General features: G+C 45.0%; 52 protein-coding genes (1 of these 52 running past the window's edge). 20 read left to right on the forward strand and 32 right to left on the reverse strand.

The genetic code is table 11. The features are described from left to right. The 8 genes from ACTXGE_RS07685 to epmB form a co-directional block, all read right to left on the reverse strand. On the reverse strand, positions 1-3,479 hold a 3,479-nt coding region (locus ACTXGE_RS07685), incomplete at its 3' end, for an ESPR-type extended signal peptide-containing protein (protein ID WP_443542821.1). Between the two features lie 738 nt (positions 3,480-4,217). Beyond that, on the reverse strand, positions 4,218-6,431 hold the full coding sequence (locus tag ACTXGE_RS07690; protein ID WP_443542823.1) for a transglutaminase family protein: 2,214 nt from the start codon (positions 6,429-6,431) through the stop codon (positions 4,218-4,220). Then, positions 6,428-7,450, reverse strand: a complete 1,023-nt coding sequence (locus ACTXGE_RS07695) for a hypothetical protein (protein ID WP_443542825.1) — start codon at positions 7,448-7,450, stop codon at positions 6,428-6,430. Before ACTXGE_RS07695 ends, ACTXGE_RS07690 begins: the two co-directional genes overlap by 4 nt. Before the next feature lie 27 nt (positions 7,451-7,477). Further along, entirely contained in the window at positions 7,478-8,509 is a 1,032-nt protein-coding gene (locus ACTXGE_RS07700) for an AAA family ATPase (protein ID WP_443542827.1), read from the reverse strand. A gap of 127 nt (positions 8,510-8,636) precedes the next feature. After that, on the reverse strand, positions 8,637-9,182 hold the full coding sequence (locus ACTXGE_RS07705; RefSeq protein ID WP_443542829.1) for a c-type cytochrome: 546 nt from the start codon (positions 9,180-9,182) through the stop codon (positions 8,637-8,639). A 171-nt stretch (positions 9,183-9,353) separates the two neighbouring features. After that, the gene (locus ACTXGE_RS07710) at positions 9,354-11,450 is read right to left on the reverse strand and encodes an EAL domain-containing protein (protein ID WP_443542830.1); all 2,097 of its coding nucleotides are present in this window, start codon (positions 11,448-11,450) and stop codon (positions 9,354-9,356) included. 161 nt (positions 11,451-11,611) lie between these two features. Further along, positions 11,612-13,435, reverse strand: a complete 1,824-nt coding sequence (locus ACTXGE_RS07715; RefSeq protein ID WP_443542832.1) for a hypothetical protein — start codon at positions 13,433-13,435, stop codon at positions 11,612-11,614. Between the two features lie 244 nt (positions 13,436-13,679). Then, complete coding sequence (gene epmB / locus ACTXGE_RS07720; RefSeq protein ID WP_443542833.1) at positions 13,680-14,687, reverse strand: EF-P beta-lysylation protein EpmB; 1,008 nt, start codon at positions 14,685-14,687, stop codon at positions 13,680-13,682. A gap of 178 nt (positions 14,688-14,865) precedes the next feature. Between epmB and efp the strand changes: the two genes are divergently transcribed. After that, positions 14,866-15,438, forward strand: coding sequence for an elongation factor P (gene efp / locus ACTXGE_RS07725; protein ID WP_435949468.1), 573 nt, complete (start codon positions 14,866-14,868; stop codon positions 15,436-15,438). An 82-nt stretch (positions 15,439-15,520) separates the two neighbouring features. On the opposite strand, the gene ACTXGE_RS07730 is transcribed toward efp, so the two are convergent. The 12 genes from ACTXGE_RS07730 to ACTXGE_RS07785 form a co-directional block, all read right to left on the reverse strand. Beyond that, on the reverse strand, positions 15,521-17,254 hold the full coding sequence (locus ACTXGE_RS07730) for a GAF domain-containing hybrid sensor histidine kinase/response regulator (protein ID WP_443542835.1): 1,734 nt from the start codon (positions 17,252-17,254) through the stop codon (positions 15,521-15,523). A 159-nt stretch (positions 17,255-17,413) separates the two neighbouring features. After that, positions 17,414-18,214, reverse strand: coding sequence for a tRNA threonylcarbamoyladenosine dehydratase (locus ACTXGE_RS07735; protein WP_443542836.1), 801 nt, complete (start codon positions 18,212-18,214; stop codon positions 17,414-17,416). A 5-nt stretch (positions 18,215-18,219) separates the two neighbouring features. Next, positions 18,220-19,206, reverse strand: coding sequence for a TatD family hydrolase (locus ACTXGE_RS07740; protein ID WP_317198770.1), 987 nt, complete (start codon positions 19,204-19,206; stop codon positions 18,220-18,222). 30 nt (positions 19,207-19,236) lie between these two features. Further along, positions 19,237-20,175, reverse strand: a complete 939-nt coding sequence (locus ACTXGE_RS07745; protein WP_443542838.1) for a hypothetical protein — start codon at positions 20,173-20,175, stop codon at positions 19,237-19,239. 170 nt (positions 20,176-20,345) lie between these two features. Further along, positions 20,346-20,519: a hypothetical protein gene (locus ACTXGE_RS07750; protein ID WP_435949473.1), complete on the reverse strand. Its 174-nt coding sequence runs from the start codon at positions 20,517-20,519 to the stop codon at positions 20,346-20,348. A 55-nt stretch (positions 20,520-20,574) separates the two neighbouring features. Next, positions 20,575-22,824 (reverse strand): type II secretion system secretin GspD, encoded by a 2,250-nt coding sequence (gene gspD, locus ACTXGE_RS07755; RefSeq protein ID WP_443542840.1) that lies wholly within the window; start codon positions 22,822-22,824, stop codon positions 20,575-20,577. 104 nt (positions 22,825-22,928) lie between these two features. Next, positions 22,929-23,834, reverse strand: a complete 906-nt coding sequence (locus tag ACTXGE_RS07760; RefSeq protein WP_443542842.1) for a type II secretion system protein N — start codon at positions 23,832-23,834, stop codon at positions 22,929-22,931. Further along, positions 23,834-24,655, reverse strand: a complete 822-nt coding sequence (gene gspN, locus ACTXGE_RS07765) for a type II secretion system protein N (protein ID WP_443542843.1) — start codon at positions 24,653-24,655, stop codon at positions 23,834-23,836. Before gspN ends, ACTXGE_RS07760 begins: the two co-directional genes overlap by 1 nt. A gap of 191 nt (positions 24,656-24,846) precedes the next feature. After that, the gene (locus tag ACTXGE_RS07770) at positions 24,847-25,170 is read right to left on the reverse strand and encodes an H-NS histone family protein (RefSeq protein WP_317198776.1); all 324 of its coding nucleotides are present in this window, start codon (positions 25,168-25,170) and stop codon (positions 24,847-24,849) included. Positions 25,171-25,560: 390 nt separating this feature from the next. Beyond that, positions 25,561-26,136, reverse strand: coding sequence for a single-stranded DNA-binding protein (ssb, locus tag ACTXGE_RS07775; RefSeq protein WP_443542845.1), 576 nt, complete (start codon positions 26,134-26,136; stop codon positions 25,561-25,563). Between the two features lie 178 nt (positions 26,137-26,314). After that, the gene (locus ACTXGE_RS07780) at positions 26,315-26,884 is read right to left on the reverse strand and encodes a DUF3833 domain-containing protein (RefSeq protein ID WP_443542847.1); all 570 of its coding nucleotides are present in this window, start codon (positions 26,882-26,884) and stop codon (positions 26,315-26,317) included. A 198-nt stretch (positions 26,885-27,082) separates the two neighbouring features. After that, the gene (locus ACTXGE_RS07785; RefSeq protein WP_435949482.1) at positions 27,083-28,447 is read right to left on the reverse strand and encodes an MFS transporter; all 1,365 of its coding nucleotides are present in this window, start codon (positions 28,445-28,447) and stop codon (positions 27,083-27,085) included. A 522-nt stretch (positions 28,448-28,969) separates the two neighbouring features. Here ACTXGE_RS07785 and uvrA point away from each other — a divergent pair. The 6 genes from uvrA to ACTXGE_RS07815 all read left to right on the forward strand — a co-directional run bounded on the left by uvrA (position 28,970) and on the right by ACTXGE_RS07815 (position 36,812). After that, positions 28,970-31,876 carry an excinuclease ABC subunit UvrA gene (uvrA, locus tag ACTXGE_RS07790; RefSeq protein ID WP_443542850.1) on the forward strand — a complete coding sequence of 969 codons (2,907 nt, stop codon included), beginning with the start codon at positions 28,970-28,972 and terminating at the stop codon, positions 31,874-31,876. Between the two features lie 124 nt (positions 31,877-32,000). Continuing rightward, a complete protein-coding gene (locus ACTXGE_RS07795) occupies positions 32,001-33,743 on the forward strand; it encodes a hypothetical protein (protein ID WP_443542852.1) in 1,743 nt (580 codons plus the stop codon). Between the two features lie 451 nt (positions 33,744-34,194). Further along, entirely contained in the window at positions 34,195-35,040 is an 846-nt protein-coding gene (locus ACTXGE_RS07800; protein ID WP_443542853.1) for an SDR family NAD(P)-dependent oxidoreductase, read from the forward strand. Positions 35,041-35,062: 22 nt separating this feature from the next. After that, positions 35,063-35,368, forward strand: coding sequence for a putative quinol monooxygenase (locus tag ACTXGE_RS07805; protein ID WP_443542855.1), 306 nt, complete (start codon positions 35,063-35,065; stop codon positions 35,366-35,368). Positions 35,369-35,433: 65 nt separating this feature from the next. After that, positions 35,434-36,486, forward strand: a complete 1,053-nt coding sequence (locus ACTXGE_RS07810) for an alpha/beta hydrolase (RefSeq protein WP_443542856.1) — start codon at positions 35,434-35,436, stop codon at positions 36,484-36,486. A 59-nt stretch (positions 36,487-36,545) separates the two neighbouring features. Continuing rightward, on the forward strand, positions 36,546-36,812 hold the full coding sequence (locus ACTXGE_RS07815; RefSeq protein WP_443542857.1) for a helix-turn-helix domain-containing protein: 267 nt from the start codon (positions 36,546-36,548) through the stop codon (positions 36,810-36,812). A 45-nt stretch (positions 36,813-36,857) separates the two neighbouring features. Here ACTXGE_RS07815 and ACTXGE_RS07820 read toward each other — a convergent pair whose 3' ends face one another. Then, positions 36,858-37,139, reverse strand: a complete 282-nt coding sequence (locus ACTXGE_RS07820; RefSeq protein ID WP_443542859.1) for a DUF503 domain-containing protein — start codon at positions 37,137-37,139, stop codon at positions 36,858-36,860. Between the two features lie 142 nt (positions 37,140-37,281). On the opposite strand from ACTXGE_RS07820, the gene gorA reads away from it, so the two are divergent. Together gorA and ACTXGE_RS07830 are read left to right on the forward strand one after the other, a co-directional pair. Continuing rightward, on the forward strand, positions 37,282-38,637 hold the full coding sequence (gene gorA, locus ACTXGE_RS07825) for a glutathione-disulfide reductase (protein ID WP_443542861.1): 1,356 nt from the start codon (positions 37,282-37,284) through the stop codon (positions 38,635-38,637). A 328-nt stretch (positions 38,638-38,965) separates the two neighbouring features. Continuing rightward, positions 38,966-40,243 carry a lysine N(6)-hydroxylase/L-ornithine N(5)-oxygenase family protein gene (locus tag ACTXGE_RS07830; RefSeq protein WP_443542863.1) on the forward strand — a complete coding sequence of 426 codons (1,278 nt, stop codon included), beginning with the start codon at positions 38,966-38,968 and terminating at the stop codon, positions 40,241-40,243. Positions 40,244-40,270: 27 nt separating this feature from the next. Here ACTXGE_RS07830 and ACTXGE_RS07835 read toward each other — a convergent pair whose 3' ends face one another. Further along, positions 40,271-40,612, reverse strand: coding sequence for a hypothetical protein (locus ACTXGE_RS07835; protein ID WP_443542865.1), 342 nt, complete (start codon positions 40,610-40,612; stop codon positions 40,271-40,273). Between the two features lie 267 nt (positions 40,613-40,879). Between ACTXGE_RS07835 and ACTXGE_RS07840 the strand changes: the two genes are divergently transcribed. From ACTXGE_RS07840 to ACTXGE_RS07855, 4 genes are all read left to right on the forward strand, one after another. Next, the gene (locus ACTXGE_RS07840; RefSeq protein ID WP_443542867.1) at positions 40,880-41,071 is read left to right on the forward strand and encodes a (2Fe-2S)-binding protein; all 192 of its coding nucleotides are present in this window, start codon (positions 40,880-40,882) and stop codon (positions 41,069-41,071) included. Between the two features lie 252 nt (positions 41,072-41,323). Continuing rightward, positions 41,324-41,818 carry a bacterioferritin gene (gene bfr, locus ACTXGE_RS07845; RefSeq protein WP_443542869.1) on the forward strand — a complete coding sequence of 165 codons (495 nt, stop codon included), beginning with the start codon at positions 41,324-41,326 and terminating at the stop codon, positions 41,816-41,818. Positions 41,819-41,829: 11 nt separating this feature from the next. Next, positions 41,830-42,309: a bacterioferritin gene (gene bfr, locus ACTXGE_RS07850; protein WP_443542871.1), complete on the forward strand. Its 480-nt coding sequence runs from the start codon at positions 41,830-41,832 to the stop codon at positions 42,307-42,309. A gap of 137 nt (positions 42,310-42,446) precedes the next feature. Beyond that, a complete protein-coding gene (locus tag ACTXGE_RS07855; protein ID WP_443542873.1) occupies positions 42,447-42,662 on the forward strand; it encodes a hypothetical protein in 216 nt (71 codons plus the stop codon). Positions 42,663-42,670: 8 nt separating this feature from the next. On the opposite strand, the gene ACTXGE_RS07860 is transcribed toward ACTXGE_RS07855, so the two are convergent. Then, a complete protein-coding gene (locus ACTXGE_RS07860) occupies positions 42,671-43,282 on the reverse strand; it encodes a GNAT family N-acetyltransferase (protein WP_443542875.1) in 612 nt (203 codons plus the stop codon). 114 nt (positions 43,283-43,396) lie between these two features. Further along, entirely contained in the window at positions 43,397-45,001 is a 1,605-nt protein-coding gene (locus tag ACTXGE_RS07865; protein ID WP_443542877.1) for an FAD-dependent oxidoreductase, read from the reverse strand. Positions 45,002-45,323: 322 nt separating this feature from the next. Here ACTXGE_RS07865 and truD point away from each other — a divergent pair, with 322 nt between their 5' ends. Further along, positions 45,324-46,502, forward strand: coding sequence for a tRNA pseudouridine(13) synthase TruD (truD, locus tag ACTXGE_RS07870; RefSeq protein WP_443542879.1), 1,179 nt, complete (start codon positions 45,324-45,326; stop codon positions 46,500-46,502). A gap of 24 nt (positions 46,503-46,526) precedes the next feature. On the opposite strand, the gene ACTXGE_RS07875 is transcribed toward truD, so the two are convergent. Both ACTXGE_RS07875 and ACTXGE_RS07880 read right to left on the reverse strand, forming a co-directional pair. Next, entirely contained in the window at positions 46,527-47,963 is a 1,437-nt protein-coding gene (locus ACTXGE_RS07875; RefSeq protein ID WP_443542880.1) for a GGDEF domain-containing protein, read from the reverse strand. A gap of 194 nt (positions 47,964-48,157) precedes the next feature. Next, positions 48,158-49,030: a PHP domain-containing protein gene (locus ACTXGE_RS07880; protein ID WP_443542881.1), complete on the reverse strand. Its 873-nt coding sequence runs from the start codon at positions 49,028-49,030 to the stop codon at positions 48,158-48,160. 91 nt (positions 49,031-49,121) lie between these two features. Between ACTXGE_RS07880 and ispZ the strand changes: the two genes are divergently transcribed. The 6 genes from ispZ to ACTXGE_RS07910 all read left to right on the forward strand — a co-directional run bounded on the left by ispZ (position 49,122) and on the right by ACTXGE_RS07910 (position 53,679). Further along, positions 49,122-49,673, forward strand: coding sequence for a septation protein IspZ (ispZ, locus tag ACTXGE_RS07885; RefSeq protein WP_317199064.1), 552 nt, complete (start codon positions 49,122-49,124; stop codon positions 49,671-49,673). Positions 49,674-49,736: 63 nt separating this feature from the next. After that, positions 49,737-50,048: a YciI family protein gene (locus ACTXGE_RS07890; protein WP_435949504.1), complete on the forward strand. Its 312-nt coding sequence runs from the start codon at positions 49,737-49,739 to the stop codon at positions 50,046-50,048. Further along, positions 50,045-50,467, forward strand: a complete 423-nt coding sequence (locus ACTXGE_RS07895) for a hypothetical protein (protein WP_317199066.1) — start codon at positions 50,045-50,047, stop codon at positions 50,465-50,467. The genes ACTXGE_RS07890 and ACTXGE_RS07895 overlap by 4 nt, the downstream gene beginning before the upstream one ends. 34 nt (positions 50,468-50,501) lie before the next feature. Beyond that, on the forward strand, positions 50,502-52,580 hold the full coding sequence (gene mnmC / locus ACTXGE_RS07900; protein ID WP_443542884.1) for an FAD-dependent 5-carboxymethylaminomethyl-2-thiouridine(34) oxidoreductase MnmC: 2,079 nt from the start codon (positions 50,502-50,504) through the stop codon (positions 52,578-52,580). 9 nt (positions 52,581-52,589) lie between these two features. Then, positions 52,590-53,015: a secondary thiamine-phosphate synthase enzyme YjbQ gene (locus ACTXGE_RS07905; protein ID WP_443542886.1), complete on the forward strand. Its 426-nt coding sequence runs from the start codon at positions 52,590-52,592 to the stop codon at positions 53,013-53,015. A gap of 85 nt (positions 53,016-53,100) precedes the next feature. Next, on the forward strand, positions 53,101-53,679 hold the full coding sequence (locus ACTXGE_RS07910; protein ID WP_443542888.1) for a hypothetical protein: 579 nt from the start codon (positions 53,101-53,103) through the stop codon (positions 53,677-53,679). A 7-nt stretch (positions 53,680-53,686) separates the two neighbouring features. Here the strand turns inward: ACTXGE_RS07910 and ACTXGE_RS07915 are convergent, their stop codons facing one another. From ACTXGE_RS07915 to tsaB, 6 genes are all read right to left on the reverse strand, one after another. Beyond that, on the reverse strand, positions 53,687-54,340 hold the full coding sequence (locus tag ACTXGE_RS07915) for a DUF4112 domain-containing protein (RefSeq protein ID WP_317199070.1): 654 nt from the start codon (positions 54,338-54,340) through the stop codon (positions 53,687-53,689). Next, entirely contained in the window at positions 54,333-55,271 is a 939-nt protein-coding gene (gene ubiA / locus ACTXGE_RS07920) for a 4-hydroxybenzoate octaprenyltransferase (protein ID WP_443542890.1), read from the reverse strand. The genes ACTXGE_RS07915 and ubiA overlap by 8 nt, the downstream gene beginning before the upstream one ends. Before the next feature lie 102 nt (positions 55,272-55,373). After that, entirely contained in the window at positions 55,374-55,619 is a 246-nt protein-coding gene (locus tag ACTXGE_RS07925) for a hypothetical protein (protein ID WP_317199072.1), read from the reverse strand. Between the two features lie 36 nt (positions 55,620-55,655). Then, positions 55,656-56,522, reverse strand: a complete 867-nt coding sequence (locus tag ACTXGE_RS07930) for a class I SAM-dependent methyltransferase (RefSeq protein WP_443542892.1) — start codon at positions 56,520-56,522, stop codon at positions 55,656-55,658. Between the two features lie 44 nt (positions 56,523-56,566). Beyond that, positions 56,567-57,409 (reverse strand): undecaprenyl-diphosphate phosphatase, encoded by an 843-nt coding sequence (locus ACTXGE_RS07935; RefSeq protein WP_443542894.1) that lies wholly within the window; start codon positions 57,407-57,409, stop codon positions 56,567-56,569. A 95-nt stretch (positions 57,410-57,504) separates the two neighbouring features. Beyond that, on the reverse strand, positions 57,505-57,671 hold the 3' end of the coding sequence (tsaB, locus tag ACTXGE_RS07940; protein ID WP_443542896.1) for a tRNA (adenosine(37)-N6)-threonylcarbamoyltransferase complex dimerization subunit type 1 TsaB. 505 nt of this gene lie beyond the right edge of the window; 167 of the gene's 672 nt are visible here — the last part of the coding sequence; its start codon lies beyond the right edge, outside the window — the gene reads right to left on this strand; it ends in the stop codon at positions 57,505-57,507.

Here is a 57,671-nt window from a genome sequence, read left to right on the forward strand (position 1 = left end):
GCCTGCTCTTGAATGTTAGCGATGTCACCGGTGTTGGTGGTGGTGCGGGTGTCAAGATTGCCAAGCGCGTCACCGACATTACGGACTGTAGTCGTCTGTCCTTGGTTAGTACCGTCATCCAGAACATATCTTGGTGCACTTATAGTACCGTTAGGTCTAACAGATGAGCCACCGCCAAAGTTATTAGCAGTAGAGTCTGCAATCTTGAATAGTTGACTACCGTTTACAGCTTGATTGCTATTGAGACCTAAATTGCCATCAGCTACACGTCTAATAACACTACCACCAGCATCAATACCATTGACCGTTGCACTTGGACCGCCTGCTATGTTGAATCCATTTGCACCATAGTTAGTCGTGTTATTACCATCAAAGACAGTGGTACCGTTTGTACTCAGTGTAGTGGTATTAGCACCGTTCGTGATCGTCACGCCATTTGTATTGACAACAGTATTTCCTGTCGTCACGCTAGTAAAGGTTGGGGTGTCACTTAGACTGATGGCAACGCCACTCGCTGAACTGACAGTGCTTAGGTTGCCATTACCTGTTATTGCTAGAGTCTCACCCAGTTTGCGATCGGTGCTGCCTGTATTACCGGTAAAGGTAAGTGGGGTTTGGATAGCGCCACTAAGCTGTTCTACCGCACCTTTAACGGTGTTAAATGATGTGGTCGTCGCGCTTGATGGGTTAGCTACAACGTTATACTCAGGCGCTGTGTAGTCTCCTGTTGTCGCATCATAGCTACCACCTAAAGCGGTGGTGTTGTTCGCCACTCTTGTATTCGTCGTATTAAGCTGACTACCATTCACAGCATCAGTGCTACCTGTACCTATGGTGCCTGGGGCAACGTTGCTCAATCTGGTCGCTGTGGTGGTGCTGCCATCTGCACTACGAATGCTTGTGATGATGTTCGCAGGCGCAACTGCTGTACCTGTACCATCTACTGCGGTGTTGAAGTCACCATTGGCTTGTCTATACACTTGGGTGCCGTCCGCTTGGGTATAGACTACGGGTGCGGTGTTGGTTGTAGTATTGGCGGCGGCGTTTAGTTGACCTAGGTTCACAGCGTCAGTGTTGGTTGTACCATCTGCTACGTTGGTGATGGTGTTGTTGCCGTTATCAAGACCGGTGTTGGTAAGTGCAACAGTGCCGTTAGTACCGCCTGTAATGGTTAGACCAGTATTATTAAGAACACTGTTACCTGTAGTCACGCTAGTAAAGGTTGGCGTTGCGCTGACAGCAATTTGTACTTCTTTGCCTGCCTGAGTGATTGCAATATTATTTCCTGCGGTGAATGTTGCCGTCTCTCCAGTGGCCACTTGAGCCACTGAGGTGCCAGTAACCGTACCAGTGCCCGTTTGAGCCGTTGTAACATTGATACCTCTATTAGCAGTAGTGCTCACTGTATTTAGCTGAGTGACGTTTACCGCATCTTTGGCATTGACGCCCGCTTTGAGATTGGTCAGTGTGGTACCATCTGCACCACCGCCTAAAGTCACGCTAGTTTTACCAGCATTGTCATACTGAACTGAATTATCTGCTCTAACTAAGCTTGCTTTACTATCTGCGCTTAGATCGACTGCAGATTGAGTAACATTGTTAGCAATTGCGGTCTCAGTGATAGTAACTGCACCAGAGCCTGCTGTGACTTTAGACCCATTAGCATTAACAGTATAAGTATCTTGTCCTGTTGCCACGCTTGTTGTCTTCACTACACTAGCGACGTTGTTCCCTGCTGCTACAATGGTTCTAGCTGCAGTGACTTGAGCAACGTTAGCAGCATCTGTATTCGCTGTACCTGCAGTAACATTAGTAATCTTGTTGCCTGCTGCATTGATACCCGCAGCTGTGACACTTGGACCACCAGTAATCGTTAAACCTGCATTGTTCAGTAAGCTGTTACCTGTAGTCACGCTAGTAAAGGTTGGGGTTGCTGAAGTACCGATAGTGACGTTATTGCCTGTGCGCGTAATATTGACATTATTGCCATCAAGGAAAGTGACCGTATCGCTTGCGGCTACCGCAGTTGACGTATCAGCATTTGCACGTAGTCTAAACGTCTGATTTTGTAAATTAGTGATATTACCTGTGTTCGTTGTCGTGCGACCATCTAAATTTCCAAGTGCAGTACCAACACTGTTAAAGCTTGCACCGCCTATACTGTAGGTTGGTAAGCTAACCGCGCCAGTATTTGCAGTATAAGTAGATCCACCACCAAGCGCAGCTGCAGTATCGACACCTTGTTTATTAGTTCTCGTGTTTTGTTCTGTTAGTTGAGCCACGTTTACCGCATCAGTCGCAGCCGAGCCGCCTGCGACATTCTGAATACGTCTGGTCGCTGTAGCAGTGCCAACAGACACCACACCATTTGCAGGTACTGCGGCGACATTAGTCAAGAATGAAGCGCCCGCTGGTGCAGTTGTTGTTGAGCCTGCGCCCAAAGCAACAGAGTTAGCAATGCTTGCATTGGCAGTGGCACCGATACTAATACTAGAATTTTGATCGGCTACAGCTCCTTGACCAATGGCAATAGCACGAATGTTAGTAGCTTTTGCACCGTCAGCGTTGCTGCCGCCACTACCAATGGCGATAGCTCCCTGACCACTAGTTTGAGCAGCGCCGCCACCAGCTGTGCCACCGCCTATAGCAACAGAGGATTGGCCTGTTGAGCTTGCAGCACGACCGATGCTGACCCCATATTGTGTATTACTACTAGTGTCCGCACCAAGTGCAACGGTGTTTTGAGCTGCTGCATTAGCGCTTTCACCAAGGGCATAAGCATTGGCGGCAGAAGCCTTAGAACCTGCACCAATAGCAACAGAGTTTACACCTGATGCCTCTGCACCAGACATGAGAGCTAAGGCATGGTTTCCTGAAGCGATAGCACCGTTTAAGCCATTGGTAGTGGCATTTCCACTTGAACCGATAGCAACAGAACCAATTCCATTGGCAATTGGGCTATCTAAATTTGAAGATAAGCCACTACCAATAGCAACCCCACCTGCACCAGTAGATATACCAGGATTAGTAAAGAAATTTGAACCAATGATAACCGCTTGTGCAGCAGTATCACTCGCAACAACATCATTACCGATAACAGTCGATTGCAAACCTGCTGCTTCAACATTTGCGCCTACTGCAATTGACTCTGTAGCTGAGGCACAAGCATTATTACCCTCATTTCCAATAGCTATCGCACGCGCTTCAGCACCAGCACCATTAGCACCTCTTGTACAGTTTAAAAAAGTCGACCCACCACCCGCTTCATAGCCTGCTACTGCTTGCATATTAAATCCAGCAGCAGCCAGTCCTATATACAAGGCGCTTAGGCGTAATAGCGGTGCACCTCCAGTTGCTGAAACACTTGCGCCCGATGTCACTATTGTACTTGAGGACTTGCCACGACTTTTAGCATATTCAGCGACAGCGGTAAAACAGCCTAATGAGCGGTTCCAAACAACTTTAAAATTGCGATTCATAGCGCTTCTTCCTTGAAATCCATAGAGACGATATAGGTCTATAGCCATTAATCTCGAAACAAAAAATAATGCTTTTGCTAAAAAAACATTTTGTTTAGAAACATAAGGCTGCGAATAATTAATAAGATATTAATGATTTTATTAGATATTAACAAATTAGCAACACTTATATTCAATTATTTATTAGTTGTAAGCTTTTATTATCTTTTTAATTACGCTAAGTAAACCAAAAACAACTATATTTTAGTACATCTAAACAGACGTTGAAATAATCAATATAAATCCATTTTGTTTAATATATAAATTCGTTTTAATAAATATAAACTTCTATGAAAATTAATGTATTCAAATTTACACATATAATTAAAAATATATTTTTAGGGTTTAGGGATTCAAGACAGCCATAGTAAAGAGTCCAAAACACTGAGAGTACAAGTGCTTGCCGACTTATATGACTTGATGATGTGATGATATTTTTAAAAATGTGATAAACCTGATACCTGTTATTATTGTTCGGAAATAATAAAAACAACCTACTATATTGTTTAAGACAAACTATATATTCATAATTATGAATATAATTAGCTCAGGGAATCTATATAAAGAGGTATTAGGTTTATGATTTGATAGATGACAGATGATGTTGAGAATTGGATGGGGTTTAATAAGGTACGGAGGTAGCTAATAACATTATTAAATCTACCTTTGGCAAATAAATATATGTGCAATATAAATTTATTAAAAAAGCGTTTTTACCTGCTTTTTAAACGCCCTTAACGCCTGTTTATACCTATCGTCTTTAATTGCCAGCGTACTTATACGTCCATAGCGCAGTTGTCGATAATTTTGCATGATCTGGGTTAAATCTACAGGGAGCTTTTTATTATTACCAGAGTTGTCTTTATGGTTTGCAAGGCGCTCAAGCCACGCCAGTTGCCCTTCATTGTCATCGCGAGCAAACGCTTTATCGCTTTTAGATAAACGCTGAGATAACTTAATGAGCGGCTGATCGGCAGGATGCCAGTGTTTACGCCTACGCTGCCAAATCATAAATATGATAATACTCATAATTGAGATAGCAATTGCTGCCATCCACATCACTTGTTGCATGACAGAAGTAATGTTGAACCATTTGAGCAGTGAGCTGGCTTGACTATCCTGATCGTAGCCGACGATGTCCTTTTGCCAGTAGTAGCTTGCTTGATCGGATAAGCGCCGTAGGGATTGAAGCATTTGATACTGCTGATAGCTCAGCTGAGCGCCCGCGCCGTCTCCGAACATCGCCGCGCCTCGGGACTGTGTCAGCGCATCCATACCTTGTTCGACGCGCTCAGGAGCAACAAAAGCCGTCGGATCGACGCGCACCCAACCTTGTCCTGCCAGCCACACCTCCGTCCAAGCGTGAGCATCCATTTGCCGCACCTCCCAGACATTGCCGCTGCGACTCGGCGCACCGCCCTGATAGCCTGCCACTACTCTAGCGGGGATACCCGCGGCGCGCAGCATAAAGGTAAAGCTTGAAGAATAGTGCTCACAAAATCCAGCTTTGGTATCAAATAAGAATCCATCAATACGGTTTTGATTCAGGCGCGGCGGCGCAAGCGTATAGCGAAACTCAGTTTGATTGATCCAGCGCTCAATAGCACTCATATAGCGCACTGGGTCTGAGCCAGCTTGGGCAAATAGCTGCTGGGCAAGCGCACGTGATTTGGGATTGCCATCGCTTGGTAGTGCAAGGTTGATACGTCTATCGTTATCATTCAACACAGGATCGATACGCATCGGCGCATAACGCAGCACATCATAACGTAGCTGCTGAGTCACAGGCTCGTCTTTGAGTAACGTAAAATCAGAGGTGACCGATGTGTTTTGCTGCTGAGTAAAAGGATAATCGAGACCAAATAACCAGCGCTGCTGGGTGGGCTCTAGGATGATCTCATAAGTAACAGGGGCTAATTTGGTCGCATCAGCAGCAGTAGCGAAGGCATTGATGAGCCATGGCGGCATCTGCCGAGCAGACTCCCATTGCCACTGTTGACGGCTTTGATTGGGTCGCCAAGTAATCCCATCAAAATCACTAAACACAAGGCCGCGCCAGTACAGATCTTCTTGCGGCGGACGTCTTTCTTTAAATTCGACGCGAAATGCCAGCGCCGTTGATTGACTTAGATTGGCAAAGTCGCCCGGCGACATACTGTCAGAGACACCCGTCGTCGCTTGTTGTCCTGAGAGCTGTACCGACCACAGCGGCGGCAGACGGGGGAAGAATAAAAACAGCACCACCAGCAGCGGCAGCGCGCCAATGCCTAACACGCCAAGGGTACGCATACGACCATCACCGCGCTGATTACCGTCGTCGTTTAGCGCAATAAACGCTAATAAGACAGCAAGAGTGCCTAAGATGACTTGTAGGGTTGTCAGCAGCCCTTGATCCATCAAAAACAGCGCCGCCAACACAAATAGCGATAAATTGAGCACTACATAAGCATCACGGCGCTTGTACAGCTCCCACAGTTTACTGACCAAACACAGCACCAAAAATGCCACGCCCATATCGAGACCAAAGGCGGTATTATAAGTTAGCCACAATCCTACCAGCCCTAATAAGAAGCCGAGCATTTGCACCCCTTGATAGAGGCGCTTAAAATAACGAGTGCTACTAAATTTGGCTTTGACGCGCGGTAATTGAGCGATGATACTTACGGCAGCAAAACCGACAAGCCACAGCGGTAGATGTGCGGCATGCGGCAAAATGACAAATATTTGGGTAATAAGCACCCAATAGTAGGACGGTTGCGCGAGGATTTTATGATGCCATTTATTGTTTATATTTGGCTTGTCACTTTTAACAGCTTGATTATGCCTTTGACCCAATGCCAATTGCTCAAAGCTCGCGCTTTTACTTGAGCCATTTTGCTGAGCCAATGACTTATTGATAATGATATTAGTCATGGCGCTTTTGCCAACCGAAGCAAGCACGCTTGTGCAAAAGCGTTGCCTGCTCCAGTGCCCGTTTGCTGATTAGTATCATTAGACCTCTCATTAGGCAGTTGCATCTCAAACGGTACGCCAAGCTGGCCTAAAGTCAGCGCACCATAGGCCAGTTGCGCCAGTTTTTGCTCATGGTTGGCCGCTGGCATATCGGCGTAATCTAGCGTTTGCTCAGCGCCGATAGGATCAGCAAAATGCTTGGTAAACATGCCCTGCCCACGCGCCACATGACCCCAAGAGACCCGTGCTAGCGACTCACCTGCGATATAAGTATCTAGGCGATCAAAGTCATCTTGTCCTTGCACGTATTGCCCGCCTGCTTGCACATCCTCTTGGCTAACTGCTAGATACTTTGCTTGCCAGTCAAAGGCTTGCGGCTTGGGGTACACCCAAGCACGACGCGCAAAATAGACGTAGGACCATGCGCGCATAATACCCAATGGATAAGTGGTCTTGATCACAAGCCTTGGCAGCTCAAGCTGACCACGAGTATCGGTATAAATAGGTAGGCGTATGGTTTGCTCACCGTCTACTCTAGCGATAAGCAATGGCTCTGCTGGTTGCGACGCTTTTGTTGCGGCGCGCTTTTGCTCAAACTCAAAGGCCAGTTGGCGTCTAGGCTGGCGGCTCTCGCTACGCAGTTGCAAAGTGACCCATATAGGCGCGCCTACCTCGGCCGTCGTGACGTCAAGCAAGCGTATCTGCAATCCTGATATATGAGCAAAGGTCACATGAAAGCTGATGAGCCAGACGCTAATCAAGTAAAAACACAACCCCAGCACCAAATTGTTGCCGTAGTTGATACCGGCGATAAAGGTGATGAGCAGTAGCACCGCAAACAGCATCCCTTCACGACTAAAAAAGATGTAGACATTACGCAGATTAAGAGTGGCGTTATCACTTCTTGGCGCGCGCTTAGCAAACCAGCGGGTGGATGCGGTTTTGATTGGTGAAGTTAAGGCGCGCGGCAAAAGACTCATAACCACCTTTATCTAAAAGTAAACATGTTAAACGATGACTGGCACTGCCGCCATAATACGCTCAGCCATAGTTTGCGGCGCTTGTCCGCTGATGATATGCGCTGGGATAAAGCGCTGGCCGAGCCTATGATCGGTGACTGCGGCAAATACCGCTTGAATATCCTCAGGCGTGGTCTCGCTATGACCAGACACATAAGCATACGCTTGGGCGGCGCGTTTAAGGGACAACACGCCGCGCGGCGACAGACCATGATAGTCTTGACTGCTACGGGTTTTGGCGACCAGTCGCTGCAAATAATCGAGTACCACATCTGCGACAAACACTTGCTCTACGCCCTCGATGGCCAGTAGCACCGCTTCGGTATCCAATACGGCGGCTAAGCTATTAAGCAGCGCGCGGCGATCTTGACCTTGCAGTAATGCACGCTCTGCTGCAGGTGAAGGATAGCCCAAAGATAAGCACATCAAAAAGCGATCCAGCTGTGACTCTGGTAGCGGATAGACGCCCGCTTGTTGTAATGGGTTTTGCGTAGCAATCACAAAAAACGGCTTGGGCAAAGTATAAGTTTGACCATCCTGGGTGACTTGGCGCTCCTCCATCGCCTCAAGTAGCGCGCTTTGCGTCTTGGGACTAGAGCGGTTGATCTCATCAGCGAGTAGCAACTGGGTAAAGATAGGACCCGCGCGAAACTCAAAGCTGAGTTTACTTTGATCATAAATACTCATACCCAAAATATCGGCAGGCAGCATATCATTGGTAAACTGCACGCGGCTAAAGCTCAAACCGAGCAGTTGCGCAAGTCCCTGAGCGAGGGTCGTCTTGCCCATACCGGGCAGATCTTGCAGCAGCAAATGACCACCTGCCAGCACGCAGCTAAGCGCAAGCTTAACCACTTGCGGCTTGTCCAGTACTACTTGATTAAGCTGCGCGAGCAGGCGTGCGATACGCTGCTGATTACCAGCATAGTCAGGCGTAATTTTATTGATGCTATCAGTAGCTGTATCAAAAGTAGTCAAGTGAGCAGGAGCAGACAGGTGACGAGCATGGCTTTGAGACATAAGAGGTAATCAGCTTTGTTATAAGGATATTTTTATAGCACTTTAGCTATCATAATAAAACAAGTGTCCTATATTTTTATCATACACTTATTTAATTCTGTAGCAATAACTGGACCATGTATACAAGCTATCCAAAATCTGCGGCAGGTTTATGCTGCGCGCCCTCTAGCACGTCGACCCCGTCATCATCTGACTGCTCAACATTATCAGTATCTACCGCTTCAGTTGCATCGGCATCAGTCGCACTGGCACGCAGCGTCGACACATAAGCGATCACATCCGCGCGCTCTTTACTGTCTGGCATTGGATCGGCTAGCATTTTGGAGCCAGGCATTGCTTTTTCAGCATCAGCGATATAAGGATCTAAAGTGTCCGCATCCCATACCCAATCTGATTTTCTCAAAGCTTCGCTATAGTCATAATCAGCTAGCATTGCCGCTTTTGCGCCATAAACATTCATAAGCTGCGGGCCTTTTTTGTTAAGACCTGGCGTGAGCTGATGACACTGGGCACAAGCCTCTTTATATATCAGTGCGCCTGCAACCGCGTCCCCTTGAGTATACAGTGGCAAAGTCACAGGCGCGCGCGAATCTGCAGGCGGCGCAGGCTGACAACCGATGAGGAATAATAGGGCAAGCGTAGCCGCGCTCATTGCGCGTATAACAAAAGGCATTTTTATCGTCTTTGATTGGCAAACAAAATAAAGGGGATTGACCCAGCAGATTTACGGGTCTGATATATTATACCTAAAACTACGAGTTATACTTAAAACAATAAGCGTCCACCGATGCAAATGGTAAACGCTTTTAGAATATGGTCACAAAAGAGCGAGCAAAGCATATTATTATGACGGACTCGTCATCTCGATAGTTTCTTTGGGTTCTTGTAGATAATAGCCTTGTAGATAGCGCGCGCCCACACTCCAAGCCACTGACATTGTCGCTGCGTCCTCGATATAAGGCATCAAGACTTCGACATTGAGCTGATTGGTACTATCTACCAAAACTTTGAGAGTCTCAAAGTTTTCCGTCTTATCGATATCTTGTACATAGTTATGTGCCAGACGTATCATGTCAGGCTCAACCATTTTGACCACTTCTAAAGACTTAGCAGAAGAGCCAAAGTTGTGCATACCGACATCACAGCTGGCCTGACTCAGCGCTGCAAATTGTGACTTGGCAATAATAAGGTGGTCAACAACGTCTTTTTCATTAAATTGCAGAGTTAATACGCCAGCTTTGCCACCGACTGCATTGATCAATTGACTTGCGACATTAGGCAGCTTTTTGTCAATCAGTGAGGCGCTAGTGAGCTGCACAAGCAGACGTGCTTGGGGATGCGTTTTGCGCACGGTGCTGATTTTTTTACAGGCATTGATCAGTACCCAGCGATCTATTTTTTCACGTAGTCCATGAGTTTTGGCAACACTCATAAACTGATCGGGGCTCAATATCGTATTGTCAGCATCGAGTAACGGCAAGCGCAGATACACCTCAAAAAAGTCACTGCGATCATAATTGATATCATAGATTGGCTGAAACAGGAGCTCAAAGCGGTTGTTAGCGATAGCGTCAACGAGTGCTTCAGCTAGCGCACTATCATCGCTGTTGGCATGCTCACTTGGATCGTACAGATGATAGGTATTACCTTGATTGGTGGTTTTTATCATAATGTGCGTGATCGCATCTATCGCGCGCTCTAGCAGTACTTGCGGCTGGGCAGCCCCTTGCTCAATCTTGACAGCCCCTATGCTCACGGTAGTATGCGTCGTATGGTTGTCCACCTCGATTAGCATCTCACTAATATGTGCCCCAATACGCTCAGCAAGGGCACTTAGCTTTTGAGTGGAGGTATCAGTTGTTAATAGGGCAAATGAGGTGTCACTAAAGCGGCTAATATAGTCTTGCGGCGCAAGTTTACTCAAAGCACCTGCCACCTGCTGGACGGTTACATCGACGCCTTGTAGCCCCAAACTGCTTCTGATTTTACCTATATTATCAAGTTGAATATACAGCAGTCCTGCTGTTGACTTGTTCTGTATGGCCAGCTTACGTACCGAGTCGAGCTGCTCTTCAAAACCGCGGCGATTATTCAGCCCCGTCAAGCTATCTTTACGTTCTGCCATAGCCAAACGTTTGGCTATCTCAGCGCTATTGTGACTGTTTTGTTGAATGATAATTTGAGTGACAGGTTCGGCATCTAGCGTTGCAGTTGCCAGTTGCAATTTTGCTTTAAAGGTTGTGCCATCGACACGTAAGCTGTCAAAGTTAAACTCAACTTGCGAGCGATTACCTTTATCAAACTGTTTTAAAAACTGCTTAAAGCCTTTGACGTTATCAGTGCCTGCAATAAGATCGATGACCGGAACACCAATGATATCGTCCATAGCATTAAAGCCAAACAACTTTAGATAAGGCTCATTGGCAAAAATATGTATGCCTTGATCTAAATAAGCGACAGCGCTTTTGGAATTTTTGATCAAGATATTGGCGCGCTGCTCGGCCTCTGATAGGACATGGCGCAGGGTTTTGAGTTGACGGCGACTGCGCAAACTATCGTGCTGCAAACATATTGCCATTACGATGCAGCTATCATTATCCGTGTACAAGGATTTTACCATCGTACTATTAATAACTGTCGGTAGCTCTTGGCTATCTTTGGTAGGAGCAGTAGAGTCACTTTTACCGAGTAATGCTATTGTGGGTAGATCGATACTACGCTCTTGAATAATACCGACAACATCAGTGAAGCTCATGTCATAAGCTTTGCCAAATACCAAGACATCCCACTGCTGACGCAAGGACTTTAGCAGCTCTTCTTTATCGTCCAAAAACCCTAAATTGATCTCATCGTAATAGGCGCTCAAACGCTGCACTACATGCTCAGCATATAGTTGATCATCATCGATAAATAATAGGTTCAAAACAGATGGGGTACGCATAAATAGCCTTTTATGATGTCTTAAAACATAAAACTAGAGTACAAGCATCTGTAGATTTAAGCAATAATTTAGTCAGCGACCACTTGGCTTGACATCATAATAAAATTTGACTGACACCTCTAACACTCTACTAAGACTAACTATTAAGGGGGCCATACCATTTAGATATAAACGGCCTCAAACTGACTAAACTCTTCAGTGGTTAATAGTTTGCGTTGCAGACGCAAAGATTGCTGCTTGTCATTAATACAGATCATAACTCTATCATTGACCCTCCAATTGTGCGTTGGCATAAGCAAGCTAAATTTAGTCTGAAGCTTGGCGTCACTACCGATGATTATCGCTGGGATAAGGTGCTGGTTACGCGCGCCCCTATCGATTAAGCGTAACGCACAAGCACTAAACTTGTGGCCGAGTATCTGCCACTCTATCTCTTCGTTCGTGCCAGATAGACTACCACCTTGTTGGTTTTGCTGCTCGATGTTCACCCAGCGTACCACGCCTATAGCGCGATCGGTATGATCGCCTTTTTTGTCGGATGAGCAGACCAAAAAGAGATTCATAAGCTTGAGAGATGGCGGCGCTGTACTATTAACGCCGCCATAAATCGCATTAGAAAAACTCGTAGCCTCAGGTTTGATGGCGTCTTCTATGTTGAGCCAAGACTCATCTGAGGGCTGACTGGAAAAATCAGCTAGATCTGGTAGTAAGTGCAAGGTTCTAAAGGGTGAGGCCGAATCGGTAGTAGAAAAAACGTCAGCAGCTATGCTGCGCTTATAGCTCGCTTCTACCGGCTGCGTATCATAACGAGGTCGCCACTCAAGTGGAATCTTTTGTAGCGCAATCAAGCTCATCAAGCTTTTTTCGCCAGCCGCTTGGTAATGAATGTTATTAAAACCTGTAGTAATAGTAGCGCGCTGCTTGGTATTGGGTTTACTAATAGAGCTCTGCTGCTGCTGAATATAGCGATACGAGCGATATGAGAGCATCGACCATATTTTGCCCATCAAAAACTGAATAGCCATCTCACTTCCGTCAGCGGCTAAAGCAGGACGGCGCGCCTGTAGATAACTTGCCAGCGGCGCAAGCTCAATAAACACGCAATCGTACTCTTTTTTATAAGGATTAATCCTAGAGTGCCCCGTAAAATAAGTTGGTGGATAATCGCTGTGCAAATCGACAAATACTCGAGTGTTGGTCTCAGGATTAGTCGTCGCATCGATGTGACTGGCCCACTCAGGTAATAAGCGTTGTAGCAATAAAATATCAGCGCGCGCCAAAGAGCGTACATTTAATAAGCTGTGCAAACATATCTGTACATATAGTTTATGAATGGTATCAGCATGACGGATAACAACCTCGCTGCTTAGATCAACATGAGCTAGATTGTACTGATCAGCAATATAATACAGCTGATTGATACCCAGCCAAATGTTAGAAGGCAGGTACTGATAGCAAATCGCCTTTTGTGCCAATAGTTTTTGATAAAGGCTCAGTGATTCATAGATCGCTATAGATAGAGGCGAGATTGTAGGGGCTTTAGTATGTGTGAAATAGCGTATCCAGCCATTCTTAGGTCTGATAATCGCTTGACTATCACGCTCTAGGTAGCGCTGTATGATACCGTCATATACTAGTATGGCTGCATAATACAGCGACTCAACTTGAGAGACATATCTCATTTGGTGCGCTTTGAGAGCCCCTGTTTCATAGATATAATATTTGCGCAGATCAACAATTAGCTTATTAGTAGCGCTCATTACGATAGCGACCAATTTAAGACGCTCATCGTCTTCTAAATCAGAAGCCGCTAGATCAGCGAGTACCTCTTCTAATTGATGCGCTTGCTCATTTTGAGATTGTGAAGATAAATGGAAGGTCCATTCACGCAGTTGCTGTTCTTGACCATGCACATACTGACGTGATGATTGGGGTAGTAAGTTCTTAGTCGATAAGTATTTCTGAAAAGCTGACAAAGTGGCCACAAAAACTCCTTAGTAGAAATACTAGAATAACGTTATACGTGGTCAATATGTAAAATTGTATAATTAATTAATAGAATATAATGGAACTATACACGAATACGAATTGATATATCGAAAGTATTTCTCTATTGATAAATTGTATAAGGCGTTCTTGATCACTAAAAATGTAGCCTTCATAACGAAGTAATCCCTGCGCAGAGCGGCGAGTACTGTTTTACAATTTAAACATACTATGGTGCCAACTTTAGTTAATCTTGTAAATGTCAACGGGCACCTTAAAAGGTCTGTTCGGCAACTCGCGAACCAGCTTGGGCATTAAGTATCCAGGTAGTTTTGCTAGCATTAACCAGTAAAGCTCAATATTCGACCGTTCGTCGGCATCAAAGTGGGCAGCTCCTTTCACTTTATCTAGCATATGTAAGTAATAAGGCAGTACCCCTGCGGCAAATAATCGTAAACTTAAATCTACCTGAGTATCCACATCATCATTAATTCCAGCCAGTAGAACTGTTTGATTTAACAGCATAATATTAGCTGCGCGTGCGCGCTTTAAGTACGTTGAGGTATGCTCATCAATCTCATTAGCATGATTGCAATGAATGACCATAACGATATGGCAGCGGCTTTGCGCGAGTCTCTCTAGTAGCTCATTGTCGAGTCGTTCAGGAATGACGAGCGGTAAACGAGTATGCAGACGAATAGTCGTCAATTGTTCGATAGACTCTAGGGTATCAAGCCACGCAAATAGACGGCGATTACTAATACTTAAGGGGTCGCCGCCACTTAGTATCACTTCACTGATATCAGGATGCTCGTTGATATAAGTGATGATTTCTTCTTGCACGGCACTCGTTGGCATATTGGCATTATAATCAAAATGCTGACGGAAACAGTAGCGGCAATGAATAGCGCAGGCCCCTGTAATGGTCAAAAGCACCCTAGATTCATACTTGTGCAGCATACCTTTGATAGGATTTTGCTCATTTTCAGCGAGCGGATCAGCGACGTACCCTGTCACAGCTATTTGTTCTTGATTATCTGGCAGTACTTGTTTAAGTAGTGGGTCATCAGCGTCTCCTACTCTCATTTTTGTGACAAAGGCACGCGGTACTCGCATTTTGAAATGCTCTGGGGTATAGACTTGTTCACGCAGTGATTCAAGACCTAGCAGCACTAGTAACTCATCGATTGAGGTGATGGCTTCGGATAATTGTGTTTGCCAGTTTTTTTGTGTGATTAAATGGTTTATCATGACAGCACCTAGCACCTAACATCTATATTTAAAAGCCGATATTATACGCGGTTAATAGGCACCCTACCAAAATATAGACTAACCCTAATACAAACTTAACCTGATGTAATATAGACTAAACGAGTATCTATCCCTTTATTTGGCAATTTTTAATACTGACAACCCTTAGGAGTCTCTTGTGGCAAGTTTTTCTACCAATGAGTTTAAAGCCGGTCTAAAAGTCATGCTCGATGGCAACCCGTGTTCTATTATGGAAAACGAGTTTGTAAAACCTGGCAAAGGTCAGGCTTTTAACCGCGTTAAACTACGTAATCTACGCAGCGGCAAGGTATTAGAGCAAACTTTTAAATCAGGCGATAGCCTAGAGGCCGCTGACGTCATCGATACAGATATGGACTATCTGTACAATGATGGTGAATTTTGGCATTTTATGGATTCAGAGACCTTTGAGCAAATTCAGGCGGACAAAACGGCGATTGGTGATGCCCAAAAGTGGCTCAAAGATAATAGCAACGCCTCGTGCGTGATCACCTTATTTAATGGTGTGCCCTTGAGTGTCACGCCGCCAAACTTTGTAGAGCTACAAATTACAGAGACCGATCCTGGCGTTCGCGGTGACACCTCAGGCGGCGGCGGCAAACCAGCCACGCTTGAGACTGGCGCTGTGGTACGCGTGCCTTTATTTGTGCAACAAGGTGAAGTAGTACGAGTAGACACCCGTACCGGCGACTATCAAACTCGCGTAAGCTGAATCTGACGACAACATATCAAACCAAAAACTGACACGTAAAAAGCTTAGCCCTCAAATTGACGGCTAAGCTTTTTTATTAGTATTAGTACTCATCCACCATTGAGGACTTGTGCATCAGCCAATACTGCACCAGTGCATTCAACTGATCTTTTTTAAAGGGTTTGGTGCAATAGTCTTGCATCCCAACCATCAGGTATTTTTTGCGCTCACCATCCATAGCATTTGCAGTCAGCGCTATGATCGGGGGTAGCGATTGCGGCTCGTAGAGCTCGTGTAATTTGATGGTCGCCTGCACCCCATCCATAATTGGCATATGATGATCCATCAAAATAATGTCATAGCGCTTAGGATATAACGCAAAATGTTCAATCGCTTGTTGACCATCAGTGACATGGGTCACAATATGCCCGCCATCTCTTAAGGCCTTTTTGGCAATGACAGCGTTGACGTTATCATCTTCGACCAAAAGTATATGGCCTGTGCGCTGGGTGCTGGTAGCATGAGCGCCATTATCATGCGTCAACTGCCAATCATCATACTGCTCTTTGTCAATGGTCGTCAAAGGCAGCATAACCATAAAAGTAGATCCAGCACCAACCTCGCTCTCAACCTCGATATAGCCGCCCATCAAGGTAACCAAAGATTTGCATACGGACAGACCCAAACCTGTACCACCGTATAACCGGTGGGTTGAGCTATCGGCTTGATTGTAGGCATCAAATATAGCGTCTAAGGACTCAGGTTTGATCCCGACGCCTGAATCGATAACTTCGATACCTACCGTCATAGGCTTTTGCTCTGTTACTCGGTCATCTGCACTGTCGTCGTTACCGAGAGTCGAGGCATGTTCAACATTAATAATGACCTGCCCGCCTTCGCGCGTAAACTTAATGGCATTGTTGACAAGGTTGGCGACTATCTGCTTGATTCTAACAGGATCGCCTTGTACATAAGCAGATAGCGATTCGCTATAGTGATACTCCAAAGTGAGTCCGCGCAAACGAGCTTTTGCTGCAAATAGGCTGACTACCTCGTTACACAGCGTTGATAAATTCATCGGTACGCTGTCGATGACCATCTTGCCAGATTCAACTTTGGATAAATCTAAAATACCATTGATAATGGCAAGTAGATGCTCAGTCGATACTTTTATATTGTTCAAATACTCTTTTTGCTCAAAACTCAGCTCAGTCTCGCCAAGCATATCGATCATACCTATGATGCCATTCATCGGCGTGCGTATTTCATGACTCATATTGGCCAAAAAATCTGATTTCATTTTGTTGGCATGTTTGGCAATGCGTTGACTCTCTTGTAGCGCCAGCGCATCTGAGGCCATCGCAGCAAACTTGATCAGCAGCTCAGCTTGTTCATCATCAAATAAGTGATTGGGCTGAGTGTCCATAAGACACAAAGAGCCTAGGCGGTATACCTTATTATCCTCATACAACAAAATAGGCGCGCCAGCATAAAAACGCAAATGAGGACGCTCTGTGATCAAGGGGTTGTCTACAAAGCGGCTATCTTTGGATAAATCTGCCACCACAAAGACGTCGTTGGATAATACCGTATAGTTGCAAATCGCCACCTCACGCGTAGTGCTACAAGCCCCCTCCATACCGTGAGGCGATCTTAGATATTGCGTGCGCTCATCCATAAAAGTGATCGTGATAATCGGCACATCAAAGAACAGTTTGACCAGTTCTGTCAAACGCGCAAAAGCGGGATCATAATCATTGTTTAGTAGCTGATATTTATGCAGCTTGTCAATACGATCTGCTTCATCTATCGCTATGGGATAATTTAATATAGACAAGACGCTCTCCACGACTGAATAATAGTACCGATATGCATATTGATATGACGCCCACTGTTAATACTCATAGCTCTTTTTAGTTTTACCACTATTACTAACCTTACTATAACTAAGGTTGCTATTACTGATATCAAAAGCATTAGACACTAGGGGCGCATCTTACTCTGTACTTGGTGCCAGCTTAGTGATTATTGACAGCGCCTCACTTACCATAATCATTGCCACCACTGAAGTCACAACGACCGCTGAACCATAACCGCCACACTGCAAGCCGCCCACTTGAGCGCTTCTGTCCACTTTTGGCGGCTCTGTAGAATACACACATCTGACACCGAATTTTTCTTTTAGTTCCTTATTAATGCACTTTTCGTGCCGTAATTTGTTGCGTAGACGGGCCAGTAACGGATCTTGATAAGTATCGCGCAAATCACTAACCGTGATCTGTAGCGGATCTATCTTGCCGCCTGCGCCGCCTGCACAAATGAGCTTAAGCTTGTTAAATCGGCAGTGCAGTACAATAGCGAGCTTGGCACTCATATCATCAACGCAGTCTAAGATGACTATAGGACGGCCTTGCTTGGCGGCAAGATTTGCCTGCGCGCGACTTGGCAATAGAGCCTCTACATTATCACTAGTCAAAAAATCATCGATCAGATGTACATTGGCCTCTGGATTGATCTCGCGTATGCGCTGACCCATCGCCTCTATTTTGCTCACACCAAAGGTGCTGTCTAAAGCGGGCAGTTGACGGTTGACGTTCGATGCGACCAGGACGTCCAAATCGATCAGCGTAATGCTACCTACAGCCGTGCGCGCTAATGCTTCAGCGGCCCATGACCCGACGCCGCCGACGCCGATGACATAGACGTGAGCTGCCGAAAATACATCGGCTGCTCTACCATAGAGCGTTTTGGTACCTTTAAATCGGCGTTCATACTGGCTATTTGCTACTTGACTCATAAGGATTAAAGACTCTCGTTGGTTGGATAAGTCCATGAGGTTTTTAGCGCCATGCAGCTGTTTTGCCATAGCTGCTGCGCTAGTACCTCAGGAGTAACATCCAATAGCTCACTTAAACTTAGTAGTACCCAAGGCAAATTGGCAGGTACGTTTCTGTTGTGGGTAGTCACCCCTTGCCATTCATCATCTGGACTTTGACCTGATGCAGGCAGGTCCACTTGCGCCTGTTGACACATAATAGGCATCATATCTGGGCAGTCGGTCTCTATCACTAGGCAGCTAGTGCCATAAGTTGCAACCGCCGCCACAATAGCGCGGCGCAGTTTTTTGGCATTAGGGTTACTCACTTGACCTGTTACCCCAAGCTTAAAGCCTAATTTGACAAAGGCTTTGGCCTCTTGCTCACCGCCACTAAAGCTATGAGCCACACCGCCAAGGGTATGCGCGTCATATTTATGCGCTTTTAAAATAGCCAAAGTGTCAGCGTGCGCTTTACGAATGTGTAGCATCACGGGCAGCTGATGAGTAACTGCCATATCTAACTGCGCCTTAAAAAATTGCTTTTGTTTGGCAAACATATCAGGTGCTTTCATTGCATCGGTGTAAGTATCAAGTCCTATCTCGCCGATAGCCAATGGGCGCTTAGCGTTTAAACGGTGCGCCATATCACTCAGGTGCGCCTCAGTGTGCTGATCAATATAAAAAGGATGCAGACCGAGGGCAATATGCGCTTTGGGTACTTGCTCTTTATTGTCCAGCATATCCGCTTTATCATGTACGAAGGTCGCTGATAGCGCTTGTTGACAGGCGTATAAGCGCTCAAAATGAGTATGCAAATAACCGACTAGCACCAAATGATGCACCCCGCGCTGATAGGCTATCTTCGCTTGCATGAGTCTATCATGATCAAAGGTTGGCGCATCAAAATGAGTATGCGTGTCTATCATAGGATAACTAGGCATATCTTCGAGTATTGAGCTGGTGCGGGGCATAGATGCCTCCATAATCAATAATTAAGAGGTCTATTTGCTATAGACTCTATAACTGGGTTTGAGCAGTTTTTGCAATAGTACATAAGGCACCAATAAATCGACAGCACCAGCATTATCCTCTAAAAGCTCGCCTGATTGATACACCATGTGCAAGCCCTCTTTATCTAGATACCACTGCTCTGAGAGCTGTAGTGGCCAGTCATCAAGGTACTGCGCCTCAACCCCTTGCAAGGTTAACCAGTCTTTTTTAGCGGTTTGAAAAGTCGCGAGTAATTCATCAGGCGTCGCCTCAGGCAATAAAATATCTTCGATATTTAGCTGTAATTTTTTTTGCATATCGAGCATGATGTAATTAAATTGCTCATGGCTATCGTCCTTGGACACACTTGAGCGAATAGCCAGATAACCTGTGGGCGTACTATCTATATTAGCTAGGTCAGAGACAGGATTGAATACCACTTCGGTATCGATACGTTGATACATAGGTAGCGTGCTCACCGTGCCCTCACCATACTCAATTTGGTTAAGCAGCATCAAAATAATTTTTTTGGCTGCCTCATCTTGGCTTGCCAGCGGCATCTCAGGCGCGAGAACATGAGCGATGGTTTGCCACATAATACTAGTGAGCCACGGCTGCTTGGGCGAAAAATCTACAATGTTAAGCTCAAAGTACTGACAGGGTTTGATGTCGCAATTGGGCTGGCGCGCGAGGGCCTGCTGCTTGATAATCTCAATGTTTGAAGTCGCCAAGTTCTTACTGGTAGTGGGACGGGCGTCATCGACTATAGCTACTTTGGTATCTGACGCATCATTAATAGTAGCGCCAATCTCTTGCGCGGACTCCCCCTCTGCCTGCCGCTCAAACATAGACTGCGGCTTTGGCTTACACCCAAGCAGAGTCATGCACAGCAGTGCAAAAGCTATCGACATCAGTATAGGATGGGCGCGGGCAAAGTGCTGGGCATTCATAGGAGCGACCGCTAGAATTGAGGAGTTAAAATATTAGCATAGCAAATTAAATAGAGGTAGATTGAATATTAGCTTTATGTATCAAATAATGTTGAATAGTTTCTGATTGTCTAAAAACTCCCTCTTAAAAATTGCCTTTAAAGAAAAGCATATCTGCTTGAACTTCCATTTTATATCTTAGAAGAACTTGGATGATCCTCACTCTTTTTGTGAGCAGTCAGATTTTTTGACTCGTCATTCGTGCTATGCGCTCTGTGCGCTGGTAGCTGACGGCTACTGCGTCTTGGTAGTAATAGTAAAGCGGCACCTACTGCTGTTAAAGCTATCCATTTTTTTGCAGTCATCTTACGCTCCTTAGTTTGATGAACCATTTCGCTTAACCAGTCACTTAATAAGGTATCAACGGTTTAAAGGATAAGTCGTCACGCCGCTACTGGCACTTGGACTATCGACTCGCGTAAAGCCTGAGGGCGCAGGCTGCGGCGTTTGGTCACGTTTAGGAATCAAAGGGTTGAGATTCATAAGCTCGTAATCTGCACTCACCTCACCACTCCAACCTTGGGTGCCACTCAGAGGTAACTGCTTGATCGTGCCGTTTTTGTCGATGACCAATTGCAGCACGCGCATCTGATTGTATTTGCGCTCAGTCACGCTCGCCACCGCGCCGCCATCACGCAAGATAGTGGGTTGCAAAAAGATAATCAAATTGCTCTTTTGCGTGCTGTCATTATCAGAGCGAAATAGACGTCCGATAATAGGCACGTTGCCAAGTCCAGGAACTTTTTGTTGACTGGTGGTGCTGTTATCTCGCATCAGGCCACCCAAAGCAATGGTCTGTTGATCATCAGCCAAGATAGTGGTATTGATGAGGCTCTTATTGGTAATAATGCCGTTGGCATTTCCAACGCTACCGGGCACAACTGACGAGACCTCTTGCGAGACTTCCAAACGCACTGTGCCGTTTTCACCGATATGGGGAATGACGTTTAGGTTGATACCGATATCTTGACGGTCAATGGTCTGAAACGGATTGGTTGAGGAGTTACCGCTAGTGGTAAAGGAGCCTGTGACAAAAGGCACGTTTTGACCCACCAAAATACTGGCCTTTTCGTTATCTAGGGTTAAGATAGAAGGCATGGACAACAGATTGGCACTGGTCGATCTGTCCAAAGCTTGCAAGATAGCCCCATAAAATTCAGTATTACCATTACTGTCCTTGCGACTATCACCAATACCAACCAAAGCACCAACGATTGAGCTAGCAGCAGCGCTAATACCTGCCGCGCCAGCTGCGCCGCCGCCTGCCAAAGCCGCCGCCGCAATAGAGGTAGCACTAGCGCCTACGTTATTGAAGTTGACGACGCCATAGCCGCTGTTGGCATTACCTAGCGCCCATTGAACACCAAGCTGGGTCGCATCATCTCCTGATATCTCAACGATAGCCGCTTGAATCAGCACTTGCGCACGGCGATTATCGAGCTGGTCCACCGCCTCTTCGATCTCAAACATGAGCTCAGGATCGGCATTTACAATGACCGCGTTTTGGGTTTCATCTGCAATAATACTAAATTTCCTACCAGATTGTGCCGTAGAGCCACTAGCCGCTGGTACAATCGAGCTATTATTATTTTCGAGCGCCTGACTGGCTCCACTATTAATAGCGGTACTAGCGCCGCTGGCATCGGTGAGTGATGCAGGCTCTAAGGTCGATACGGCGCCTGCACTATTGATAGACTGATTGGCAAGCAAGCCGCGCAGCATGTCAGCGATGTGAGTTGCGCTGGCATACTTGAGGCGAAACACACGCAAACCGCTTAGCCTACGCGTCGGGGTGGTATCCAACTGGTTGACCATCACTTGTACTTTGGCGATCATCTCGGGACTACCCTTCACAAGCAGCCGATCACTTGCCGAATCGGCGATCACTTTGAGCTGGTTACCACCTTGTGCTTGTCCGCTACCAGCACTTGCGACCAAAGCGCTAATTAATTCCATCATACGCTCAGCATCCACGTGACGCAGTGGTATCACCTGTAAGCTATCATTAACATTGCTATCTAAATCACGGATAAGAGCGGTAAGCTGGTTTAAACTATCGGCGCGATCGGATAAGACTAGGGCATTGACGCCGGGAACGGCTGCGGCATGGGCAGACTGCGGCATAAGGGGACGGATGACGCCGAGCACTTCAGCGGCTTGGGTGTTGGTTAAATAAATCACTCGCGTCGCCAAGGCTTCGCCCACGCTATCGCCGCGTAGATCCACTGCAACGCCAGACTGTTTGGCGACATTATCTGGCACCAGTTTGGTGGTCGTCCCTGAATCAATAGCCGCAATGCCATTAACCTGCATGACGCTTAAAAACAACTGATAAATCTCATCGCGCGAGAGTGCACGGTTCGATATGACCGTTACGTTACCATTGATACGTGGATCTAAGACAAAGTTTTGATTGGTAATCGTTGCCACTTCGTTGATAAAGGCTTTGATATCAGCGTCTTGCAAATTAACTTTCCAGCTTTCGCTATGAGCGACCCCCATACTCGCCATCCACAGCGGCAGTGCTAAGCATAGCGGACGACAAAGGCCCATTAAGCGCTGCAATGAGAGGCGCAGGGGCGTGACTGAAAATTTATGCAAACTTACCATGATGATCAATACCTACTGTGATGGTGCCAAGTATAAGCTAAAATGCGCCTGTAATACTGAGAATAACAATGACTCAGCGTTGTGACTACCTTTGATATATAACATTAAAACTGCTGACGAATCGTGATGACCTGATCGCCGCGCTGAACCTCTATTTGCGCCTCGCCTGATTGCTGCACTTGTTGCAATAGGCTAGAGTCTTGACCAGGATTATTACCGACGTTTTGACCGTTAACGCTTAATACTTTATCGCCAGGCTCAAGCCCCAAACGATTGCGCAGGCTCGATGGCATAGCAGCAGTCACTTGATAACCCTCTCCTGATGCCATAACGCCCATACGGCTCAAATAGCTGGCAGGATTCTCTTGCAGGGCGGTCACCGCCTCACTAATAGCAGACTGCGGGCTCTCGTCAGCGTTATTAGTGCTAGCAGATGGATCAAGACCTGTATCAATGGGCGCGACTGCTTGTGGTAGCGCTAATGCATCACTCGTAGGCAAACGCTGATTGCTCATACCATCAGCGATCATCTCGCTCTGGTCAAGTGCTAAGCGATCAGGCATATTAATGATGGTTTGCTGATCGCTGCGATCTGAGATAATCACTGAGTCCCAATCAACAGCGATTAGCGTATAACCGCTCTCTTGTAGCTCGTCACCGATACGGTAGTTTTTGACCTCACCATTGACATCGAGCAGTGCTGACGAGGCGCTATTAGGCACGGCCAATAGCACGCCTTTAAGAATAATATTAGGCGGCGGCAACGTAGCAGCAGCAACAGGCGTTGGGTCTGCAAAGATAGCAAATAAGCTGTTATCGCCTGCGTCCATTGAGGTATTATTCTGCAAAGTCGCTAATGGCAAGGCAGGTACTGTTGGCGCGGCTAGTAATAACCATAATAACCGCGCCACTGTCCAGCTCAGCCATATAATCGCTAATAATAAAAGCCATCCTGAGAAGCGGTTCAGAATATCTATAGCAGGTTTAAGGCGATCGCGGGCACTTATCATCAAGGCGCTCCTGCACTTGCTGAGTTTGACACTCCAGAGAATAAAGGCTGGCGTACGCTAACGACTGAGGTATCTTGCGGCGCTTGACCTTGGTATTCTGGCATATTCTCCAAAAGCCGCTGAGTTAGGCTCACATCCACCATATTGTCGCTATCAATGTACAAGTCGCCCAAGCGCTTGTCTTGGTTGTTAAGCAGATTGATATGCAGCATATTTTTATCGCTTTTTTGCTCTTGGCTAAGCTGGGCACGCATAGCTGGCATCGTGATATAAAACACTTTTCCGCCACTTGGATATCCGACCTCACCGCCTACCCAAGTCAATTGACCGTCCGCTTGCGTAAATCCTGCAACCTGCTCATCTGAGCCTGATCGGCGCTGCAAAGAGACATTATTGACTTGTATAGGCGTATTAGGCAGTTGCCAATCGACCACACTAGTTAGCGTCTCAGGCGCTATCTTGCCACTCATGTCATCCACTTGCCAAGCGCTGCGACTCACTTTGACTTGTCCTTGCAGGCGCGTCTGACCCGTAGCAATCTCGACGTCAGCGCCGATTTTACCCAAGAATAGCTGCCACGGTTGCCATGACCAACTGGCCGTACCTGTCAGTGGCGCACTAGGTGCTGGCATTTGCCAAATGGCTGAGCCTTGCCACAAGTTACCCGAAACGTGTTGGACATGGTTGTTATTTGGCGCATATTTTTGAATCACCCACGCCGCTGGCATCTGTAGCAGCGCAAAAAACACAAACAAAACCAGCCCGACAAGCCACCAAAGCTTACGGAGACGCTTATGAGACGAGGTAGAGGATGGTGACACTGATAACTGACTCTTATAATAGACAAAAACGTCATTATCATAACAAACAATGCCCTATAGATGACAGAAAAAAAGCCAGTATCTTTTGCGCTAATAATAGCGGCAAAGATACTGGCTTTTAATTCTCGCTTACAAGATAAAAGAATTCTTATCTATAAAGTGATCAGCTCATGATGAATCACATCCATCAATTAAACAGCAAAACTCTCAAGACTTTGACCGTCAGCTAAAGCGTCAACAAGCCAAGTGGGCTTACGACCACGACCTGTCCAAGTCTCATCGCTGTTTTCGGTATTACGATATTTAATATTGCGTTTTTTAGCCAGCTTCTCGCCCGCTTCTAATATCTCTTCAATCGTACTATTGCTCTCTTCAGCGATTTTTTCAAACTGCGTGTAGGCGTCATACAAACGCTGATGCTGCTTTTGAGCGATAAGTTGCTGCGCATTCTCAGTGATAGCGCGTAGCTCATCAACGTCTAAACTGTCTAAATCAATAGCATTATTCTTACTCATAACGACCTCGTTCTGAACAGTGATAGATTTGATTATCAATATCAAATCAAAAATAAAAGGCTAATAATACGTTAAATGTAATGATTTAAAACCTGCATTTATAAACAGCCGTATTATTAATTAAGCACATTAACATAATTTTTATTAAACATAGGTAATAAAATATTAATAATACTATTTTATATTTAAAATGATATTCAAAGTATTTCTATTCAAAATAAACAGAAGTTTATATTTATACTTATAAAAATTATTAATCGAAGCTCAAACATACAGAGCTGAACTTTTTATAGATCAATAAAAAAGTCCACGCTTGTGGACTTTTTATAATAAGGTACTTAAGTATTGATATGCTTTTTAGCTAAGTTAAAAAGCTATCTCTTATAAGATTTAGAACGGAATATCATCATCTACTGGGCCATCAGGCATGGCATTAGATTTGGGCGCTGAGCTTGCATTAGATGAAAAACTGTTCTGTTGCGGGCTGGCTTGCTGATTGTTGTTAAAGGTGTTCTGATTGCTACCTTGTGCGATAGCTTGGCCACCGCCTTGGTTGTAGCTGCCTTGGGGCTGAGCAAAGTTGTTTTGATTACCCTGATTGCCATAGCTATCATTGCTACCCTGACCGCCTGTTGCACCATCAAGCATTTGCATTTGCTCTGCGCGAATCTCAGTAATATAACGATCTTGACCGTTTGGATCTTGATATTTACGCGTGCGCAAACTGCCTTCAATATAAACCTTACTACCTTTACGTAGATACTGCGCAGCAATCTCACCTAAACGATTAAATAAAGACACGCGATGCCATTCTGTCGCTTCTCTCTTTTCGCCGCTTTGCTTATCTGTCCACTGCTCAGAGGTTGCCACCGAAATATTGGTCACGCTGCCGCCATTATTAAATTGACGTGCTTCAGGATCTGCTCCAAGATTACCGATGATGATAACTTTGTTAACTCCGCGCATAGTACCGTCCTTTTATTTATGAATAATTTAATCAATTAGCAAATAATCATAACTGATAATACAAGTTTACTTTAACCAATTTTTGTCTAAATATCTAGGGCTAACTCTTAAGTTACGACAATGAATGTCGTGACAAATTAAATGGTTAATAGTTAACCAAACCCCTTTATTTATCTTTCTATTTATTGGTATCTCTGCGCTGCATACTCAACGTCACGCTACCTAATTCTACGCCAAATTTGCTCATGACCGCGCGATTGAGCATCACGTCATCACTGATTAAATACATCCAATCATCAAAGTTGACGTGATAGGTTTTGTCATCGACTGGTAAATCAAGCACATACTGCCAATGAAAAGCATTGCCTGCGACCTCGCCTTTGGCCTGCCCTATCACATCGCCTGCCGTACCCGTCCATCGACCATCAGCTTGCTCGGTCAGTCGCCAAATCCGTTGCGATTTAGTGCCGTCTGCCCAATTGAATTTTTCGTTTAAGACGATGACATCATCGCCTTCGTGGGTGGCATCAATATCGACATAAAAGCGTTTTTTGACCTCACCGCTACGCCCTTGAAACATGCCATAACCATCGATTTGACCTAAGAAAAACTCATGCATATCCAGCGTCGGTTTGACGTTTTGGTAGGTTTGAATGTTTTGCGTGGCGCAGCCTGAGAGTAATAGCGCTGTTGATAGTCCAAAAGGTATTGCAATCTTGCATATAGATTTAACAAAGAGATTATTCATATTAATTCCTTTTGAAAGACAATCGTTTAAAAATAGCACTGCCACTATTAAAGATACGTTAATCTTAATCTGATCTTAGTATTTACGACATATTTTATATCATACCTTACTCTCGACTTGGCGTGAACTACTGCTGTAGGCTCAGTTTTTGACCCAGCCTACGCCAAAAAATTTAGATAGTTGAGATTAAATCAGCTTCTAAATATTTAACGGACTTTGCGCCAAATCTGCTAATTGCGCTTTTGAGGAGTCGGTCAGCTGCGTCTTATCGAGCTTTAGATAAGCGACTTGCTCCTTTGCCATGACCACTAATTCATCAACGCCTTCAACTGCCATCACTTGTTGTGACCAGTGCTGAATATCGATATTTTTGGGGATAGTAACAGTGGTACTCGATAGATAAGGCGGGTCAGATATCGGTATGATAAGCAATAGTGCTGCGCCCATAATGACAGCCAAGATACCCCATGCTAGTAGATTGGATTGGGTCAACAGCAGACCACCCATCGCCCCACCAACAAAAGCCCCAAAGAACTGGCTGGAGGAGTTTAGCCCCATCGCCGTGGCTTTATTAGCGACAGGTGCGCGTTTAGATATCCATGACGGAATGGTCGCCTCTAGTAAATTAAAGCCCATAAAGTACAGCAAAAGCCCCAAGATAATACCAACACCAACTTGGCTACCTATGGCCAACAATACTAATGATACCGTCATGAGCGCCATCGCCCCCAAAAACACCTGACGCATTTTGCGCTTTTTTTCAGCGATAATAATAAAGGGAATGGCAACGGCAAAACCAATAAATAACAGCGGCAAGTAGACCAAACCTTGCTGACGGACAGAGAGTCCCATGACCTCAGAGAGTTGATGCGGCAAAATCACGAATATCGCTGTCATGGTTAAATGCAAGGCAAAAATACCGATGTGCAAACGGTTCAAATCACCAACTTTGAGCACGGTAGCGAGCTGCTCACCGATCGATTTATTATCCAGATTGTGCTTGAGGACGCGCATCGGCGTAGGTACGACGAACAATAGCAACATCGCTAAAATCGCAAACCCTGAGGTCAGCCAAAACAGACCAGAGATACCTAGCGAGCCGACCAGTAGCGGTCCAAAAGCAAAAGCGAGCATAATAGAGGTCGCAATGGTCAAGCCCATGGTCGCCATCGCTTTGGTGCGCATCTCCTCACGCGTGACATCAGCCAGTAGCGCCATAAGTACCGCCGACACCGCGCCGCTCCCTGCCAGCGCGCGCCCGATGATAACCTCGTAGATATCAGTCGCATTGGCGGCGATGATACCACCTAGTGCGAACAAGACTAGGCCGAGCATAATAATCGGCTTACGCGGGAATTTATCAGCGGCAAGGCTCATGGGTATCTGAAATATCGCCTGACCTAGCCCATAGATACCGACCGCCAAACCGATCAAAAATGGCGTGGCATGCGCGTAATTATCGCCGTAGACCGAAAACACTGGCACGATCATAAACAGACCAATCATGCGCAGGGCAAAGATACCACCAACCCCAAAGATTGCCCGTTTTTCTACGCTGTTCATACTTGCCTCACAGGGATATCCAATAGCGACTGACTATCAAGACTCATTGCACAAGAGAAGTGACCTTGTACGAGTCAGTATTCGCGACAAATCAAGCCCCCTAGTATAAGACATTCGCCGTCAGCTTGCCGAAACTTTTGCCACTTTGACCCAAAGCACTGGCTTTTTACTCGGCTACTTTTGATGACGCCGCAGTTTTATGATTCAAAGCGATCGGAGTACAGCGAAACCTTGAATAATGCCTGTGTCATGACAATATAGAACAGCACAACTGACGTCATCAACGGGTGCGTTTTTGGCATTATTTAGGTTTAATAGTTACGTTTAACAGTGATCTTTAATAAATACATACCAATGAATAACAACACCTCAAAGCCATCCCGTTATGATAATTGACTGTTTATAACCTTTAACGCTTTATCTAAAAATCCTTATTCTCAAAACTTACTTGTATTTTAATCTTTGCTTTATTTTTAGCTTATCTCTTTATAACGCTCTTAGCCCATAGGAAACCTATCTATAATGGCACATGACCATATCGCAATACGCGGCGCTCGTACTCATAATCTAAAAAACATTGATCTTGATATCCCACGCGATAAGTTCGTCGTGATCACAGGTTTATCAGGTTCTGGTAAATCATCACTCGCCTTTGACACCTTGTATGCTGAAGGGCAACGCCGATACGTCGAGAGCTTATCAGCGTACGCGCGCCAGTTCTTATCACAGATGGAGAAGCCTGAAGTTGATAGTATCGAAGGCTTGTCTCCTGCGATTGCGATTGAGCAAAAATCAACCAACCATAACCCGCGCTCAACAGTGGGTACGATTACTGAGATTTATGACTACTTGCGTTTATTGTACGCCCGTATCGGCACGCCGTTTTGCCCTGAGCACAATGAGCCGATGGTCGCGCAGTCGGTCACTGAGATGGTCGATCAAGTGATGGCCTTGCCAGCTGATACCAAGATTATGATCCTCGCGCCTGTGATTCGTGAGCGTAAAGGCGAGCACACCGTTTTGCTAGAGCAGCTCATTGGACAAGGGTTTGTACGCGTACGCGTCGATGGTCATGTCTATGACACCGATGAATTACCGACGCTCGATAAGAAGAAAAAACATACGATAGAGGTGGTCGTTGACCGCTTTAAAGTGCGCGATGACTTGGGTAACCGCGTCGCCGAAAGTTTGGAGACCGCATTACGTTTAGGTCAAGGTCTGGTCACCCTACACTTTATGGATGGCAATCCAAAAGAAGGCGGTGATCAGAACCAAGTCATGTCCGCCAAGCACTCTTGCCCAGTCTGTGACCGCGCCGTCTCTGAGCTTGAGCCGCGTATGTTTAGTTTTAACAATCCATACGGCGCGTGTCCTAGCTGTGATGGTTTGGGTAAACGTCAGTATTTCGCGGCTGAAAAACTCATTACCCACATTGATAAAACACTCAATCAAGGCGCAATCAATGGTTGGGACAAGCGTCACTCGTACTATTTTGGCTTGCTTAGCACAGTGTGCAAACATTTTAAAATCGATATGGATACGCCGTGGCAGGATTTATCCAAACAGCAGCAAGACCTTATCATGCATGGCTCTGGTAAAGAAAAGTTGACCTTTAACTTTACCGATGAGCGCGGACGCAAAACCAATAAGACCATTCCTTTTGAAGGGGTACTACCGTACCTTGAGCGCCGTTATGCCAAAACGCAAAGCAACTTGGTGCGTGATGAGCTCGCCAAATATCTTGCCGATACGACCTGTAACGTCTGTGATGGTGCGCGCCTGAACGAGATCTCACGTAACGTGCGCGTTGATGATCAAACCATCGCCGAAATCGTTAAGCTGTCTATTGGTGATGCCGCTGACTATTATAAAACGCTTAAACTGAGCGGGCATAAAGGGGAAGTTGCGGAAAAAATCTTCAAAGAGATTAATGAGCGTCTCAACTTTTTGGTCAGCGTTGGCCTTGATTATCTCACCCTTGCCCGCTCTGCCGAAACCCTATCGGGCGGCGAAGCGCAGCGTATTCGTTTGGCTAGTCAGATTGGCGCAGGTCTGATGGGCGTGATGTATGTCCTTGATGAACCCTCCATTGGTTTGCATCAGCGTGATAATGATCGCTTATTAAAAACGCTAACACGCTTGCGTGATTTGGGTAATACCGTCCTCGTTGTAGAGCATGATGAAGATGCGATTCGCCAAGCGGATCACGTTATCGATATCGGTGTCGGCGCAGGCGTACATGGCGGTCATATCATCGCCCAAGGTACCGTCAAAGACATTATGGCGAACAAGGAATCGCTGACGGGACAATATATGTCGGGTAAGAAGAAAATCGAGATTCCAACTATACGCCACAAAGCCAAAACCATAGAAGTAGAAGCGAAAGGCAAAGCCAAACCCAAAAAATTACCCATGAGCATTGAGTTAAAAGGCGCATCCGGCAATAACCTACACGACGTAGATTTGAGTCTGCCTGTTGGTATTATGACTTGTATCACAGGGGTATCAGGTTCTGGTAAATCAACGCTAATTAACCGCACCCTTATGCCATTGGCAGCGACACAATTGAATAATGCCTCAACGCTTATCGCGGATAAGCACGAGAGTATCAGCGGTCTTGAGCATCTGGACAAAATGGTCGATATCGATCAAAGCCCTATCGGTCGTACCCCGCGCTCCAATCCAGCGACGTATACTGGCGTGTTTACGCCCGTACGTGAGATGTTTGCGCAAACGCAAGAGGCGCGTGCTCGGGGTTATAAAGCGGGTCGCTTTAGCTTCAACGTCAAAGGCGGACGTTGTGAGATGTGTCAGGGCGATGGTCTCATCAAAGTTGAGATGCATTTCTTACCGGATATGTATGTGCCGTGTGATACCTGTGAAGGCAAGCGCTATAACCGCGAAACGCTCGAGATTCACTATAAAGGTAAAACCATCGCGGACGTCCTCGATATGACGGTAGAAGATGCCACTGAGTTCTTCTCAGCCATACCAGCGATCTATCGTCGCTTGCAAGCGCTAATGGATGTGGGTCTCAGCTACATTCGCCTCGGTCAATCCGCGCCGACGTTATCTGGTGGTGAGGCGCAGCGAGTGAAATTAGCACGTGAGCTTGCCAAACGCGATACGGGGCAAACGCTGTATATCTTGGATGAGCCGACCACTGGTTTGCATTTCCATGATATTGATAAGCTGCTGCATATCCTGCATGCGCTACGTGATAAAGGCAATACCATCGTGGTCATCGAGCATAACTTAGATGTCATTAAAACTGCCGATTGGGTCATCGATCTTGGCCCTGAAGGTGGTAAAGGTGGTGGATTGATTATCGCGGAAGGGACGCCTGAGGAAGTGGCGGAAGTGAAAGGCTCGTATACGGGTGAGTTCTTGAAACCGATGCTAAAGCAGGCGATGTCTGAGGCGAGTTAGTAGGTTGATCGTTTGGTTTTGATTTGAAGGCTGCTCTTTTGGGGTGGCCTTTTTTAGTGTGTGGTGTTTTTATTTTAGTGTTAATATTAATGTTATTTTAAGAACATCTGTAAGGTAATGAGTAATGGCAAATGTAGTAAATCTTGAGAAGAAACTTTTAGAGCTTATCGAACATAATAATTCATTAGCTATTGCTTTAACTGGTGAATGGGGCATTGGTAAGACATATCTTTGGAAAAATTTTAAACAGAAGAATATTAATCAATTTAAATTGCGAAAGTATGCCTATGTATCTTTATTTGGTATTGACTCACTAGATTCTTTAAAATATGAAATTGCTGTCAAAACTCATGCAATCAATGAGCTGGAAGACAGGTTGCAAGGAGCTAAATCATTATTTAATAAAGCTTTAGATACTGTTGATTTGTCTAAGATACAAGGTAAAGGCCTTAGTTTAAATATAGGCAAAAGCTTGATAACAAGTACGCTCTCTAACCTAGTTTCAAAAACTGTTATTTGTATTGATGATATAGAAAGAATTTCAGATAATTTGCCGATCAAAGATGTTATGGGCCTAATCAACGACTTGAAACTAGAGAAAGATTGTCAAATTATTGTGATCTTACATGAAGCTAAGGCGAACGAGCAATTTCAAGAATATAAAGAAAAAGTATTCGATGAAGTTCTTATTCTTGATGATAACTCAGATATATTAAAGACTTTCATTAAGGATAAACTCGCACTAGATGTTATGCAGCTATTTTATCGTACACTAAGGATAAAAAATTTAAGGTTTTATAATAAGGTATTTATCAGCTATCAACAGATTATTAACTCCGTCGATTCACTAAGCAACACTAGTAGAGATTACATACTTAAAAATCTTTTAGTTATTCGTTGGATAGATGAGTTCCAACCCGAAATACCTTTACAAGGTGAAGAAAGTGGTGATAAGCCTACTTTTAAAGCTACATTAGACTTATTCCGTGATCAGAATGGCGAGTTTATAATAGTGTCTGACGATAGCTTCTTAAAGCAGAGTAAAGAGTTTAAAGCTTTTAGAAAGTACATAGAGCCATTTTATCCTTTATTCTTCTTTGACGATTGGACTATGCATATTATATCTATGCTTACCGAACATGATATATCTAAAAATTCTATACAAGAATTGGTAGCAGATGACATTCTATCGGAGAAAAAACTTCAAGATGAATTATTCCATAGAGAAGTTATAAATGAATTTCATAGCTTGAAACTTCAGCCTAAATTCTGTGAGCGCTTATACTATTCAGCCTGTATCAAAATTCAAAAATCTGAATTAAATAATATTAGCTTTTACTGTGATATTTTTGACAGTTGTAATAGAAAAGATTTAACGCAACAGTTAGAGAATCATGTTAAGCAATTTATTAAACGAGAAACAAGTATGGCACAGTCAAAACCATCTGTTGGAAGTTGGTATCGCTTCGGTGTAGAGCCTTACGAACGATTCTATGACTGTGTTGTTGAGAATATAGAGAACTATCAACCTATCAATATTAGTTCTAATGTTATTTCTTCTATTTTTTTAAGATATTATGAAGATAGGATATCGAACGATGATAATAAAGATACCCTTGCATCAATTGATAAAAACATTTTGAAAGAAGTAATTTGGGTAAAGATTGAAGATGAAAGTTATCGCAGACAATTTATTCACTCTATTTTACTACATCCTGTACTTAACGAAGTTCAAGGTAAGAAGGAGGAAGTAAGGAGGTGGATACTAGAGCTTTTAAACGAGAAAATAGAAGAAAGCTCAGGAAGTGAAGTTCCTATTAGAATGTGGTTAAAAAGCACTAATGATTTGACAGAAAATCTTTCCTAATCATATTAACTATAGCCTTTATCTCGTAGGTTGATTTGACCAAGGAAACCCAACTGTCTCATATTTATCAAAGCCAACTCGTTGGGTCTCGTTCCTCGACACCAACCTACAGAATAACTCTCAAATCCATATACAATTCGTAGGTTGGCGTGGAGCTTGCGACACCCAACAGACACTATACTCTTCAAATTTTTCGTAGGGTGCGTTCCACGCACCTTTAAAATTGAGATAGTGAATGGTGCGTGGAACGCACCCTACCAGAGCTAACACCACGTCTCTTATCAAAGTCCTTTCACCCATCAAATCACCTCATTTAAAAGCACTATTAAGCCTCTTCTCAATTACACCACGTCTCCAATCACAACACTTTCATTACAATCAGCAGCATAGCGACAGATAAAATAGAATACATCCAAAATTCAAATGATAACTGAAAATATAAGGATGACTCATGACAAAAACTATTTTAATTACTGGCAGCACGGATGGCATTGGCAAACTTGCCGCTTTAAATTTAGCCAAAGCGGGACATCAAGTCTATTTGCATGGCAGAGACGCGGACAAACTTGCTAGCGTTATTATGGAGGTCAAAGCAGTAGCGACTAGCGCAGCGGCGGACAATATTGATGGGTTTGTGGCTGATTTGTCAGATTTACATGCGGTACGTAACATGGCAGCAGAAGTAAGCGACAAGCTACCAAAGCTTGATGTCCTTATTAATAATGCAGGGATTTATACCACCGCATCGCCCTTGACCAAAAACGGATTGGACGTGCGTTTCGTGGTCAATTATTTAGCGCCTCATGAGTTAACCAACGCCTTATTACCACTACTTAAAAAGTCTAATCAAGCGCGCATTATTAATCTAAGCTCAGCGGCGCAAGCACTAATATCCTATCCCGCTTTTGCAGGGAACGAACGTCTTGACGACAAAGACGCTTATGCGCAAAGCAAGCTGGCACTTACGATGTGGAGTATGGATTTAGCCGACAAAGTCGCTGGCGATGATATCAATGTAATCGCGGTCAATCCTGGCTCGTTACTGAATACCAAAATGGTCGATGAAGCTTATGGCAAATATTGGTCATCAGCAGATAAAGGCGCAAATATCCTAACAGAGCTTGCCATATCCGATGAGTTCGCTGACGATACCGGTAAATATTTTGATAATGACATCAAAGATGGCGCGCACGGCGAGGCCAGAGGCGAGTTCGGACAACCGCATGCCGATGCTTTAAATAAAAACGCTATTGCCGAGCTTAAACGTCAAACTCAGAATTTATTACAATCACTATAATATTTAACCATAGGAAACACTTATGAACACTCAAGAAAAACAGGCTATTACCCTTGTAGCCAATATCACCGCCAAACCTGAACACGCCGAAAGCCTTAAGTCTGAGCTACTCAAGCTGGCAAAGGCATCACAAGCCGAACAAGGCGCTATGCAATATAATATCCATCAAGATAATGCCAATCCTAATCACTTTGTCACTTATGAGGTATGGAAAAATAAGGAGCTTATGCAGCAGCATGGACAAAGCGCGCATTTTCAAAACTTTATGAAGGTGACAAAGGAGATGATCGAAGACTCTAATCTTACGCAAATGACCCGTATTGCGTAAGGTTTGTAGACATAAAACCAAGGCGTAACGGTTTATTATCATCGATCAAGATAAGGACATCTTCAATGAAAATAAAAAACCACCCAAAGCTAAAAAAACTCGCATTCAAAGCACAAAAAATCATCGTCAAAAGAATAGTCCACCTACCCAAGCCCATTCTACGCAAAATCGCGGGCGATCCCATTGTTATCGACGGTCAGACCTTAGATGTCTCCGTACAAGTCATCTTAAAGCTATTTGGTCCACCGCCCAATCACCTAGCGAGCGTTGCCAGCACGCGCAGACAGATCGATGCACAAGGGCCATTACTCGCGCAGTCTAATCATAAAGATATCATCAGCGATGACTTTCCCCTCGACGTATCAGGCGGTGATAGCATTACGCTACGTCGTTATCGACATCGCAAAGTCAAAGATAATAATCAGTCAGCTTTGGTGTTTTATCATGGTGGTGGTTATGTGGCAGGCTCGCTTGAATCACACGATTTAGTCTGTCAGCATTTGGCGGCAGATGGTAATTGTACCGTCATCGCAGTCGACTATCGCCTCGCGCCTGAGCACCCCTTCCCTACTCCTGTCAATGATGGACTGGCAGCTTTCCGTCATGTTGCCAATAATGCCGATAAGTTTGGTGTTGATGCGACGCGTCTGGCGGTCGGTGGTGATAGCGCAGGTGGTAACTTAGCCGCTGTCGTCGCGCAGCAAACCAAAGACGATGCTCATCCGCCAAAATTGCAACTGTTATGGGTGCCTTGGGTCGATATGAGCCGTGAATATCAATCGTATGAGCTATTTGCGACAGGTTTCTTTTTAGAGCGCGTAAAGATGCGCTGGTTCCAAGAGCAATACATAGACGATAAAGCGGATACCAAAGACCCGATGGTATCGCCGATATTTGGTGATTTAGAAGGCGTTGCTCCTGCTATTATTATGGTCGGCGGCTTTGATCCGCTACGTGATGAAGGTGTGGCTTATGCGAATAAACTTGAAGAAGCCGGTGTAGATACTCAGCTCACCATTTATGAGACCATGCCGCATTTGTTTTTGATGTTTGCAGGTGAGATTGAGGATGCAAAAGTGGCTTTTGACGATGCAACGCGAGCGCTTCGGGGATTGTAAAATAGTGTTGAGTTACTTGTAGGGTGCGTTCTACGCACCGCTTATACAGGACTTAAAAGATGACTAAATATACCTCTGCATTTGACGCCCTTTGTGATACGCCTACTCAAAGCGCTAATCTAAAATTGCGTGCTGAACTTATGCATCATATTACAAACATTATTAAAGATATGTCAGGTACGCAAAGCGAGATTGCTAAGCTTTGCGGAATTACTCAACCTCGTCTTAATGACTTATTACAAGGCAAAATTAGCAAATTTAGCCTAGATGCATTGGTAAATATCAATGCTAACTTAGGTGTTGAAATCAGTCTTGATTTTGCTTGATAGGGTTTTGAGTGCCTTGCATGGTAGGAGATACACCTACCCCACTTAAATAAATTCCCGCTCAATATCCATCACCCTTGCATCTACCGTCCGCTCTATCTTCTCCTCTATCTGACTACACTGCGACTCAACCTCACGTTTGGTCAGTCCGACGATGACAAACGTCCACTCGCTGGCATCGTGCCGATCGCGCTCACCGCTCTCGCATACGGCAATACTTGGTGTATTACCAAAACGCGCATGCAAGCCGCCCATACGTTGGCGCTTTTCTTTTAAGGAGCTGCAGCCAGGCAAAGAGAACGTCATAGTCAAGATAGCGATATGCATAGGTTTTCCTCATTAAAGTTATCCACGCTTCATGGTATCATCAAGCACGCTTGGTGTATGGTCGGCAACTTGTAAGATACAGAATCGTACCCATAACAATAAGACTAAAATTGCCTCAAAACGAACTAAAGAGATCTCAACCATGACAAAACATTATGACTATATCGCCATTGGTGGCGGTAGCGGCGGTATTGCTTCGATCAATCGCGCGGCAAGCTATGGCAAAAAATGCGCCATTATCGAAGCAGAACAATTAGGCGGCACTTGTGTCAACTGGGGCTGCGTACCCAAAAAGGTCATGTGGTACGGCGCGCAAGTGGCTGAAGCCATTGAGAAGTATGCGCCAGATTATGGCTTTGATGTCGAGTTAAAAGGTTTTGACTTTCAAAAACTGGTCAATAGCCGCCAGCAGTATATTCAAAACATCCATCGCTCTTATGATAATAATTTGGCAAAGAACGGCGTTGAGGTCATAAAAGGCTTTGCCAAGTTCATCGATACCAATACGGTCGAAGTCAATGGCGAGCACATTACCGCTGACCATATTTTGATTGCGACCGGTGGTCATCCTATTTTCCCCGACATCCCAGGCGCTGAGCACGGTATCGATTCTGACGGGTTCTTTAGATTAAATCATCTGCCCAAACGCGTGGCTATCGCAGGGGCTGGCTATATTGCGGTTGAGATTGCAGGCGTACTCAACAGTTTAGGTTCGGAGGTGCATCTGTATGTGCGTCAGCATTCGCCGCTACGCTCGTTTGACCACACTATCGTAGAGACCTTGCTGATAGAGATGGAGCAAGATGGTATTCAATTGCATACCGAAACGACACTCACTGAAGTCAATAAAAATGAAGATGGCAGCTTAGAGTTATGTACCAAAGACGGTACGCTTGATACGGTAGATTGCCTGATTTGGGCGATTGGTCGAGCGCCCTCCACTGATACTATCAATTTAGATGTCACAGGGGTTGAGACGACGGACAACGGCAAAATCAAAGTCGATAAGTTTCAGAACACTAACGTTGACGGCATTTATGCGGTTGGCGATATTATCGAGCACAGTGTTGATTTGACGCCGGTCGCTATTGCAGCAGGTCGCAGGCTATCTGAGCGCTTGTTTAATGATAAGACCGATGAGCATCTGGTTTATGATCTCATTCCGACGGTTATTTTTACTCATCCTGCTATCGGTACGATTGGTTTGTCTGAGATTGACGCGATCAATCATCATGGCAAGGATAATATCAAGTGCTATACCTCGACCTTTACCTCGATGTATAGCGCAGTGACTCAGCATCGTCAAAAGTGCGTGATGAAGCTGGTATGCCTAGGCGATGATGAAAAGGTGATTGGTCTGCATGGTATTGGCTATGGCGTTGACGAGATGATTCAAGGTTTTGCGGTCGCAATCAAGATGGGCGCGACCAAGGCGGATTTTGATAATACCGTTGCTATTCATCCGACAGGCTCTGAAGAGTTTGTGACAATGAGGTAGTGGGCGCTAGTCAGCTTTAGTTTGATAGAGTGTACAAGTAAAAAGGCTATTTTAGATAGAATAGCCTTTTTTTGTGGCTAGATTTTAGGTTAAAGCCTTTGGTCTACTATTTAAACTTTTGCTATGTATTTGATACTAAATACATAATACTAAACGTAACCTTTTTAAAAGCCTAAAGCTGATATTGTCTCACTTGTCTTTTAGGGCTTGAAATCGTTCAGATTAGCGCTGCCTTTTCAGATAATAAAGGTTGCACATCTTAGTTGCCGACTTACCCAACCATAGACTGTGTTGACATCTAAAAATAAAAACTCAAACAAGGTTACTTATGCACATTTACGATTTTATAGGGATAGGTTTTGGTCCAGCAAATCTTTCAGTGGCTGTTGCCCTGTCAGAGAAGGATATGTTAAATGACAACTCAAAAATCATGTTTATAGAGAGCAAGCCTGACTTTGTCTGGCACGGCGGTATGCTGATACCCGAAGCTGAGATGCAGATTTCATTTTTTAAAGATTTAGTGACGTTCAGAAATCCCACCAGCCCTTTTACCTTTATCAATTACTTAGCAGAAAATGGTCGGTTAGAGACTTTTGCCAATCTCAAAAACTTTTTCCCAAGGCGAGTGGAATATAACGACTATCTACAATGGGCGGCTAAGAAGTTTGAAAATTATGTCAAATACGCTACTAAGGTTATAAAGATCGAGCCTGTGCTTATCGAAGGTTCAGACGTCGTAGACTACTTAGCGCTACATTTGCAAAATGTCACCACTAAAGAGGCGGAGATTATATACGCCAAAGACATCTCGCTTGCAGCAGGTATCAGCAAAGTCATTCCTGAGTATATGAGTGCCAATCCTGATATCAAGATCAGTCACTCTGAAGATTTTTTGTACAGCTTAGAGACTGATTTTACTGATAAACATGCAGAGTATAAATTTATAGTGGTGGGTTCTGGTCAAAGCGCTGCTGAGATTACCATGCATTTGGCAGATGAGTACCCCAATGCCAAAGTCGATCTTTATTTTAGAACCTATGCCCTAAAGCCTGCTGATGAAACTGAATTTGTGAACGAGATCTTTGATAGTGATACGGTTGAGACCTTTTTGACTTATGATGATGACTTTCGAGAAAACATCATTGAGAACCACAGAAATACTAATTATTCAGTCGTCGATCCTAAACTCATTAGCATCTTGTACGAACGCCTTTATTATCAAAAGCTGATTGGGACTGAGCAGATCCAGCTGCATCAATTTCATGAATTAAAAGGTATAGATAGCGACTCAAAACAGGCAATATTTAAAGAGTTGACGGATAATAAAACGGTAAACATAGAGTTTGACGGTTTATTTTTGGCAACAGGTTACGAGATTATAGCGACCGATATTGTCAAAAACTTTGAGGAGTATTTAGTATACGATACCGAGGATCGCTTGGTGCTAGACACCGATTATAGGGTGAAAACGATTAACGCTAACTTTAAACCTAAGATATTTATTCAAGGGGCAAGTGAGCATAGTCATGGCATGAGTGAAACCTTGCTCTCTTTACTGGCTTATCGTTCAGGGAAAATCGTGACTAGACTGAGCGAGAATGATTAAGGCTTATTGAATGGAGTAGTAAAAAGTCTACATCCCCAAAACCCACTCATCATTTACTTGGTACACCTTGAAGCTTCCTTTGTCAGTGCGACTATTACCCGCAACCGTTTGCGTAATATCAGCGGTACACATATAGGTATTGTCGCCCTCAATGGTGTCGCAATTGACATTATCTACGCTCTCAAGGGTTGGCATCATGCCTGCCATCATCCCGCTCATTGCCCTTGCCATCTCATCATTGCCCGCACCCGCCATCGCATTATCCATCATGCTGCCCGCCTGCTCATACTGTGCTTCAATAAGATTTTCTACATCACTCTCAGAGGGTCCACTTGAGCAAGCAGCAAGTAGTGGCGTTAATAAAAGCATGGCAACTATGTTTCTGATATTTGTATTTTTAACATTTATATTTTTGACATTTTTCATGATGGTCTTGCTCTTTTATCTTCGATAATTAAGTATACCTAACGCTGAGTAAAAACCAAACATAATTTCTTAGATTTAAAGCTAACCTCTCTAAACTTTGTCACTGTAAAAGCTATTGCAAATGATAACAATTATCGTTACTATATGTGCTATTAAATCGTCATTCTTATTCATGACAAGTAAATTGTCAGAAGATTTAGGAATAGTTATATGTACGTATGTATCTGCAATAGCGTTAAAGAAAAGCAAATTCAGGCGGCAATCAGCTCTGGTATCGATACACTTGATGGTCTCAAAGAGACGCTAGATGTCGCTACTTGCTGCGGCTGCTGCGAGCCTATGGTCAATGATTATATTGATGAGCATCACGCCAAGCTTGACGTTCTTGCTTATGCTGTTTAGCTCTCAGTTAGTACATGAATAGTTAGCCTATCAACCTACCTCTCCATTATCAAGCACGCTTAGCCTAGTCTATTATCTTTATGATGCTTATCTTGCACTAGAGTTTGTGCATGCTATTTTCTATTTTTATTCTACTGCAAATGTCTGTTACTATTACTATCAAGTACAATTACTATCAAGATCCTGTCTGCTATCCTTGACTTAGGTCTGCTGTACACGCCCTACTAATCAAATTTTTAGTGAGTATATATTATGAAAGGTAGTCAAAAAGTTATCGATTATTTAAACTTTTTATTGGGCGGTGAGCTGGCCGCTCGTGACCAGTATTTTATTCACTCTGAGATGTATGCTGAGTGGCACTACGGCAAATTGTATGACCGTATTCATCACGAAATGGAAGATGAGACCTTGCATGCACAGGCGATCATTCGCCGTATTTTGATGCTAGGCGGCATCCCTAAAATGAGCGTTAATGAGATTCAAGTCGGTACCGCAGTTCCTGAAATGCTACAGCTTGATCTGGATCTTGAATATGCAGTGCAAAAAGATCTCAAATCAGGCATTGCGCTATGTGAAGAGGAACAAGATTACGTCACTCGCAATATCTTGACCCAGCAGCTCAAAGACACTGAAGAAGATCATGCTCATTGGCTTGAGCAGCAGCTGCGTCTTATTGATATGATAAGTCTGCCTAACTACTTGCAGAGCCAAATGGCTGAAGTATCGCCAGATTTAGTATCACACTAAAGGAGAGAATCATGAGAGGCGACAAAGAAGTCATTCAAGTGCTCAATAAAGTGCTTGGTCAGTCTTTAATAGCGATTAATCAGTATTTTTTGCATGCGCGTATGGCAAGGCATTGGGGACTAGAGGTTCTAAACGATCATTTGTACAAACAATCTATCGCTGAGATGAAGTGGTCGGATGATCTGATTGCCCGTATCTTTTTGCTCGGTGGGCTTCCTAATCTACAACAACTAGGCAAAGTCTATATCGGTGAAGACGTCCCTGAAATTATCAGTTGCAACTTGCGTTTAGAGCGACAAAAATTCGACATTATTACTGATGCGATTACATTGTGTGAGACGCATCAAGACTATGTATCACGTCATTTATTGCTTACTCTTAAGGATGGTAATGAGGAGTATGACGACTGGCTTGATACACAAGAGGATTTGATTAAATCGGTAGGTGTAGAGAATTATATCCAAGCACAGGTGCATGATGATTCTGAGTAATACAAGCGTGCTGATTTAACCCCGGTTGTCTTTAGACCAAAGCCAGTTTACTTAATAATCTATGCCTGTACTAAAATCTATGACAGACAGCACAATCTTGATACTGTTATGATGCTTTAAATAATAAGAGTTGCGAGATGATTGTGTGGCAGATCTACCTATACATCCTACCTATTGGGCTTGGCATTATGACATTGGCGGCAAGCTTACTGTGCTTGTTTGCCTACCTTATGTCTGATGACAATGCCACGCGCCGGCCCGCCTTTCACTGGTTTAAGCGCTTACTTATTGTCGCCTTTGTATTACTAAGCGCTGGGCTGTTTATGACCTTTGGGCACTTTTGGGGACAGTAAAGATAACCCTATCTGCTCACCAATTTTTCTAATTCTAATAGCTCTAAATCTTGCCGTTTAGGCTCGCCATTATTACCATCATCTGGGAACGGCATACTATTGCCATTCAACTGATAGCCGCGTCGCTGATAATATGCCAACAGCTCAGGACGATGACTCAAGATTGACATGGTCAGACGGCTTGGCTGATCGCTCCTTTGCTCATGACTAGATAGTAAATGCCGCGTCGCAAAAGTCTCGGCGGCTTCTAAGATGACATGACCCACGCCGCACCCTTGTAATTCTGGATGAACGGCAAACATGCCAATATAGGCTTTGTTGTTGACATCACTATCTGATTTTATATCAACTGCAATGCAGCCTAGTAGCTCGCCTGTCTCTTCGCTATCGCGCTCGCCCATCGTCGTTTTGGGATATACAAAAAAGTAGTGTTTTGGATCGTTGATGATGTGGATAAGCTCGCTTTGAGTAATGCGTATGCCGCCGACGAGAGATGCTTCATTCGTCCAGCCTTGGGTGCTTCGGTAGCACAGGTTGAGTAATTGCTCAATGGCACCAACATCGTCGGCCGTTGCTTGACGAAGAAACACCTTTTCTTTGTTTTTGATAGTAGTCATCATTGTATTCTCAAGATTTAAAAAGCGCTTTGTATAACAAAAATATGCTATTTAATATATAAAAAGGCTGACCTAAATCAATAGATCAGCCTTTATAGTAACAAAACTCTGCCAATGCTAGCGCGATAAAACCTTTGCTTGCTCAATAATATCGAACCCTGCATTGATCTGCGCGCGCGTTGGCGCATGACCACGGCGCAAGAGTTCAGAGAAGGCAATCAGCTCTTTGTCACGTCCTAAGGAGCTTGCAGCGCTGGCACGCGTATTCTCCCCTTCGTCATCGAAATAATACTCGATGTAGTCTAGCGTATCAGGCGAGCCGAACAAGATATTATGATCGGGCGTCGCCGCATGTCCGCTATAGCGCAAACTATTGCCATACTGCGCCGTCCAAAAGAACGGAATACGCTCCTCTGGTGAGTTAACGTTGTCTTCATTTAAAATAGCAGCGGCAGTTACGATGCCGTGTTGCAGTGCTACGCGCCAATGCTCAATACGCATCCGCCCCATCTGATTGGTGGCTTTGGCAATATCACCGAGCGCATAAACGCCATCACGCAACTGCAAGTGATCATCGACCTGTACGCCGTCTGGATCGTTAACCTCATTGAGCAATTCGGTACGTGGCGCGACGCCAGTGCCTAAGATGACAACATCTGCATCGATACTACTACCATCTGACAATGTAACGCCACTAACTTTGCCGTCGCCATTGATTTGATCGACGCCTGCGCCAAAGGCAAATTTGATACCTTTTTCTTCATGAAGTTTAACAAGGGCATTACTCACCGTTTCTGAGACGATATTTGCCATGACGCGTGCGCCGCGAGCAACGACAGTGATAGACTTTGTCTCGCCTGCCTGCGCCAATGCAGAAGCAGCCTCCATACCGATAAAGCCTGTACCGACGATGACAACGTTTTTGTTGTCGGTAGCACCTTTGATTGCCTTGGCATCATCCATACTGCGCAGTGTATAGACGCCGTCTAAATCAGCGCCTTTAAAGGGTGGTATTTTAGGTTCAGCGCCTGTTGCAACGACTAAGAAATCTGCGGTTTGTTGCTCGCTATCGCCATTCTCGTTTGTCACAACGATAGTGCATTCATTAGGGAGCACTTCGCTCACCGTTTGCTTTAGGCGCAGATCGATATTGTTTTTGCTGGCCCATTCTGCGCCGCCCAGCATCAAATATTTCTCATCCATCTTGCCTGCCAAAAACGCTTTTGATAGTAGAGGACGATTATAGGGCGCTTTGTCGTCTTTACTAATGATAGTAATTTTGCCGCCGTAGCCAGTATGACGCAGCTGATTGGCAGTCATAAAGCCGGCTCCGCCGCCGCCAACAATGATCGTATGAGTGTCAGTTAATTTGTCATTCTCTACGCGTTTGTCCATCTTTGCTGCGGTATTGATAGTGAGGCTATCGCCCTCATCGGTCAGTTCATACTGAGTCAAGCCGCGCATAGCCACAGGCTCAAGCAGCGTCCCATCACGGCTATCAAAGCTACCATGATGCCATGGACAGATAACGCGATCACCGCAGCGCATACCCTCGCCCAAATCTGCACCCGCATGCGGACATTTACCATCAAAGGCGCTAAACTCATCATCATCACGAGTGATTAAAATGATACTATCATCGTCTTGCTTGTAGGACTTCATGCCACCATTTGGAATATCGGCTTTGTCGATGGTAACGGTGTTAATCATAGCGTTGCTCATAAGTTATCCTTAACGGTTGTTATTCAAAAAATAATGCTTGCGTCTACAGCTTTTAGGTCATATCAAATTAAAACACAGCACATCAAAACGTGATTAAATAGTATTGATTTATCGATAGTAGCAAGACCCATGTCCACACGCTGTTTATTTGTGCGTTTACTGCGTTGCAAAACGTAACTTTTGACTATTCACACAAACGTTCCCAAAGCACTAATCTAGAAGATAAAAGCTAAAAGCGTCAGCCTATGATCGTTCAGATATAGTTAGAAATAGTAACCTTTACATTTTTATACTTAAATCACTTCTTTAAAAGATCCTTTTTATGACCACAAATACTCATAATTTATTTGATATTGATTTTACAAAAGCGACGGATACTGCTAGCCTGCCGCAGCCTGCCGTACCTCCTATAAGACAAGCGACCTATAAGTCCTATAACACAGACTTTGTCGTCAATGAGATATTAGATGTCGACTTCACAGGAGAGGGTGAGCACTTGTGGCTGCATATACAAAAGTCAGGGGTAAATACCGCGTATCTGGCAAAACTCCTATCAGAATGGGCAGATATTCCACTGCGCGATGTCGGGTATTCAGGTCTCAAGGACCGTCATGCACTGACGACGCAGTGGTTTAGTTTGCGTATACCTGTGCGGCAAATGCCAGGGTCCAAGTTTGCACCTGCAGATATTCGCGATGAAGAATCAATCACTATCCTCGCCCAGCATTGGCATAACAAAAAGCTTAATCGCGGGACGCACAGGGCCAATCAATTTATCATTACCTTGCGAGATATTACTTTGCAAGATATTGAATTGAAGGATGACGATAAGTCGTCTGTAGAACAGCATCTAGCGACTATTAGCAAAAGCGGTGTGCCTAATTATTTTGGTCCACAGCGTTTTGGCTGGCAAGGCAACAATATTAAAGAAGCCTTAGCACTGTTTGCGCGCTCCATACCAGAGCATCGAGCTACGCCCAAAAAGAGCAAACGTAAACGTGCACCGCGCGAGCAAAACTCGATGGAGTTGTCAGCGGCGCGTAGTTTAATTTTCAATGAGATATTGGCTGCAAGAGTGCGTGATGGCAGTTGGAATACGGGACTAGATGGCGAGGTATTTAACCTCGATGGCTCAGGGTCGATATTTGCTAGCGATAGCATAGAAGATACATTACGCGAGCGCCTTGCCAGCGCCGACATTCATCCAACGGGCGTCTTGTGGGGCACATCTAACGATAAGGTCAGCGGGTTAGCCGCCCAGCTTGAAGCTGATGTCATAGAGAATAATCTATTATTAACAGAGCTAGCAAAAGGTTTAGAGCTGCGAGGCATCAAAGCGCAGCGGCGAGCATTGCGATTACCGATTGAAGCGATGCGTTGGGAGTGGCAAGAGCAGCAAGATAGTAGTGAGCAGACATTAGTGCTCAGCTTTACTTTGACGACAGGTAGTTTTGCCACTAGCGTGCTGGCAAGTGTCGTTCAGAACTTACAAATGGCGTGAATAAGGCTTTTTTACTGCCTGATACTATTTGCAGTAACGCTTTTTGGTAATAGCGCCTTGCACCAGTAACTCGTTGGCGCTAACCACTTGATTACGGCCTAGATGCTTGGCTTTATACAAAGCTTTATCCGCTATACTGATAAAGTATTGGCAGATATCATTCGGTAATGAGACAGCATCTGTATGGGCTACAGACGTTATTTTGTATGCCGTTAGCTCCTCGTAGTCAACGCTATAAACCCCAAAGCTTGCTGTGACATTTAGATACTCTACTGTATCCACACTCTCTACAGCCTCTAAATTATCACTAAGGGCGATAGGATGCTGAGCGATATCTTGTCTTAATTGCTCGGCGATACTCATGGCTTTATTATGTGCTGTGTTAGGCAATACGACCAAAAACTCTTCGCCGCCATGGCGGCTAACGATAGCGTCTTTGACTGCTACATCTAATTTGGGCTTTGACAGTTCTAATTTAGGCTTTGACAGTATAGCCGATACTTTTTGCAGTACTCTATCGCCTGCATCATGACCTTGCTCATCATTAATGTCTTTAAAATTATCAAGATCGAGTAAGATAATGCTAAAGCTTTGTCCGCGAGACATTTTGCTTAATGCTTGTTGCATCATCTCAAGACCATGACGGCGACTCTTTAAATGCGTCAAATCGTCTTGATTGGCCTGTTTTAGGCTCTCATCTTTACTGGCGTATAAAACAAGCAGCAACACTCTAAACACCGCAACGATAAAAATCGCTTTTGGCAGCGCCAAATACATATGCGTTGAGCGCCAAAAAAACGCTGAAGAGCGCTGAATCTCTCTAACGCTATCCCATCTTAGATCATTGTTTTTGAAGTTTGAGGCAGCGATAGCATTCTCGATCGTCATCACCTCATTATAAGTCAGTTGATGATATACCTCAGGCGGCAGTGAAGTCACAACCAACTGGCTCAAATTAGGTAAAGCAATACCAAAATATGGCAAAGAGACGGCAAACAATATCAAAAAGGTTTGCGCCAAAAAAGCACGCCAAATGTAGCGCTGCTCAATCAGCATCATACCAAGCATAGCGCCGCCAACCAGAGATACTCCAGCAAGCAGACTGCTATAGCCCATGATGACGATAGCGATGGCAATGTAGACTGTGTATATAGTGACCAGAATAATTTGCCACAGATGCAGGCGCTGATCTAAGGTTTTGATGCGCGCAACATGACCGACTATCCAGTACGAGAACAGTCCTATGACAGTCGTCCATATCCAGACTGGATAGAGCAGATCCATGTTGACATATAGACCATAAGTGTCTCGTTTGAACCATACAAACAAGCACCATAGCCAATGCAATGCGACCTCGATGACTATAAATAACGCAAACAGCGATGCCCTGTCAGCAGCTTGCCACTCAAAAATAATCTGAGTAAGTTTTTTATAGCCCAACTGGTCTATAGATACCGGCATAAATAAGTAGCCAAATGGTTTACGCTTATGTTACGCAATTATATACACGTGTTAAGACTAATAGCGCTTTACTTTGTTACAAGGTTATTCTCGCCTCCAAAACTTCTCGCCTCCAAAATACAGACACCTACTAAACTGTATTTGCTAACACCTAAATTTATAATAGTATAAGTTTTTAATCGTGGTTCTCGCTATTAGCGAAAGCTTTGCCAAACGCCCCGCTGATCTGCATTTAGAGTAGGAATATCACCCAACTTGCGCCACGGCATATTGCTGCCATGAAAGTCGCTACCGGTTGACACCCCTAGATTGTGCTCTGTAATACTGCGATCAACCATACGCCGAGTGCTCAGCGGTTCACTATCAGCAGGTAGCTCGCAGGCATCACCGCCAAGTGCGGCAAACTCCTCAATAAGTTTGCGCACCCGCGTCGCTGAGAGCTGATAACGGGTAGGATGAGCAAGTACTGCTTTGCCGCCGCAAGCATGAATGAGCGCGATACCATCCGCCATACTCAGTGCGTCAAGGGCCACATAAGCGGGCTTATTATCAGCCAAATACTTATCGAATGCCTTTTGTACAGTTTTGACCTCACCGCGCTCAAACAATACTTGACCGATATGAGCGCGTCCAACCGCTTGCGGGTTATCGCCCGCTTTAGCCAACACTTCTTGCCATAATTCATCAAACTCAATATCGAGTAAGGTGCTCAGCTTTTCGGTGATGCGCTGACCGCGAGTCGCTCGGCTGTCTTGCAGCTGCTGCAAAGTGGCATGCATCTGCGCGCGATCGGTAAAATCAAGGCCCACCACATGGATGATTTTATTAGTAGATTTGTTCTTGCCATAGCCACCACTCAAGGTGTGCTCGCAGCTGATCTCAACCCCATTAATAAGCTGTATGTCATAAGTATTGGCCGCAGCGCGCGCCTCATCGATACCTGCTAGCGTATCGTGATCGGTCAATGCCAAAACATCGACACCAGCGACATGTGCGCGGCGAACGACTTCAGCAGGTGCAAAGGTGCCATCAGAGCAGGTACTGTGGCAGTGCAAATCGATTTTCATAGGTACAGCCTTATTCATGCGTTGATTGCTTTTTTTTAGCCCAGTAGACGTGTAAACTATCTCCTACGTTTTGATGGACACTATCCTAGCTATGAAAGCTCTATTAGATTTTATTCCCCTGATTGCCTTTTTTATCGTTGCCCGCAATCAAGGTATCTTGGCCGCAGCAGGTGCTCTGCTTATAGCGACTCTCGTCGTTTACGTCATTCACTTTGCCCGTCAAAAAGGCAAACTTGATAAGCAGCAATGGGTAGTTCTGTTATTGACCATTGTCTTTTGCGGTGTCACCTTATTGCTGCGTGATGACATCTACTTACGCTGGAAATCACCGATTATAAACGGGGTGTTTGCCTTTGCCTTGCTCGTAAGCGTAGCTATTAACAAGCCTTTGATGCGCCTGGCAATGAAAGAGGTCTTTACGCTTACTATGAGCGGCTGGAAAAAGCTCACTATCGCTTGGGCGCTGTTTTTTGTGCTTATGGGCGTGCTGCATTATATCACGGCCTTTACCATGTCGAACGAAGCTTGGATCAACTTTAAGACTTACGGCTGGATTCCTATTATGCTCGTTTTCGTCATTGCTCAGTTTGTAGTGCTAAAAAACCATGTCAATCCAGCACTGACGGACAAAACTGCTAAATAGATTTAAAACTTTACTTTTCTTGTATTATACACTCGCTATTTTACTCTTAATTAAGGAGCCACCATGGCCTTATTTGCTATCATCGGTCATGACGTTGCAGGTAGCCAAGCGCAACGCCTAATCACTCGCGCAGAACACGTCGAGCGCCTGCAAGCCTTAGATCGTGAGCAGCGCTTAATCATCGCAGGTCCTACCCCTATCGAGCATGGTAGCGACGCTATGTCAGGCAGCCTGATTATCGCGGATTTTGATACGCTCAAAGACGCGCAAACTTGGGTAGATGCCGAGCCGTACCTGCGTGATGGTGTGTATAGTCATGTAGACGTCAGACCTTTTATTCATACCTTGCCTGCCAACAAGGCAGCACAATCGTGAATCGATTGAAACATTATAAGTACGGTCTAATGAGCATCATGCTATTGGCGACAATGCCAGTGCAAGCGGCTTCAACACTAACTCCTAGTGCTGAGCCTACGCCTTTAACAACGACTCAACTGACAATGACTGAGCCCAGTACCGCTCAAGCTGATCCAGACTTAGCTTTGTCCATTGATAATACCCTAGCGGCGCAAATGCAACCCTCCAATCAAGCATTATCGGATGCCAATCAAGAGCTATTAGGGCGCAATGCCAAGCTGCAACGCCAAGTTAATGACTTACAAACGCAGGTTAACGTCTTGGTCTATGAGAGTAAAGGTCAGCTGTTTTTATACGGTGCATTTACAGTACTCATAAGCTTACTGGTCGGTATTTTTATCTCTTGGCTGGTTTTTGTACGCCGCGAGCGCTGGTAACCTGCTTTTATTGCCTTATTTGATGTGATCTTTTATGTCTAATCCTGTTGCGCCAATTGGGCATCTTGACCCTACAAAAGCTACGAGCTATGCCAATATCATTAAGCCTGCGCAGATTGACTGGCAAAAGGACGATACAGGTAACCTAGTGCCCGTATCAGGTGAATTTGGTGACGTTTATTACTCACAGGCTAATGGCTTAGCAGAATCTCGCTACGTGTTCTTGGAGGGCAATCATGTATCTGAGCGCTTGGCAAATCTAGCCCCTTATCAAACCTTTAGTGTCGCTGAATTGGGTTTTGGCACTGGCCTCAATGTCCTAGCTCTCTGGCACTTATGGCGCAAGCTTCGAGCAACGCATGCGCATTTAAGTAATGCGCGCTTACATATTATCACTACTGAAAAGCATCCTATACCTATCGAGGATTTGACCGAGATACTGGGCATTTGGTGCCAGCGTGCGCCAGAACTACGAGCGATGGTAGTAGAGTTGTTGGCAGCCTATCCTATCCTTATTGCAGGCTGTCATCGCCTTAACTTTAGCGCTGATAATCTAACGCTCGATATCTGGCTGGGTGATGCTGCCGATAGCTTAGCTAAACTTGCAACTGATCACTCTAATTGTCAATCTACTCAAAAGAGCACGCCCATTGATGCTTGGTTTTTAGATGGTTTTGCGCCCTCTTGCAATGAGTCCTTGTGGGCAGAGTCGGTATTTAGTCAGATTAAACGCTTATCTTCTATCGGTACGACAGCAGCGACTTATAGCTGCGCAGGCGTAGTAAAACGCGGCCTGCAGAGCAGTGGCTTTATACTCAAAAAGATAAAAGGCTTTGGCCCAAAGAAAGAGATGCTCACTGCTGAGATTAAAGAAGACGCTGAGCTGTCTAACGATACTTTCATTAAAACAAAACAAGTCAACGAAAAATCCAAACCTAGCCATACCCTTATCATTGGTGCTGGCGTCTCTGGGTTAATGGTCGCTTGGTCACTAGCCAATCGCGGTACGCGGGTCACACTCGTGGATAAAACCGCACCGCTTGCAGGAGCATCTGGCAATCCGCGCGCCCTACTCGCGCCTAAGATGACGCCCATTCATCACGCTGACGAGCATCTGCATACTATCGGTTATCTCTATAGTAGCCGCCTATATCGCGCCCTTAATAAGTTAGCTGCCAAAAATAATAGCGCAGCGGTGCTTGAACCGACAGGCGCGCTTGATTTACTTCTAAAAGCCAATATCGATGTCGCGCAAATTGCTGATTATCCTGATACGATGGCGACCACCCTACCCGATGAGCAAGCGCGTCAACTTAGTCATTTAACCATGCAGGACTTATCCGATAATCTATATTTGCCGCAATCAGGCTTAGTTAATCCGCAAGCCCTAAAAGACGTCATTATGTCTCACCCGTTGATTCGCTATCAGCAATTAGACGTTAATGAGATCAATGAAAATAACGAGCAAGTTTATGTGAGTGGTTATAGGGATGGCGAGCAGATCAACCTTCAAGCCGACAATGTGGTCATCTGCGCCGCCTTTGAGAGCCATGCTTTAGATACTCGTATTTTTGATTGTCGCAAGATTCGTGGTCAGCTGTCATGGTTCATACCCAGTGCCGAGCAGCTTGCTAAACTGCCAAAGATACCGCTCAAGTATAGCGGCTACTGTACGCCCTTTACTGCTCAGGCAGGGGATGCGCAAATTAATAACGTTGTAGAGGGTCAACCGTATTTATTACTTGGCGCAAGTTTTGTGCGTAATGATATCGCAACCGATATTCGGACGGGCGAGCACCAAATTAGCCGTGATAAACTGATCAAAGCTATTGCTGAGATGAATGAGGTGATACCGGCCGATACTAGCAAGTGGCAAGCGCGCGCAGGTGTTCGCACGCAAACACCTGATTACCATCCGATTGTAGGCCAACTACCTGATAGCACGCACTTATGGACGCTCACAGCGATGGGCGCAAAAGGGTATGCTTTTGCACCGATATGTGCTGAAGCCTTAGCTGATATGATGTTAGGTGATTTTATGCCTTTATCAAGTGCATTGCTTGATAGGCTTGCACCCAATCGTAAACGCTTGCAAACGCCTTTGGATGAATAAGGATAGATTATGGCTTATCTGCAAACCACTATAACGCTACCAGCCTACGCACGCGGTATCCATATTATTACCGCCCATATCGAACAAGCGATCAATAAGCTGCTACCTGATAAAGCAAACGCAGGCTTTGTGCATCTATTCTTGCAGCACACCTCAGCGAGCCTTGCTATCAATGAGAATGCTGACCCTGATGTCCGACTAGATACCGAAGACTGGCTCAATACTATTGCTCCTGCCAATCAGTCCGAATATAGACATACCTTAGAGGGATCTGATGATCTACCCGCGCATTTTAAGAGTATGATGCTTGGCGTCAGCCTAACGATACCTTTGGTCAACGGCGCGCTAGGATTAGGCATGTGGCAAGGTATTTATCTGTGCGAGCATAGAGATCATGGTGGCAAGCGTAAAATAATCATAACAATAAGCGCTTAATGTTTAATAGCTGTCTTTACTTAACCATAGATTTTTCTCGAATATATAAACACTACTCATTACTATCAACCAAGCTGATTGTCCTATGAAAAAACTCCTAAAACCTATGCGCTACGGCTTACTTTTTGTATTAGCGATTAGCCTCACTTTAAGCGCTTGTCAAAAAGAACCTGAACCTGAGACTCCAATCGAGGTTGAGACACAAAGCATGCCTGCTACTGCCGATATGACTACTAAGCAGCCAACACAGAACGTAGAGGAGCCAGAAGTAGACGAGCGTGAGATAAATTTGGACGCGCTCGATGATATTGATGAACTAGATCAAGAAGCAGACTTACAAGATGTTGCCCCAAATCCAGAACAAGCCGTAAAGGGCACGCAAATCACTGATGTTAAATACCGTAGTGACGCCGGTGACACGCTCTCTGTCATCTTTGAGACCTCAGCGAGCGGAGTGCTCAATGCTATAGTTACCCTGCCTAACAGACCAAAAATGACTCTGAGTGCGCCTGAAGGTCAAGGCAATAATCCCACCTATCGCTCTAATGACGGCAGTGTCGAGCTTATCAGTCATGGCGGCGGTAGTAGTATAGATGTGATACAAAATGGCAAAGTGACTAATTATAACGCCACTAGCGCTGAGGCAGAGGTCGTCACTGAATGACGACGACCTAGCCGCCAAACATTCCTATTAGCCATCTAATAGCCGTCCATAGACCAAGCACAACAAAGGCAATGACCAGCACCCCCAAGATGTCAGGAATATGCAAGTATAGCCAAGCGATAACAGGATTACGCCAAAAGCGGCTTTGCTGCTGCTTATCCTCCAAGCTTTGATGCAAAAACGGTCTATCGATATGCATGGTATCGGTGATGCCATACTCATCTTGGATATGCTGGTGGACAATCCCCAATGTCTTACGGCTTGGGCGCAAAAACACATCGATCACAGTGCCCACACCCGGAATAATACCGACGACCATGTCAGCCAGCGCCATCTGTACCGCAGGGGTCATTTTGCTTGCAGGGACGCCCAGTTGACGCCCTAATATAAACGCGTAGCTGGTGAGTGCCAGCCCCGCCAAATCGCCTGCTATTGGAATCGTCGAGAGCGCCGCATCCGCGCCTAACCCTTGTTTGGTAAAGGGTACGCGCACCAGTGAGTCCATAGTATTGGCAAATTTTGCTAATTTGCGCTCAGTGTCAATCACTTGCTCGCGCGTCAGTCCTTGCTCAGCCAGTCTTAACTGAAACTCAGTCTGCACCTCATTGAGTGGTGGTTTTTTGCTAGTAAAGCGTTTAAGAGAGCTGGGTAATTTAGCCATTAAAGGTAGTCCATATACAAGATAAAGCGACTAAGGCAAAGACGTAACGTCCGACCCAAATATTAGCTAGGAATGCTTGAAAGCAAGCAGCAGGCTTGCGAGTCGCGCAGACGCTGTTTTGCTTAGCAAACATCATCGCCACTAAGGCCAGGCCAAATACAGGCACGATACTCAAACTGGTTGGCGCAAAATAGTGCCACAATACTGCGCCCATAATCACTAAAAACAAAGTCTGTAAGATCGAGATTATCAGCACATCAAAGCGACCAAATAGTATGGCTGTCGATTTGACACCAATCTTTAGATCATCGGCGCGATCCGCCATAGCGTACTGAGTATCATAAGCGATTGTCCAGCACATGTAGGCGATGAATAGTAGCCAGCACCAGATATCAGGCGCGCCTTGCACGGCGACATAAGCCATGGGTATCGCCCAGCCAAAGGCGGCAGCCAAAAACACTTGCGGCAAATGGGTGTAGCGCTTCATAAACGGATAGATAAAGGCCAGAACGACTGCGCCCAATGACCAATAAAATACGGTTATAGGTAAAAACAATAGCAAACTGGCGCTCAGTACAACTAAGACCAAAAACGCCGCTATCGCCTCGCGTCCGCTTAGACGACCGTCAGCTAATGGGCGACCTTTAGTACGCGTGACGTGTCCATCTACTTTGCGATCGGCAAAATCATTAATGGCACAGCCTGCCGCTCGCATCAAAATCGCGCCTAATGCAAAGAGTACAAACACCTTTAAACTCGGTAGACCTGCTGTTGCGCCATCCACTTGCTGGGCTTGACCCATAGCCGCGAGCATCACGCCCCAGAGGGTGGGCCACAAGAGTAGCTCTATACCGACAGGCTTGTCAAAGCGCGTCAGTTGCATATAAGCATAGAGCTTATCTTTAAGTGTGAGATGAAGATAGTTTGCCATTAATTACTCGTCTTAGAACCTTTATGCTTGGTTATGACCTTCTGTATTTTTTATTTTTGTGCTTATTAATTTTAAAACCTTTGACGTATTGATAGCTTTGATTTATGGTTCAATTTGCTTCCATAACTTCATGGCTTCAGCTAGCGTTAGTCCAGGGTATTTTGTGCGTAGCGCCTTAATGGCAGCTCTTTTATTTCCAGCTGCTGCTTGATTGCGTAAATAGGTCAACTGCTCTTGTGGATCGCTCAGCGCTCTTAGGTGCGCCTCAAGTTGCAAAATTCGCGTGCGAAGTATGATATTGACCAATAATAAGGCTGCACCTGCCGCCCAAATGACTATCGTTAGCATCCTATGCTCCTAGACTATTCATTACTCATTTAAATATTAGGCAAAGTAGCCATCAAAGCGCAGCGCAGTATTTTGCCAGCTTTCATCGGCTTGTCGCTGGGCAAATACTGGCGCGTATTGTGGACGCTTAACGATGACGCGGCCACCCTGCTCGTTATGCCCAGCGATAAAATCCTCAGCGCTTTGCAACAACTGCGCCTCCTCAATCAAGGTTGGCGGATAAGCTAATTGATGCAGCACTTGCATGTGCTTACCAACCTTTGCTCCCTTACCTGTTTTACTATCTTGATGGCTGTCCTCTGGGAACATCGGGTCTAAATACACCATATCGACGATACTATCATCAAGTGTCGACGCACTTTGTTTGTCAGCAAAATAACTCCGTGCATCGATGTTGATGATGTGCAAACGCGTCATCAGCTTTTGCCAGTTTGGTTGTGCGCTCATGCGGCGCTGTTCTGCCAATAGTAATAATGCCATCATCGGCTGCTGCTCAAGCATAATGACTCGTGCGCCTGTACTGGCAAGTATCAGACTGTCATGACCAAAACCTGCGGTGGCATCAATGACTATACTATCTGCTGTGATTTTAGCCGCTTGCAAAAGCAGCTCTGACTTGCGTCCTGCGCTGACCACACGCCGCTGTAATTTGTCCCACTCTGGCGCCACACTCAAACCATCAGCAATTAATGATAATTTATCCTTGTCATCTAACCATAAAACAGGATCATCGTGCAAAGCGCTCAACTGCTGCTTAATTTTTTGATTGACTTTACCAATCGTCTGCTCAATGCTCAGTTGCAATGATAACTGATGTTTATCAAGCAGATTTTGCAGTGCATCGATTTGTGGTTTTTGCCTATCAGTAGCGTAGTATAAGTGACATATAGGCAGTGCTGACATGACTCACTCTCAGATAATTAAAAGGCCAAAATGCTGTTAGAAGGCTATCCCGCAAACTGATAACCAAAGACCCAAGCGGCGACTAATACGACTATTCCTGTGATAATGCGCAGCCAGGCAAAGATTTTAAAATCGCGGCGACTGACCCAAGCCACTAGCCAGCGGATACAAAGCAGCGCGACGACAAAGGAGACGATAGTGCCCACTCCCAATACGAGCCAATCCTCCTGACTGGTCAATACCTCATGGTGCTTGAGCAAATCGAGCAAGCCTGCGCCTACGATCACAGGAATACCCAAAAAGAAAGAAAACTCCGCTGAGGCCTTGCGCGACACGCCAAGCCACAAGGCACCGATAATGGTAGCGCCAGAGCGTGACGTGCCTGGTATCAGCGCCAAGCATTGCAGCAGTCCAATCTTGAGCGCCGTCGCCACACGCACGTCTTCCGCTTCACTGGCGATAATCGTTTGCGGACGATTTTCGACGTAGAATATCAATAAACCACCGATGATAAGCATAATCGCTACGGTAATAGGATTGAACAAATAGGCTTTTATCTCATCAGCAAAGGTAAAGCCGACGATCATCACAGGAATAGTGGCGACAATAAGGCTAAGCCCCAGCTGCCTTGGGTTAGTCATCGTATCTGATTGACCCGTTATCAGCCCCATAAGAGCGCCCCATAAGCGGCCCCAGTAGTCATAAATGACCGCCAAAATAGCACCGAGCTGTACGACAACGACGAACAAATCGACTTTATCTTTGGTCCAAAAGTTCATGACATCTGCGGACAAAATCAAGTAGCCGGTGCTAGAGATGGGTAAAAACTCAGTGATACCTTCGACGATACCCATGACAACGGCTTGAATTAATAAAATGATATCCACGGCAATCTTCCTAAAAGCAGCGCTGAGCTAAACTGAGCTGGTATGGGTGGTTAAATAGTGATTAAGCGAGCTTGTAACATTAAAAATAAACGACTCTAGGCTTTACCTTGCTCTTTGAGAGTCTTCCAAGCTTGATTGCGTAGATATTTAGGTAAGGCATGCGCAGCATCCGTACCGCCTGTTTCCCTAAACTGCGCTAGCCCCACCTGCCCGATGACAGTAGCGTCTGGTACAACGGACTCATAGATTCGCTGACCATCAC

This window comes from Psychrobacter sp. T6-4 (assembly GCF_052258425.1).
Classification (GTDB): Bacteria; Pseudomonadota; Gammaproteobacteria; order Pseudomonadales; family Moraxellaceae; genus Psychrobacter.

Coding starts and splice junctions, on each gene's coding strand:
- ACTXGE_RS07910 (WP_443542888.1), top strand. CDS start 53,101: ATGAAAAAACTCCTAAAACCTATGCGCTACGGCTTACTTTTTGTATTA.
- ACTXGE_RS07735 (WP_443542836.1), bottom strand. CDS start 18,214: ATGAGTCAAGTAGCAAATAGCCAGTATGAACGCCGATTTAAAGGTACC.
- epmB (WP_443542833.1), bottom strand. CDS start 14,687: ATGATAAACCATTTAATCACACAAAAAAACTGGCAAACACAATTATCC.
- ACTXGE_RS07800 (WP_443542853.1), top strand. CDS start 34,195: ATGACAAAAACTATTTTAATTACTGGCAGCACGGATGGCATTGGCAAA.
- truD (WP_443542879.1), top strand. CDS start 45,324: ATGACCACAAATACTCATAATTTATTTGATATTGATTTTACAAAAGCG.
- ACTXGE_RS07695 (WP_443542825.1), bottom strand. CDS start 7,450: ATGAGTCTTTTGCCGCGCGCCTTAACTTCACCAATCAAAACCGCATCC.
- ACTXGE_RS07830 (WP_443542863.1), top strand. CDS start 38,966: ATGCACATTTACGATTTTATAGGGATAGGTTTTGGTCCAGCAAATCTT.
- bfr (WP_443542871.1), top strand. CDS start 41,830: ATGAGAGGCGACAAAGAAGTCATTCAAGTGCTCAATAAAGTGCTTGGT.
- bfr (WP_443542869.1), top strand. CDS start 41,324: ATGAAAGGTAGTCAAAAAGTTATCGATTATTTAAACTTTTTATTGGGC.
- ACTXGE_RS07840 (WP_443542867.1), top strand. CDS start 40,880: ATGTACGTATGTATCTGCAATAGCGTTAAAGAAAAGCAAATTCAGGCG.
- ACTXGE_RS07770 (WP_317198776.1), bottom strand. CDS start 25,170: ATGAGTAAGAATAATGCTATTGATTTAGACAGTTTAGACGTTGATGAG.
- ACTXGE_RS07880 (WP_443542881.1), bottom strand. CDS start 49,030: ATGAAAATCGATTTGCACTGCCACAGTACCTGCTCTGATGGCACCTTT.
- ACTXGE_RS07815 (WP_443542857.1), top strand. CDS start 36,546: ATGACTAAATATACCTCTGCATTTGACGCCCTTTGTGATACGCCTACT.
- ACTXGE_RS07750 (WP_435949473.1), bottom strand. CDS start 20,519: ATGACTGCAAAAAAATGGATAGCTTTAACAGCAGTAGGTGCCGCTTTA.
- ACTXGE_RS07810 (WP_443542856.1), top strand. CDS start 35,434: ATGAAAATAAAAAACCACCCAAAGCTAAAAAAACTCGCATTCAAAGCA.
- ACTXGE_RS07890 (WP_435949504.1), top strand. CDS start 49,737: ATGGCCTTATTTGCTATCATCGGTCATGACGTTGCAGGTAGCCAAGCG.
- ACTXGE_RS07745 (WP_443542838.1), bottom strand. CDS start 20,175: ATGAATGCCCAGCACTTTGCCCGCGCCCATCCTATACTGATGTCGATA.
- mnmC (WP_443542884.1), top strand. CDS start 50,502: ATGTCTAATCCTGTTGCGCCAATTGGGCATCTTGACCCTACAAAAGCT.
- ACTXGE_RS07860 (WP_443542875.1), bottom strand. CDS start 43,282: ATGATGACTACTATCAAAAACAAAGAAAAGGTGTTTCTTCGTCAAGCA.
- ACTXGE_RS07690 (WP_443542823.1), bottom strand. CDS start 6,431: ATGACTAATATCATTATCAATAAGTCATTGGCTCAGCAAAATGGCTCA.
- ACTXGE_RS07855 (WP_443542873.1), top strand. CDS start 42,447: ATGATTGTGTGGCAGATCTACCTATACATCCTACCTATTGGGCTTGGC.
- ACTXGE_RS07805 (WP_443542855.1), top strand. CDS start 35,063: ATGAACACTCAAGAAAAACAGGCTATTACCCTTGTAGCCAATATCACC.
- ACTXGE_RS07925 (WP_317199072.1), bottom strand. CDS start 55,619: ATGCTAACGATAGTCATTTGGGCGGCAGGTGCAGCCTTATTATTGGTC.
- ACTXGE_RS07915 (WP_317199070.1), bottom strand. CDS start 54,340: ATGGCTAAATTACCCAGCTCTCTTAAACGCTTTACTAGCAAAAAACCA.
- ACTXGE_RS07865 (WP_443542877.1), bottom strand. CDS start 45,001: ATGAGCAACGCTATGATTAACACCGTTACCATCGACAAAGCCGATATT.
- ACTXGE_RS07875 (WP_443542880.1), bottom strand. CDS start 47,963: ATGCCGGTATCTATAGACCAGTTGGGCTATAAAAAACTTACTCAGATT.
- ACTXGE_RS07760 (WP_443542842.1), bottom strand. CDS start 23,834: ATGATAAGTGCCCGCGATCGCCTTAAACCTGCTATAGATATTCTGAAC.
- ACTXGE_RS07930 (WP_443542892.1), bottom strand. CDS start 56,522: ATGTCAGCACTGCCTATATGTCACTTATACTACGCTACTGATAGGCAA.
- ACTXGE_RS07740 (WP_317198770.1), bottom strand. CDS start 19,206: ATGCCCCGCACCAGCTCAATACTCGAAGATATGCCTAGTTATCCTATG.
- ACTXGE_RS07905 (WP_443542886.1), top strand. CDS start 52,590: ATGGCTTATCTGCAAACCACTATAACGCTACCAGCCTACGCACGCGGT.
- gorA (WP_443542861.1), top strand. CDS start 37,282: ATGACAAAACATTATGACTATATCGCCATTGGTGGCGGTAGCGGCGGT.
- ACTXGE_RS07795 (WP_443542852.1), top strand. CDS start 32,001: ATGGCAAATGTAGTAAATCTTGAGAAGAAACTTTTAGAGCTTATCGAA.
- ACTXGE_RS07835 (WP_443542865.1), bottom strand. CDS start 40,612: ATGCTTTTATTAACGCCACTACTTGCTGCTTGCTCAAGTGGACCCTCT.
- ACTXGE_RS07820 (WP_443542859.1), bottom strand. CDS start 37,139: ATGCATATCGCTATCTTGACTATGACGTTCTCTTTGCCTGGCTGCAGC.
- uvrA (WP_443542850.1), top strand. CDS start 28,970: ATGGCACATGACCATATCGCAATACGCGGCGCTCGTACTCATAATCTA.
- ACTXGE_RS07785 (WP_435949482.1), bottom strand. CDS start 28,447: ATGAACAGCGTAGAAAAACGGGCAATCTTTGGGGTTGGTGGTATCTTT.
- ACTXGE_RS07780 (WP_443542847.1), bottom strand. CDS start 26,884: ATGAATAATCTCTTTGTTAAATCTATATGCAAGATTGCAATACCTTTT.
- ACTXGE_RS07700 (WP_443542827.1), bottom strand. CDS start 8,509: ATGTCTCAAAGCCATGCTCGTCACCTGTCTGCTCCTGCTCACTTGACT.
- ACTXGE_RS07705 (WP_443542829.1), bottom strand. CDS start 9,182: ATGCCTTTTGTTATACGCGCAATGAGCGCGGCTACGCTTGCCCTATTA.
- gspD (WP_443542840.1), bottom strand. CDS start 22,824: ATGGTAAGTTTGCATAAATTTTCAGTCACGCCCCTGCGCCTCTCATTG.
- ssb (WP_443542845.1), bottom strand. CDS start 26,136: ATGCGCGGAGTTAACAAAGTTATCATCATCGGTAATCTTGGAGCAGAT.
- ubiA (WP_443542890.1), bottom strand. CDS start 55,271: ATGGCAAACTATCTTCATCTCACACTTAAAGATAAGCTCTATGCTTAT.
- ACTXGE_RS07710 (WP_443542830.1), bottom strand. CDS start 11,450: ATGCGTACCCCATCTGTTTTGAACCTATTATTTATCGATGATGATCAA.
- ispZ (WP_317199064.1), top strand. CDS start 49,122: ATGAAAGCTCTATTAGATTTTATTCCCCTGATTGCCTTTTTTATCGTT.